We start from the raw sequence: 41,943 nt of genomic DNA on the forward strand, positions 1-41,943 counted from the left end.
ACTCGAGCTTTTCTCGGATACGCCATTCGCGTCGCGATGCTTGGTAGATGTCGACCTTGGTCTGGTACGTGATCGCGGACCGTGTGCGCAGCTTGAGAACCATCGGGTCGGCTGCAAAAAGGCCCGTTACAGCCAGGGCGAACAGCAGGATCAGGGTCACTCCGAACGGGAGGGGGCGTGGGAGTAGGCCCCCATCGGGAGCGACCGCGTACATCCATGTCGGGGGATCCTCCATGAGCGGGCCGGAACCCCAAAACCCCATCAAGGAGAGCCATGCGAGAATGCATGAATTGGATATAAGGTTCCTCGGCAAACGATCAGTCCTTCATGTTCTCAGGGGTGATCGTCCCCTCGTCGCCGTCCACGCGAACCTCGTAGCCCTCCTCGTCCTCGTTCTTCTCGTCCTCTTCGATGCCCTCTTGGAGCGAGCTGTCCGAAAGGCCGAAGTGGTCTTCGACGGCCCCCTTCAGATTGTTCCGCATCTGCTGGTGGGCGAGTTCGTTGAACTGGCCCGTGGCGAGGTCTCCGAATCGGCCGCCCGGAAGTGCCGAATCATTGGCGTGCACGGACTCGGCCATGCCCCGCGGGGCGGCGGTGAAGACCTGGGCGCCGGCGGTGATGAGGTTCGACTCGTCGAAATCCTCGTCCGCGATGAAGCTGTACGCCAGCTTCTGGACAATGTCGAAGCTGCCGTTGGCGAACCCCTTGATCATTTCCAACCGCATGTCGCGGAGGATCTGGCCCCAGTCCTGGTCCGTGCTGGTGTGCCTGGGCAGGTCGGCTACCCCCTGCTGCAGGTTGCCGTCCGGGGTGAGCGTGACCGGCGGGTCGTCGTACGGGCGGTTGTTGAGGGTCGTGGCCTGGCCGTCGCTGTCGATCCCCATACGCCAGCTCTCCGCCACCTCGGACTCGGTCGTCTTCTTGGGCTTGATGTCCAGGACGGAGACGGAGTTCGTGCGGTCCACCTGTACCTGTGTGTGCTGGGTGGACCCGTTGACGGTCGTCCGGTCTCTGATCTCGACCTTGCCGTCGTTCTTCTCCGTGACCGTGGTCGTGTGGTCGGAGCCGTCGGAGAACGTGCTCGTCGGAGTGCCGTTCCGGTTCACCGAGACATGGTCGCCCCCGCTGGTCACGTCGATTCGCCCATCAGAGCGGATCTCGATGACGGTCTGCTGCCCGGTCTCCGGCGACGTGTGCTCGACGATGGTCCGGTTCCCGTCCTGGTGGACCTGGACATTGTCGCTTCCGGCGTCGGGTGCCGTGGGACGTTCGCCCTTCGGCTGGGTGAGGACCGGGCCGTCCCCGTCCGAGACGGTGATGTTCCCATTGGCATCGCGGGTGACGCTGGGGCCGGACCCGTCGCCGGCCGTGTCGATTGTCAGGGTCTGCTGCGAACGGTCCCTCAAGCCCGACTCGTCGCCTCCGCTCTGCGTGCGGTCGACCCGCAGGTTGTCGCCCTCGACCGAGGTGCTGCCGTCGTCCCGTCGGGTGACGACCGGGCCGTCCTCGCTGGTGCGGACCGTGACGTCCCGCCCGCCGTTGCTCCCGTCGCTCTGAGTTGCGGAGAAGCCGTCGTGGCTCACCTCGGTGACGTTGGAGTCCGTGTTCCGCCCCATGGACGGGCCGGGGATCTCCCGTTGGCCGCCGGGAAGCGTGTACGTCTGCTCCACGGTGGAGACCATACCGTCGCGCTCCAGGCTGGGACGGGTGGGTCCATTGCCCGACGCCCCGTCCGACGGGGCCTGGCTGACCGGACCGTCCCCGGTGAAGGTGTGCTCGTACCCGTTGTGGTCGACGCTGACGACCCCGTCGCCCTCGCCCCCGTGGGTGATGGAGCTCCCGTCCCCGACCTTCGGGGTGTTCTCGATCTGGGTGGAGTTCCCGTCCGCGACGACGTTGCTCCTGTCACCGGTGGTCTCGAACGAACCGGGCTCGACCCGGGTGGTCTCGCCCTGAGGGCCGTTGACGTCGACGTGCCCGTCCGCGTGCACGTCGAGGGAGGTGGGGCCGTTCGGGCGCATCTCCACGGTGGTGGGGCGGCCGTCGCCGTCGTAGGCCACGTTGTGCGGGGTGTCCCCGCCCGGTTCCGAGATACCGCTCGTCTCCTGGCCGACGTGGACGCTCGCGCCGTCCTCCCCGTGGGAGACCTCGACGCCGTCGGACGTCGGACGGTACTCCATGCCGTCCGTCCTGTCCGTGACGGTCGTGCCGTTCCCGTCGATCGTGCCGGAGAAGCCGCCGTTGGAGAACTCCGCCCGGCCGTCCGGATGGGAGGTGATGTCGCTGTTCGGAGTGTGGCCGTTGACCGTGCCGTCCCGGCTTCCCGACACCGACCAGGGGTCGCCGCCGGAGTGCGCGGTGCCGTCCTGGTTCGGGGGGCCTCCCCGCACCGTGGTCGTCCCGCTCTCGGCGACGGAGATCGTCGTGTCTCCGGCGTCGAGCGAGGCGCGCTGTCCCGGGGGGACCTCGACCCGGCCGGGCCCGCCGTCGTCGTGTACGGAGCTGCCGTCCGGCAGGTGCGCGGTGCCCTGACCGTCGGCGTGCTCGGCCACCGGACGCCCGTCCGGGGAGGCCACGTCGTGGGTGGAGGCGTGCCCGTCGGGGGAGACGGTGCTGATGTAGTGGTCGTCGCTGGCGTGCCGCCCGTTGTCGTTCTGGCCCACCTGCAGCCCGTCGGGCGTGCTCGCGCTGGTCGTCCCGTCGGGCGCGGCCTGGGCCTGGAAGCCGCCCGAGTCCATCGTGAGCGACCCGTCCGCGCCGTGGGTGACCGTGAGCGTGTCGCCCGCCTGGTTGGGCGGAGCCGTCAGCGACACCCCGCCGTCGGTGGGGCGCAGGATCCAGCCGTCGGGGGACATGGCCCCGTCGCCGGGGCGCACCACCGTGCCGTCAGGGGCGGTGAACACCGGAGAGCCGTCCGGCCCGGCGCCCAGCGACGGCGGAGCGGGGTGCGTCTCCGGCGTCGGGTACCCGCTGGAGTCGTAGTGCAGGGCCCCGCCCTGTCCGTCGGGAACGCTCACCGACCCGTCAGAGTGCACGGTCCGCTGCGGCGCGCCGTCCGCGCCGTACTCGTGCGTGCCGCCCTGGCCGTCCGGAACGCTGAGCGTCCCGTCCGGGTTCAGCGTGAAGTCCGGGTGGGACACGGTGCCGTCGGGCGAGGCCGTGGTGGCGCCCGCGGTGACGCTGCCGTCCGGGTTGCCGGTGGCGGTGCTGGTGTGCACCGGCTGGTGGTTCGCGTCGTACTGGGTGTTGGTGTAGGTCGTGCCGCCGTCCCCGGACGGGTCGATCCTGGTCCCCGCGGCCACGCCGTTGCCCTGCGGCCCCTCGGGCGTCGTGTGGATCTGCAGGTCGGTGGTGTGGCCGGGCAGGGAGGCGTCCTGCTGGACGCGCACGCCCCCCTCGTTCACCGACGCCGAGCCGTTGTCGTTGGAGACCGTCAGCCCGCCGCTGTCGGCGTTGTAGTTGTGCGTCGTGCCGTCGGGCGACTGGACACGGTGGCCGCCCTGGCCGACCGACGTGGTGGCCCCGGCGGACGTCTGGACGGACGTGGCGTGGGCGGCGCCGGCCGCACCGAGGGCCGCCGTGGCCCCGCCGCCCGCCTGCAGGACCGTGGTCCCCTCGTCGCCGCCGCTGACGGTGACCGGGGCGTCCGCATCGGCCGGAACATCGACCCGGGGACCGTTCGCGCCGCCGATCTCGCTCCCGCCGCCCGGCTTGGGGGTGGCGCTGACCGGGGCGTCACCGGCGTCGACCGTCACCGAGCCGTCCGAACCGTCCCTGCCGACGGCCGGGTGGGCGTCACCGCCGTCGAGGGAGACGGAGCCGCCGTCGGAGCCGACCTCCACGGACCCGCCGTCCCCGTGGGTGACGGTGAACCCGTCGCCGGTCGCGGTGGCCGTGGTGGCCGGCCCCTGGCCGCTGTCGACCACCGCCTGCCCCTGGTGGGACAGGTCGGTGCTGAAGCCGCCGTCGCCGTTCGGACCCGGGGCATGGTCGTACTGGACATCGGGGCCGTCGGGGGAGGAGGTGTCGACGGTGATGTCCCCGTGCCCGGTGTGCGTGGTGGCCCCGGTGTCGGTGACCGTGGTCGAGGTCACCTCGTTCGGGGCGTTGATGGAGGTGTCGCCCCGGGACTGCGTGTGCACGGTGGTCGTGCCGGAGGAGTGGTCGGCGGAGACCTGGTGTCCGCCGCTGCCGTCCTCGGCGACGGAGGTCCGGTCGGTCCCGGTGACGTTCCCGTCCGCGTCGAAGTGGGTGGAGACGTTCGACCCGTCGCTCAGGTTCGTGCTCGCGGTCTGGTCCGCGGACTCCCGAGCGGGGGAGTCGGGGAAGGAGTCGTTGGAGAGCGCGGGGTGCGCCTGCCCCTCCGAGCCGGTGGGACTCGTGGAAGGCGAGCCGTCGGCACCGGGCGACGGGGCATCGCCGGCCGGGGCAGTGCCGGACATGTCGGGAGCGGACACATCGGGCGTGGAGACGTCAGGTGCCGAGACGTCCGGCGTCGACACATCAGGCGACGAGGCGTCCGGGGCGGAGGAGGCGTCGGGCGCCGACACATCGGGCGTCGAGGGGGTCGCCGGATCTGCGGAGGAGGAGAAGTCCGGCATCGAGGAGGCGTCGGACGTCGGGGTTCCGGAGGACGAAGTCGGAGCGTCCGTGGAGCCGCCGGTGGGGACGTCGGGCGAGGAATCGCCGGACGGGCCGCTGATGGTCGTGGAGGTGCCGTCGCCGGTGTCGATGCTCCCGCCGTCACCGGAGAAGTCGCTGGTGACGCCCCCGAGGTCGCCCGATGTCGACGGCGTGCCGGTCAGGTCGCCGTTGCCCATGGCCGCGCTGAAGCCGTTGTGGTCGTGGGTGGCCTGGACGATACCGCCGGGCGCGCCGCTGGCGGTGCTGAAGGCGACGCTCGTCATGTCGATGTCGCTGAACGCCGCGTCCCCGTCGGAGATGTTGCCCGCGACCTGGAGGGCGACATCCGAGGCACCGCTGAACGCGGCGTCGCGCGTGGCGCTGATGCCGATGTCCGCGGTGAGACTGAGCCGCGGGCTGTTGCGGAATGTCCCCGCTGAGATCGAGGTCAACGTGTTGCTCATGACCCGCCCCAAGCCGGACCCGTTCACGGCGCGGCTCACAGGGGCCGTGATCGCGCTGCGGACCGTGCCCATCCGGGCGGTGAGGTTGCCGGCCGCGCTCGCGAGCGGCCTGCCGAGCTTGCCCGCCGACGCGAGCACGCGCACACCCGGGATGACGGACAGCAGGTCCATGCCCAGGGTCGCGAAGGTCTCCAGGTTGAAGCCGAGCTTGCCCTTGCGGGACAGGGAGGTGATGCTCACCAGGAGGGCCGCGAGGCCGATGATGACGCCGACGACCGGGACGAAGATCGCGACGATGCCCAGGACCACCATTGCGACCGCGTAGATGATCGGGTTCTCCTCGATCCATTCCACGACCGCGTTCCAGCCGTCCCACAGCTTCTCCCACCCGTTGCGGGTGGCGTCCGAGAGCTTGTCCCGGGCGTCCTCGGCGGCCTGCTCCATGGCGGACTCGACCGATTCGAGGCGCCCGACGAACTGCTCCTTCTTGTCGTCCCAGTCCTCCTCCCGCTCTTCCTCGGACATGCCGTTGTAGGCGGTCGCGGCGTCCTCACGTACCGACGCGCTATCGGTGCGCGCGGTCTTCAACCCGTCCGACCAGATCTGGTAGGCCTCGGACGCCTTGCGGTACGAGTCCTCCGCGTCCTCGAGGTAGTCGGGGAGCTTCCCGATGAGGTCCCGGAGGGCGTCCATGGCCTCGCCCTCACCGGCGTCCTCGTTCTTGAGGTCCCGGATGTCGTCGGCGGCCGTGCTGCAGGCGGTGGCGAGCTTGGAGAAGTGCTCCTGAAGGTTGTCGGGGTCCGACGTCGTCCACGGGACCGGGTCGCTCGTCCTGCCGAGGACGGTCCAGTCCAGGTCGTTCCGCTCCTGCCTGCTCACGTCGCCTGGCTCTCCTTCTCCTGGTCGGTCGGGGCGGCCGCCGGGCCGGCCGTGCCCCGTCCCTCGGGCGGGGGGTTCACTGCGCATGTACGGACGCGCGCCGCGCCGGGTTCACCCGGGTTCGGGCGGGATCCGCGCCCGCGCAGCGGTTTTCGACGCGCCGCGGCGCCGGTGCGTTCCGTGCGCGCCGGGTGGGGTTTGCGTCACCGCCGCCCCCGGCGCCCGGGTGAACCCCGGACGCCGGGTTTCCGTACCCTGTCCTGGACCCCCAACCGGCCCCCGTCGGGGCGGTGACCAGGAATCCGGGCAATTCGGGAGCGGCGAGTGAGCGGGACGCGGACGGCACTTCAGGCGGGAATCGGCGCCACCGCGCTGGTCGGTGCCGTGCTCGCGGGGCTCGCCGTGCCGGTCGCCGCCGCACCGCCCGCTCTGGCCGACCCCCAGCCGTCGGCCAGCGGCCAGGCTCCGCCCCCGGAGGAGACCGCCGACCCCGAGCCGGAGCCGAGCCAGGAGCCCGAGCCGGAGCCCGAACCCGAACCCGAACCGGTGCAGCAGCCGCAGCCGGTCCAGCCCGACTACAGCATGTGCCGGGAGGTCAAGTACTACGAGGTCCCGGCCGATGAGACCCGGGGCCTGTTCGGCCTGGCCGAGGACCTGCTCGGCGATGAGCGCCGCAGCTCCGACATCGAGCAGCTCAACTCCGGCCGGCCCCAGTCCGACGGGTGGGCGCTGGACCAGAGCGGCTCCATCCGCCCCGGCTGGAACCTGGTCCTGCCCTACGACGCCGAGGGCCAGGGCGTGCAGACCGGCACCGACCCGCTGTGCATCATCGCCGCCGACCAGGCCGCCGCCCAGGGCGGACCGCCGCCCTCGCCCCCGGTGCCGCCGTCGGCCGCGCCCATCCCCGCCGAGTCCCCCTCGCCGACGGCCTCGCAGTCGGCCGCCGCCGACGAGCCCAAGGGCCTGCGCGACCGGATGGGCGACCTGGACCCCATGATGCTCGCGGGCGGCCTGGGCATCCTGATCGTGCTCACCGTCATCGCCCTGTTCTGGAAGCCCATCTTCACCGCCGTGGCGTGGCCCTTCCGCAAGATCGCGGCGCTGCCGTGGCGCAAGCCGCGTCCGCCCCGGTTCGTGCGCACCCGCCGCCGTCGCCGCCTGCGCGACGAGGTGACCGACCGGATCGAGGCCGACCGCGGCTCCTCCCGCCGCGCCGGGCTGGCCCTGGTGGAGCTGGTGAACGCGCCCGCGGAGGTCCCCGCCCGGCCGGTGGCGGTCCTCACCGCGGGGGAGACCGTCAAGGCCGTCGTCCCCGCCAACGCGACCCCGCCGGTGTCGTCGTGGAAGGTGCTCGACGCGACCACCTGGCAGTACGTGAAGAGCAGGTCGGCCACCCAGGCGGTCAAGTTCAACACCATGACGCACACCGCCACCGGCCTCTCCTCGGCCCTGGGCACCCTGGTGGGCCTGGGCCTGACCCCCGACGAGGACGGCGGTGAGCAGGTGTTCATCGACTTCACCTGGCTGGACGGGATGCTCGCGATCGCGGGCCACCGCCTGGTGGCCGAGGACGCCGTCGACGTGGTCGCCGACGGCCTGCGCCACCGCGGGCTGCGGGTCACCGAGGTGGAGGACGGGCAGCGGCTGCAGGACGTGCTGCCGCCCGCCGAGCGGACCGTTCCCGACACCCCGGGCAGCGGCGGCGACCCGATCACCGGCCCACGCGACCCCGACCGCCGCCACGCCGTGCTGGTCTACCGCCCGCTCGACCCCGACGAGGAGGAGGCCGTGCGCACCCTGCCGTCGAACACGCTCGTCGTGGCCCTGGGCTCCTCGCGCGCCGCGCGCTGGCAGTGGAGCGCGGGGGAGGACGGCTACCTGGACACCGGCGCGATCGGGCTGCGGGTGGCGCTGCGCCACCCGGCGGCGACCTGAGGCCGGTCCGCCCTCGCGCGGCGGACGCTCAGCGGCGGCGGGCGGGCCGGGACGAGCCCCGGCGCAGCTCGTCGCGGATCATCAGGGTGCAGCCGAAGGCGCTGAGCCCGGCGACGACGACGAGGGCGGTGCCGATCAGCAGCGCGGTGAACGGCGCTCCCCACCCGCCTCCGCCTTCGACCTGGGCGACGTCCTTGTCGTCGTTGATCCACGCGCTCGGGTTCTTCGGGACCAGGCGGGCGTCCTCGTACACGGCGCCCGCTTCGCAGTCGTCGGGCACGGCCGCGTGGACGCGCTTGTAGACCTCTCCCTCATCGGTGGTGAAGGTGCCCTTGCAGGGGCCGTCGCCCGGTTCCGCGCCGGGCTTGTGGGGCCTGCTGTAGCCGCTCTCGCCACTGAGCTCCAGCGTGCCCGGTATCCCGGTGGAGGTGCCCCGGAAGTGCTCCCAGAAGTGCTGCGCCCCGGCGGGGAGGGCGGGCACGAGCACGCCCAGCACCGCCAGTGAGATGAGGAGGATCAGGAACGTCCCGCCCGGCGAGGGGTCCTTCGGTCGACCTTTCCGTGCCATGGGCGCGACTCTAGCGGGGGCGGCGCGGCCCTGTGCCCTGGGCCCCGGACGCCGTACGGAGGCGGTCAGCAGGCCGCCGCGAGCTCCCCGTCGGCGCGCAGGGTGCGCAGGGCGTAGTGGCAGCGGGACTTCACCGTGCCCACCGGGACGCCCAGCTCGTGCGCGGCGGCCTTCATCTCCTTGTCCTGCAGGTAGACCAGCTCGACGGCGCGCCGGTGCTTGGCGGCCAGCCGCTGGACCGGGCGGCGCAGGGCCATCCGCTCGACGACGCGGTCGGTCTCGTCGTCGGTGACCGCGGCGTCCTCCACCGGGCCGCGGTCGGTGCCGTAGGAGATCTCGTCGGGGCGGGCGCGGCGGGCCCGGTCGGCGTCGATGGCGACCCGGCGCGCGACCGTGCGCAGCCACGGGCCGAGCTCCTCGGCCTCGCCGACGAGCCGGGGCAGGAACCGCCAGGCGCGCAGCATGACCTCTTGGGCGAGGTCCTCGGCGCCGTGGCGGCCGACGTCGGTACGGGCCATCAGGAAGACGACGAGGTCCCCGAAATGCGTCGTGTACATCTCGATGAACCTCGCCGGGTCCGCTTCGGAGGCGTCGCGGAGTGCGGTCATGGCGGGGAGGCTCCACTGGGCGTGAGAGGAGGGGCCGGGCGGGCGCCGGCGGCCGCGATCCGATACAGCGACCCTAGACATCCCCGGCGCCGGAACCGCACGCCGTTCTGTGTGCGTTGTGCATCGAAAGGGACGCGGGAGGGAAACGGGGCGTGCGGGGCCGATGGTCCTGAGCTGCGCAAAGCGCGCGTACGCGAAGGTCGCCCGGCGCCCTCTCACCATTGCCGGGTGACCGACATCACATGCGCGGCGGCCGGGTCCGGCCGCCGTCCGGGCCGTGCCGTCGCCGCGACGCGCGCTGAGCTGGTTGAATCCTGAATCATCCGCGGTCGGCCGACGGGGCCGCACGCCCCGGTAGGGCGAGCCGGAGGCGCCCGAACGGCTTCACCGTCGACAGCAGCACCGTCGCCAGCAGGACGGTGAACGACACCGACAGCGCCCCGAGCGCCCGCACCATCCCGGCCCCGCCCGCCGCGGCCGGGTCGGCGGCCAGCTCGCGGACCATCGGCCCGATGCTCAGGTTGGAGCCCGCCACCAGGAGCAGCGTCAGCACCAGCTTGGCCGCCACCCACGTGTGCCGGAACAGCCCCCAGGGCGTCCCCAGCGCCAGCAGCAGGCCGGTGCCGGCCGCCGTCAGGCTCAGCGGGAGCACCAGCAGCCCCGACAGCAGCCCGGCCGCGCCCAGCGCCCCGGCGCGGGCCTCCGGGTCGGCGGCGGCCGCGGCCGCCAGCGCGAGCATGCTCCCGTGCACCCCGAGCCACCCCACGGAGGTGATCACGTGCAGGCTGACCGCCGCCTTGCGCCCCCCGGGCGGCAGCCGCCGGGCGCGCACGGCGCCCGACGGCCGGACGGCGGTCGTCCGGGCGGTCACGCCCGCCCCTTCTTCGGGTCCTGGCCCGGGTTCCAGTTCAGGGCGCTCGCGCGCTCCATGAACTCCTCGACGTTGATGTCCCCCTTGGCGAACCGCTCGGCCAGCACCCGGCGGGCGGCGGTCTCGGGCGGCTCGGGGGCGGTGTGGGCCCACGGCGGGCGGTGGCCCTTGGCGCGCATCAGCAGGAAGACGGCGAGCGCGGTCAGCAGCAGAAGCAGGAGGAACATGGCGACTCCAAAGAACGGGACGAACGGGGGCGGCGACCCCGCCCAGGGCGGGCCGTGGGCCGCCGCAGCGGCCGAAACGAAGGTGATCGTGTTCATGGCCCCACGCTCCCCCTGCGCGCGCGTCGCGGTCGTCGCCCCGGACGCGTCATCGCGACTACGCAGCCGGGACGACGCGCTCTACGCACGGCGGCCGATGCCCGCGGGGACCGGCGCGGACTAACGTCGCCTGTGTGAAGCCCTTCCTCGAACGCCTCCGCGCCGCATTCGGCCCCGGGGCCGGGCGCAAGCTGGCCCTCGACGTCCCCCTGGGGCTGCTGCTCGCGGTGGCCGGGACGATGGCGCTGGTCGCCAAGACCGTCGGCGCCCCCTGGGGGCGTGGGCCCCGCGACGGCGGTCCGTACGGCCCGCCGGACGGCTTCGGCCCTGAACCGGGGCCGCCGCCGTCGGCCGCCGACCTGGACCTGCCCGTGCTGCCGCTGGTGTGCGTGGCCGTGGCCGCCGCCTGCCTCATGCTGCGCAGGGTCTGGCCCCGATCGGCGTTCACCGCTTCCGCGGTGGCCACCGCGGTCTTCGTGGGGGCGGCCGGATTCCACGGCCCGATCCTCGCCGGAATGCTGGTCAACCTGTACACCATGGCCTCGCGCATGGCCGTGCGCGAGTGGCTGCCCTGGACCGCGGCCGGGCTGCCGGTGCTGCTCGCCGTCCGCCTCGACGAGCCGTACCTGGGGCTGCTGCAGACCGGCACCTACCTGCTGTTCATCCCCTACCTGGCGATGATGGTCGCGGCCGCCGCGCTGGGCGCGACCATGCGGGGCCGCCGGGAGAGCCGCCGCCGCGAGCACGACCAGGCGCTGCGCCGGTCGGCGTACGAGGAGCGGCTGCGCATCGCCCGCGAGGTGCACGACGTCGTCGGCCACAGCCTGTCGGTGATCAACATGCAGGCCGGGGTCGCCATGCACGTGCTGGACAAGCGCCCCGACCGGACCCGCGAGTCGCTGGACGCGATCCGCCGCACCAGCAAGGACGCCTTGGAGGAGCTGCGCGGCACCCTCGCGGTGTTCCGGGAGGGCGCGGCCGGGGACGGCGGGGACCGGGCGCCGCTGCCCGGGCTCGACCGGGTCGGCGAGCTCGCCGCCGGGATGGGGTCGGCCGGTGTCTCCGTGGAGGTGCACACTGAAGGGCAGCAGGCGGTGCCTCCGGCGGCCGTGGACCACGCCGCCTACAGGATCGTGCAGGAGGCGCTGACCAACGTGGCGCGGCACGCCCCGGGGGCGTCGGCGTCGGTGCGGATCGTCTACGAGCGCGGGGAGGTCGCGGTGGAGATCGAGGACGACGGGCCGCGCATCGCGGGGCCGGGCCCACGCGAGGGCAGCGGCATCGCCGGGATGCGCGAGCGCGCGCGGGCCGTCGGCGGCAACCTGCACGCCGGTCCCCGCCCGGACGGCGGGTTCGCCGTCCGCGCCCGGCTGCCCCTGGGCGCACCGCGGAGCGGCCGGTGAGCGGCACGGTGCGGGTGGTCCTGGCCGATGACCAGGCGCTGGTGCGCATGGGACTGCGCGTGCTCATCGAGGAGGAGGACGGCCTGGAGGTCGCCGGAGAGGCCGCCGACGGCCGGGAGGCGGTCGAGCTGGCCCGCCGGGTGCGCCCCGACGTGCTGCTGATGGACGTGCGCATGCCCGACGTGGACGGCATCCGGGCGCTCAAGGAGATCACCGCCGACCCGGAGCTGTCCGGCACCCGCGTGGTGGTGCTGACCACCTTCGAGCTGGACGAGTACGTCTTCGAGGCGCTGCGCTCCGGCGCCGCGGGGTTCCTGATCAAGGACAGCCCTCCCGAGGAGCTGCTGCGGGCGATCCGGCTGGCCTCCGAGGGGGAGTCGCTGCTGTCGCCCTCGGTCACCCGCCGGGTGATCTCCGCCTTCGCCTCCAGCTCCCCCTCGGGGGAGGGGCCGCGCCCCGACCTGAGCGGCCTGACCGAGCGGGAGCGGGAGGTGCTCGCCCTGGTGGGGGAGGGGCTGAGCAACGGGGAGATCGCCGAGCGGCTGTTCGTCAGCCCGGCCACCGCCCGCACCCACGTCAGCCGCGCCATGGTCAAACTGCACGCGCGCGACCGGGCCCAGCTCGTGGTGATCGCCTACCGCTCGGGCCTGGTGCGCTGAGCCGGGCCCGCCCGTCGGCGGCGCCCGGCCTCAGCCCTTCATGCTCCCGGCCAGCAGGCCCCGGGCGAAGTACCGCTGCAGCGAGAAGAACACCAGCAGCGGGACCACCATCGACACGAACGCCCCCGCCGTGAGCCGCTGCCACTCGTTGCCGCGGGTCCCGGCCAGTTCGGCCAGGCGCACCGTCAGCGGCGCCACCTCGATGCTGCCGCCCGCGAAGATCAGCGCCACCAGCAGGTCGTTCCACACCCACAGGAACTGGAAGATGGCCAGCGACACCAGCGCCGGCACGGTCAGCGGGAGCACGATGCGCCGGAAGACGGTCCCGTGCCCGGCGCCGTCGGCGCGCGCGGCCTCGATGATGCTGGAGGGCAGCCGCGAGATGAAGTTGTGCATCAGGAAGATGCCCAGGGGCAGCCCGAACATGGTGTGCGCGATCCACACGTTGGTGAACTGGAAGGCGCCGGGCAGGTCCAGCGGCGGCAGCACGGTGGCGGTGCCGATCGCCACCCCGTCGGAGAACAGGCGCAGCAGCGGCACCAGCGACATCTGCAGCGGCACGATCTGCAGCGCGAACACGCCGATGAACAGCCAGTCCCGGCCCGGGAAGCGCATCCACGCCAGGGCGTAGGCGGCCATCGCCGCCAGCAGCACCACGAACACCATCGTCGGCACCGCGATGGTGAAGGAGTTGATGAAGTAGCTGGCCAGGCGCCCGTCGCTGGAGCTGCCGAAGAGCACGTCGGCATAGTTGCGCAGGGTGAACTCGGGGTCGAACGGGACGGTCCACCAGCCGGTGGTCTTGATCTGCTCCTCGGGCCGGAACGAGGAGATGAGCAGCCCGGCGGTGGGCAGCGTCCACAGCACCGCGATGGCGATCGCCGCCGCGCTGCCGGCCGCGCCGGACAGGCGGGCGCGCACCCGGGCGGCCTGGGCGGGGCCGCGCCGGTCCGGGGAGCTCCGGTCCGGGGCGCGGCCGCCGGGGTCCGTGCGGTTCGGGGTCACTGGGCCTCCCTGGAGCGCCGGGTGCTGCGGATCTGGATCAGCACGAGCGGGACCACCAGCACGAACAGGAACACCGCCAGCGCCGAGCCCTGCCCCAGCTCGCCGTAGCGGAACGCCTGGTTGTACATCTCGTTGGCGATGACCGAGGTGGAGAACTGGCCGCCGGTGACGGTGCGGACGATGTCGAACACCTTCAGCGTCTGCACCGAGATGGTGATCAGCACGACCGCCACCGTCGGCCAGATCATCGGGAGGGTGACCCGCCAGAACAGCTGCAGCGGCGACACCCCGTCGATCCGGGCGGCCTCGATGATGTCGGTGGGGATCGCCTTGATCGCCGCGGACAGGATGACCATGGCGAACCCGGCCTGGATCCAGATCAGGATGACGATCAGCAGCAGCGTGTTCAGCGGCTGGTCCAGCAGCCACAGCCGGGGTTCGCCGCCCAGCAGGGTCCAGACCTGGTTGAGCAGCCCGATCTGGTCGGATCCAGCCGGGCGGTGCGCGTAGACGAACTTCCAGATGATGCTCGCCCCGACGAAGGAGATCGCCATCGGCATGAACAGCAGCGACTTGGCGAGCGACTCGTAGCGGGCGCGGTCCACCAGCACCGCGTACACCAGACCGGTGGCGGTGGCCAGCGCCGGGGCGACCAGCACCCACAGCAGGGTGTTGCGCAGCACCACCAGGATCTCGGGGCGGGTGAACATCCACGCGTAGTTGCGCAGCCCCACCCACGCCTGCCCGGGCCCGTCCATGAAGGACAGGACGGTGGTGCGCACCACCGGATAGACCAGGCCGACCAGCAGGAGCAGGGCCGCGGGGCCGAGGAAGCAGGCCGCCTGCCACCACTCCCGGCGGGTGCGGGGGCCGCGGTCCACGGCGAGGAGCAGCACGCCGAAGACCGCCAGGAAGCCCGCGACCCCGATGACCAGCCAGAGCAGCTTGGGCAACTCGGAGAGGAGGTCGAAACCCATCGCGCCGGCGCTCTCTTCCACTCGCTACCAGGAGTCCTCGATGTAGGTGAGCGTCTCCTCGGTGCCCTTGCCGTTGATCCAGTCGGTCATCCCGCGCCAGAAGGTGCCCGAGCCGACCGCGGCGGGCATGTTGTCGCCGCCGTCCCAGCGGAACACCACGTCGGGGTCGCGCAGCAGCTCGGCGGAGAGCCGGTCGATGGGGTTCTCCAGCAGCTCCAGATCGGCGTCGCGGTGCGCGGAGAACCAGCGGCCCAGGGAGGCGCGGCTGTCCGCGAAGCCGACGGTGGCCAGGTACTCCTGCACGGCGACGACCTCGGGCCGGTCGGTGAAGGCCGCGGCGAACTCGCCGCCGCCGACGATCGGGGTGCCGACCTCCTCGTCGATGGCGGGCAGGTTGAAGGCGTAGATGTCGCCGCCCTCGGAGATGTCGGTGTCCTCGGGCCAGTTGGCGGCGTAGAACGAGCCCATCATGTACATGCCGCACTCGCCCTCGTTCACCGGCAGCCCGGCGTCCTGCTGGGAGGTGGTGGCGATGGACTTGACGCCGCCGTGGCCGCCGTTGACGTAGTCGGGGTTGCGCAGGATGCCGTCGACCCGTTCCAGCGATTCCACGATCTTGGGGTCGTCGAACGGGATCTCGTGCTCGACCCACTGGTCGTAGACGTCGGGGCCGTGCTCGCGCAGTACCGCGTTCTCCAGCCAGTCGGTGGCGGGCCAGCCGGTGGCCTCGCCCGACTCGATCCCGGCGCACCAGGGCTTGAGCCCGTCGCCGGCCATCGTGTCCGACAGGTCGATCATCGCGTCCCAGGTCCGCGGCACCTCGTAGCCGTTCTCCTCGAAGACGGTCGGCGAGTACCAGACGAGCGACTTGACGTTGGAGGCCTGCGGGGTCGCGTACAGCTCGCCGTCGTGCTCCACGTAGGAGAGCCAGTCCTCGGTCCAGCCCTCCCGGGCCAGGTCGGCGGCGCCGTCGGGCAGCGGCAGCGCGTCGCCGGACTCGACGAACCGGGCGAGCAGACCGGGCTGGGGGAAGATCGCGATGTCCGGGGCGTTGCCGCCGTCCACCTTGACCTGGATCTGCGCCTCGAACTCGCCGCTGCCCTCGTAGTCGATGGCGATGCCGGTGCAGTCGCTGAACTCCTGCCAGGCCTGCCGGAGGCGCTCGGCCTCGTCGTCGCGGATGGGGCCGTACATCTCCACGCTGCCGCCGATGTCCTGCCACTGGGCGTAGGGCTCGCAGGCGGCGGAGCCGGGGTCGGCCCCGCCGCCGCCCGTCTCCCCGGCCAGGTAGCCGCATCCGGACGCCAGCAGGACCAGGGGCAGCAGGGCGGCTCCGGCCGCCCGCGCGGGGCGCCGCGCGGCGGCCAGGGGCGCGCGCCGTGCGGACGGGGACGTCGTCGTCGGGGTCGGGGACGGGGCCATGAGCACCTCCATGGACGCCCGGAACTGGTATAGACCGGGGACCACCGATCCAAGTCGCCACGGACGCCGATGTCCAGAGCGCGGGCGGCTCCTGTCCGCAACGGTTCAGTTACGGTGCAGGTCAGAAGGGGTGGAAGAGGGAGGTTCAGGTCACTCTGGTCGGATCATCCCGCCTTGTTCCCCGCGGGGCGGGAAGACGGTGCGGCGGCCGTCGGTTGACAGCGGGCACGGAGGTGCGGCGGTTCCTCCGCCCCGGCCGCGGGGCGATCGCTCACGGCGAACATCCCCCAGGGAAGAAAACCGGACTCTTGTTTATTGAGTGATAGTGACTCAACAAGGAGGGTCCGATGACTGAAGCGCAGACCGGCGTCACGCTGCCGGTGCTCCCCCTCGACGACGACGTCGTGCTCCCCGGCATGGTCGTGCCGGTGGACATCTCCGATTCCGAGGTCCGCGCCGCCATCGACGCCGCGCGCGCCGGACACGACGGCGGCGCCCAGGTCCCCGGTATCCGCTCCCAGAGCAAGCCGCGGGTGCTCATCGTTCCGCGCATCGACGGCAGCCACACCGGGACCGGGACGGTGGCCGTCGTCGAGCAGGTCGGCCGCACGCCCCAGGGCGACCCCGCGGCCGTGCTGCGCGGCACCGCCCGCGCCCGCGTCGGCAGCGGCACCACCGGCCCCGGCGCCGCGCTGTGGGTCCTGGCCGACGTCCACACCGACCAGGTCCCCGAGGGCGGCCACCCCGGCAAGGTGACCGAGCTGGCCCGCGACTACAAGGGCCTGGCCGCGTCCTACCTGCAGAAGCGGGGCGCCTGGCAGGCGATCGACACCATCCAGCAGACCGACGACCCGGCCCGGCTCGCCGACCGCGGCGGGTACTCGCCGTTCCTGACCACCGACCAGAAGCTGCAGCTGCTGGAGACCTACGACGTCGCCGAGCGGCTGCGCCTGCTGACCGAGTGGACCCGCGAGGCGCTCGCCGAGCTCGACGTCGCCGAGACCATCGACAAGGACGTCCAGGAGGGCGTCGACAAGCAGCAGCGCGAGTTCCTGCTCCGCCGCCAGATGGAGGCCATCCGCAAGGAGCTCAACGAGCTCGACGGCCGCCCCGGCAGCGAGGAGGACGACTACCGCGAGCGCGTCGAGGCCGCCGACCTGCCCGACCACGTGCGCAAGGCCGCACTGGAGGAGGTCGACAAGCTGGAGCGCGCCGGGGACTCCTCGCCGGAGTCCGGGTGGATCCGCACCTGGCTCGACACGGTCCTGGACATGCCGTGGAACGAGCGCACCGACGACTCCTACGACATCGCCGGGGCGCGCGGCGTCCTGGACGCCGACCACACCGGCCTCGACGACGTCAAGGACCGCATCACCGAGTACCTGGCGGTGCGCAAGCGCCGCGATGAGCGCGGCCTGGGCGTGGTCGGCGGCCGCCGCAGCGGCGCCGTGCTGGCGCTGGTCGGGCCGCCCGGGGTCGGCAAGACCTCGCTGGGCGAGTCGGTCGCCCGCGCCATGGGCCGCGGCTTCACCCGGGTGGCCCTGGGCGGCGTGCGCGACGAGGCCGAGATCCGCGGCCACCGCCGCACCTACGTGGGCGCCATGCCCGGGCGCATCGTGCGGGCGATCCGCGAGTCCGGGTCGATGAACCCGGTGGTGCTGCTGGACGAGATCGACAAGGTCGGCGCCGACTTCCGCGGCGACCCCACCTCGGCCCTGCTGGAGGTGCTCGACCCGGCGCAGAACCACACCTTCCGGGACCACTACCTGGAGGTCGACCTCGACCTGTCGGACGTGGTCTTCCTGGCCACGGCCAACAGCCTGGAGACGGTCCCCGGGCCGCTGCTGGACCGGATGGAACTGGTGGAGCTGGACGGCTACACCGAGCGGGAGAAGGTCTCCATCGCCCGCGACCACCTGCTGCCGCGGCAGCTCGACAAGGCCGGCCTGGACGCGGGCGAGGTGGCGTTCGACGACGGGGCGCTGCGCCGCCTGGCCGCCGAGTACACCCGCGAGGCGGGGGTGCGCGGCCTGGAGCGGTCCATCGCCCGGGTGCTGCGCAAGGTCGCCGCGCAGGAGGCGCTGGAGGGCGAGCACCTCCCGGTGTCCGTCGGCGCCGACGACCTGACCGGCTACCTGGGGCGGCCGCGGCACACCCCGGAGTCGGCCGAGCGCACCTCGGTCCCGGGGGTCGCCACCGGCCTGGCCGTCACCGGCGCGGGCGGGGACGTGCTGTTCGTCGAGGCCTCCTTGGCCGACCCGGAGTCGGGGGCGGGCGGGGTCACCCTCACCGGGCAGCTCGGCGACGTGATGAAGGAGTCGGCCCAGATCGCCCTGTCCTACCTGCGGTCGCGCGGGGCGGAGCTGGAGCTGCCGGTGGGCGACCTCAAGGACCGGGGTGTGCACGTCCACGTCCCGGCGGGGGCCATCCCCAAGGACGGCCCCAGCGCCGGGGTGACCATGACGACGGCGCTGGCCTCGCTGCTCTCCGGCCGCCCGGCCCGCTCCGACGTGGCCATGACCGGCGAGGTGTCGCTGACCGGCCGGGTGCTGCCCATCGGAGGGGTCAAGCAGAAGCTGCTGGCCGCTCACCGGGCGGGCATCACGACCGTGCTGATCCCGGCCCGGAACGAGCCCGACCTGGACGACGTGCCCGACGACGTCCTGGCCGAGCTGGAGGTGCACGCGGTGGCCGACGTGCGCGAGGTGCTCGACCTGGCCCTGAGCCCCGCCCGCAGCGCGGAGGCCGTGGCCGCCTGAGGCCCGGCACGGAGGTGGAGAAGCGGGCCGTCGGCGAACCCCGCCGACGGCCCGCCTTCATGCCGGGCGGACGCGTCGGCGGCCCGGGGCCGCCGACCCGTGGAGCCTCACCCGGCCCCGTCGTGCGGGGATTCATCCGCCTCGACGATGCGGGCGAGGTGGGCGAGGAACTCCACTGCGTCCTCGAGAATCGTGGACCCGCCTGCCGTGAGGTCCTCTCCGGTCTCCGACTCGGCCCCCGGATCGAGCGGTTCGGACATCCGTCTCCGTCGTCTCGCCGCGGCCAGGACGTCCGGACACCAGCGGACCGATGCACACGGCGTCCGGGGTTCGACGAACGCGGACGCATCCGGCCCCGGTTGGTCGCGATTCGATGACGAGTGGTGTGCGGCCGTATCCGCTGTGCCTACGATGACTGCGTTTCGGCGGACATAGCGGGATGGGCGCCGTGCCCCGTGCTCCCAGTACTCCTGCGGTCCGGGCCGCAGGAGGCGTGGAGGGAGGTCGGCAGGGTGGAGCCGCTGGATCCCTCCGACCCCGAGCGGATCGGCGACTACCGGCTGACCCACCGCCTCGGTGAAGGCGGGATGGGCCGCGTCTACCTCGGCCGCACCACCTCGGGGCGCCTCGTGGCCGTCAAGGTCATCCGCTCCGGGCTCGTCCAGGACGGCGGCTTCCGCGCCCGCTTCGCGCGCGAGGTCGACGCCGCGCGCCGTGTGGGCGGGTTCCACACCGCCCCGGTCGTCGGCGCCGACCTGGACGCCGCCCAGCCCTGGATCGCCACCGCCTACATCCCCGGGCCCACGCTCTTCCAGCGGGTCCGGGACGACGGCCCCGTCGCCCCGCCCGACCTGCACGCGCTCGTCGTCGGGCTGGCCGAAGGGCTGAAGGCGGTGCACGACCGCGGGCTGGTCCACCGGGACCTCAAGCCGGGCAACGTGATCCTCGGCGACGACGGGCCCCGCATCATCGACTTCGGCATCGCCCGGCCGCTCGACGCCGAGAGCCTCACCACCCGTGAGGCGGTCTTCGGCACCCTGCCCTACATGTCGCCCGAGCAGACGAACGGCTCCCGGGTCGGTCCGTCCTCGGACGTGTTCTCCCTGGGGACGGTCCTCGCCTATGCCGCCACCGGCACCAACCCCTTCAACGGGGCCACCATGGCCGAGACCGTGCACCGCCTCATCGGGCCGCCGCCCGACCCCGGCGACATGGACCCGGGCACCCGCGCGCTGATCGCCGACTGCTGGGAGCCCGACCCGGACCGGCGGCCGACACCGGGCGCGATCCTCGCCCGCTTCGAGGCGCTGCCCGCCACGGCCGCCGAGCCCGCGCCCGAGGACGGCGGATCCGCCGCCTCCTCGGCCCCGGACACCGCGACCGCCGTCGAACCCACCGCCGAGCACGGTGGCGCCCAGCCTCAAGAGGGCGGCGCCGGTGCTCCCGCCCGCCCTCCTCGACGGCCCAGGCGGGCCCGGATCATGGGGACGGCCGCCGCCCTCACCGCCCTGGCCACCGTTGTCGTGGTGACCGTCGTCGCCTTGAACGCCGACACCGGAGCCGAGGGCGGCGGCCCCGGCCGCAGCCCCAGCGCCGCCGCCACCGACGGCAACGAGCCCGTGCTGACCATCGACACAGGTCATGCGACGTCTGTGGGGCCCCTGGCCTTCAGCCCGGACGGGAACGTGCTCGCCACAGTGTCTCTGGACTCGTCGGTGCGTGTGTGGGACACCGTGACCGGCGAGCGGGTCACGGTCGCGCGCGGCGAAGACCTCTGGATGAGCGACGTCGCGTTCGCCCCCGACGGCACCACGCTCGCCGTCACCGGCTATAGCGAGCAGGGGGGCATGGTCATGCTGAGGGACACGGAGAGTTGGCGGGTGGGGGACGCCATGATCAGGGCCCCCGAGGACGACTATCCCGTGAACGGGCTGGCGTACAGTCCGGACGGCTCCACACTGGCCACCACGAGCAGCGACCGGGATGTCAGCGTGCGCTTGTGGGACATCGGTACCGGAGAGGAGATCAGGCCCCTCCCCGGGGAAGGGAGCGAGAGCTTTGCGGTGGAGTTCAGCCCCGACGGCGACATTCTCGCGACCGGCGGCCCTCAGGGGATGGAGCTGTGGGACACCGACACGTGGGAGAAGCGTTCCACGGTCGGCCATGCGGAGTCGGTGCTGTTCGTGGTGTTCAGCCCGGATGGGTCCACGGTCGCCACCGTCAGCGGCGGTAGCGACAGCACCATACGGCTGTGGGACACCGCGACGGGGGAGCGGATCGCTTCCCTGGACCACGAGCATGCGACGACCTCCGCGACATTCAGCCCCGACGGCGCTGTTCTCGCCACCGGAACCGCCACCGGGGGCGACGACGGCGCCCTTCACCTGTGGGACACCGGGACCTGGGAGGAGAACGCTCCCCCCACTGCCCGTGAAGGCGGTGTGAACACGGTGGCGTTCAGTCCTGACGGTGGCGTTCTCGCCACGGGGGAGGACGACGGTCTCGTCGCATTGTGGGAGGTGGACCAGGCCGCGGACGACTGATGAGCGCCCCGCGCGGCCTCCCGGACCCGCGGCGGTGAACGTGTCCGCGGTCGGAGGACGGCAGCGCCGTCCGGGACGGGAACCGTGCTCGGTGGCGCTCGCCCCCAGCTCCGCGTTCCACCGCCGACGTCCCTTAGATTGGCCGCATGACCACAGCTAATGCGCACGCCGGCCCGGAACTGCACGTGGCTCTGCTCGGTTACGGCAAGGGCGGGGAGGTGTTCCACGCCCCGCTCATCGAGGCCACCCCCGGACTGCGGCTGGCCGCCGTGGTCACCGGCAACCCCGAGCGGCAGAAGGCCGTGCGGCGGCGCCACCCCGGCGCCGAGGTCATCGCCTCCGCCGACGAGCTGTGGGACCGCGCCGGGGAGTTCGAGATCGCGGTGGTCACCACCCCCAACGACACGCACGCCCCGCTCGCCGAGGCCGCGCTCAAGGCGGGGATGTCGGTGGTGGTCGACAAGCCCTTCGCGTTGGACGCGGCCCGCGCCCGGGGGCTCACCGGGCTGGCCCAGGAACTGGGCCACGTGCTGACCGTGTACCAGAACCGCCGCTGGGACTCCGACTTCCTGACCCTCTGGAAGCTGATCGACGAGGGCGCCCTCGGGCGGGTGCACCGGTTCGAGTCGCGGTTCGAGCGCTGGCGGCCCAGCCCCAAGGACACCTGGCGCGAGCGCGGCGCCGCCGAGGACGGCTCCGGCATCCTGTACGACCTGGGGCCGCACCTCATCGACCAGGCCGTCAACCTCTTCGGCCCGGTGGAGCGCGTCTACGCCGAGCTCGACGCGCGCCGCCCCGGCGTCGGCGCCGAGGACGACGCCTTCCTCGCCCTCACCCACGGCACCGGGGTCCGCTCCCACTTGTGGATGAGCGCCCTCACCGCCCGTCCCGGCCCGCGCTTCCGGGTGCTGGGGGACCGGGCCGGGTTCACCGTCGAGGGGATGGACGAGCAGGAGGCCCGCCTGACCGCGGGGGAGACCCCCGACGCCGCCGACTGGGGCGTCGAGCCGGAGGACTCCTGGGGCCTGGTCGGCGCCGAGGGCGACCTGCGCCGCGTCCCGTCCGAGCGCGGGTCCTACCCGTCGTTCTACGAGGGCGTCCGCGAGGCCGTGGGAGAGGGCGACCCGGTCCCGGTGGAGCCGCACGAGGTGATCCACGGCCTGGAGGTCATCGAGGCGGCCCGCAAGAGCGCCCGTGAACACCGCGCCGTCCGCCCAGGAGAGTAGCCTCCGGGCGGCCGGACCGGGCACGGTTCACCCGGCCTCCTCGGCGGAATCGGGGGCCGGGAGCGGCTCTCCGGTCTCCAGCAGGGTCTTCAGACCGGACACGACGCCGGGCCAGCCCTCCTGGATCATCCCGCGCAGGGTGCTGTCCGGTTCGAATCCGTCGTGGATCACGGTCAGCCTGACCGTGGCCCCGACGGGCTCGATCTCGAAGGTGACCCGGGACCGCGGTTCGGCGGCGAGCCTGGTGCGGGTCGCCTCGTCCACCCCGACCGCCCGGGCCCATTCGGGTGTGAACGTGTGCCAGGTGTAAGACAGGCGCCGATAGGGCTCGGAGGCGATGACGACCTGTTCGGGGTCCTCGATCGCCGCGTCCTGCTGCTTCCAGGTCATGGCCGCCCCGGCGGCCCAGTCGGAGTCGAACTCCAGCCCCCAGTAGCGGCGGGTGAACTCCGGTGCGGTCAGGCCCTGCCAGAGCCGTTCCGGGGTGGTCTTGATGTAGGTGGTGTACACGAACGCGGTGGTGTCCATGGCGGTGGTCTCCAGTGCGTGCTTGAGGTCGGCGAGTGCGCGCACGCGCTCGCGGTCGTAGCGGCTGATCCAGCGCTCGGCGATGGAGTTGATCGGCTCGGCGTTGAGGTAGTGCAGCTTTTCCCTGCCGCGCCGGACGGTGGTGACCAGGCCGGCCGCTTCCAGAAGGGCCAGGTGCTTGCTCACCGACTGCCGCGCCATGTCCAGTTCCGTGCACAGGTCGCGCAGGGTCTGCCCGTTGCGGACGTTCAGACTGTCCAGCAGTGTGCGGCGGGCAGGGTCGGCGAGCGCCTTGAATACCTCGTCCATCTCCGCCTTCTCAATATGCAGCCATCTGGCTGCATGAAACATTAGGCAGCCAGAAGGCTGCATGTCAATGCCCGGCCCCGGTTCGGTGGGAATCGGTGTGGCGGGATGTGAGATACCTCCCGCCGTGGCCCGGCGGGCTGGGCCCAGGGGGTGGCCGCGGTCTAACGTCGGATGAGTGGATGAGTCATTGGCCGCCGGGCGGGACGCCCTCGGGCACGCGGCGGGCAGTTCCGGGTACCGGCGGATCACCGCGGCGATGACCGCCGCGGGCGTCGCCACGTTCGCGCAGCTCTACGCGGTGCAGGCGGTCCTTCCCGGGATGGCCGAGGACTTCTCCGCCGCCGCCTCCACCGTCGCCCTCTCGGTCTCCTTCGCCACCGCCGGGCTCGCCGCGTGCGTCCTGGTCTGGAGCGGGCTCGCCGACCGGTTCGGCCGCGTCGGGGTCATGACGGCCGCCCTCGTCGTCTCCACCGTCCTCGGGCTCGCCGCGCCCTTCGCCCCCGAGATCTGGTCCCTGCTCCTGCTGCGCGCCCTCCAGGGCGCCTTCCTCGGCGGCGTCCCCGCCGTGGCCATGGCCTACCTCGCCGAGGAGATCGCCCCCTCCCACCTCTCCCGCGCCGCCGGGATCTACATCGCCGGGAACACCGTCGGCGGCATGTCCGGCCGCCTCGTCGCCGGCGCCGTCGCCGACCTCGGCGGCTGGCGCTGGGGCGTCGGCGCCGACTCGCTCCTGGCGCTGGCCGCGCTGGTCGTCTTCCTCGTCGCCGTTCCGCCCGCCCGAGGGTTCGTCCCCCGGCCGAGGAAGAGGCGGGACAGCGGCGGGGCGCAGGGGGCCGGGGACGACCGGTCCGGGAAACGGCCCGGCCACGGGCTGCTGCGCCGGGTCGGCGGGGCCGTGGGCGACCCGGGGCTGCTCGCCCTGTACGCCCACGCCCTCCTCCTCATGGGCGCCTTCGTCACCGTCTACAACTACCTGGGCTTCCGCATGATGGACGCCCCCTTCGGGCTGTCCCAGACCGTGGTGGCGTTCCTCTTCGTGGCCTACCTGGCCGGGACGGTCAGCTCGGCCGCCGTGGGGCGGGCCGTCGAGCGGTTCGGCCGCCACCCCGTGCTCGCCGGGTGCGTGCTGTTGATGGCCGGGGGAGCCGCCCTGCTCGTCCTCCCGGTGTTCGCCGCGGTCGCCGTCGGGCTGCTGGTGCTCACGTTCTTCTTCTTCGCCGCGCACACCACCGCCTCGGCCTGGGTCGGGCACCGCGCCGACCCCTTCGCGCGCGCTCAGGCCGCCGCCCTGTACACGCTCGCCTACTACCTGGGCTCCAGCGCCTTCGGGTGGCTCGGCGGTGTCCTCTTCGACGCGTGGGGCTGGGGCGCGGTCGTGGGGTTCGTGGTCACCCTGTGCGCGCTGGCGCTGGTGAGCGGCCTCGCCCTCCGCGCCGCACCGAGGGATCCCCGTTGATCTCGGGAGAAACGCCCCTAAATCCGTGTGGGTAGCGTCGTTTTTCCCGAGATCGACGACGGAGGGGCGTCACACCTTCGGCAGGATGTGCTCGGGGACCTCCGCGTTCACCTGGTGCAGCCGCGCCTGGGCCGCCCGGCGCAGGCGCCCGAAGCACTCCACCGCCGTCGTGGCGTCCCCGACCAGGCCGCCCTTGGTCACCGCCGGGACCCCGTCCAGGGGGCCGCCGCCGATGATGCCGTGCACCGCCAGCGGGACGATCTCCCCCGCCACCGCGAACGACCGCACACCCAGCTCGTCCAGCAGGCTCGCGGCCAGGTCGCCCCCGGTGAGGTACAGCCCGGTCGGCAGCGCGTGCGCCCCCGAATCCGACTCCACGTCGCGCACGGCGTCGGCGACGATCCCGGCCAGGAGCCCTGGCAGCGCCCGGAGCGCGGCGTCCGCCCCCGGCGCCCCCTGCGGCGGGGCGGTCGCCCGCACCACCACGAACTCGGGGAACACCGCCCCGGAGAGCCGCTCCCGCAGGGCCGCGGCGACCTCCTCCGCGTACTCCCCGGGGTCCGGCACCGGCTCCCCGCCCTCTTCCGCGCCGCCGGTCCCGGCCAGCAGCACCGGGTCCACGTCCACGAACCGGACCGGCCCCGTGCGCGCGACCGCCTCCAACTGGCGCCGGGTCAGCCCGGTGGTGCTGCCGACCACCGCCAGCAGCGGCCCCGGCGCCCCGGCCCGCCCCCGCAGCCGCATCGCATAGCCGAGCGCGGCCCCCGCCGGCCCGGGGTCGACCGACACCCACACCACGCCCTCGGTGCGGCGGGCCTCCGCCGCCGCCTCGGCCAGGTCCTCGATGCGGCTCTCGTCGGCGGCGTCGCACAGCACGACGGGCTCGTCGCCCGCGGTCAGCTCGGCCATCAGCAGCTCCCGGGTGACCTGCCGGGCGGGCACGTGCCGCACCGCCAGCCCGGTCTGGCGGCCCAGGATCCGCGCCACCAGCCCGGTGTCCATCGGGCAGAACGGGTCGGCGGCCACCTCGCTGGACTCCAGCGGCACCCCGTCGAGCAGCTGCACCCCGTCCACGGTGACCCGGCCGGTGGCGGGGAAGGCGGGCACGGCCAGGGCGCGCACCGCCAGCCGCTCGGGCACCCGCTCGCGCACCGCCCGCCAGGCGGCCTCCACCTCGGCGCCCACGTTCCCGCGCAGCGTGCTGTCCACCCGCTTGACCACCAGGTCCACCGGCCAGACCGCCTCCACCACGTCGGTGACCAGGTCGGCGGCCTGCTCGGGGGGCAGGTGCCGGCTGTCCAGGTTGGCCACCACCACGTCGTACTCGTCGGCGACCGCCGCGACCTGCTCGGGCGTCACCGTGGCCGTGCGCATCCCGGTCCGCGCGAAGCGGGCCCCGGTGGCGTTGGCCCCGGTGAGGTCATCGGCCACGACGAGTATGCGAGCCACGGTGGACGCTCCTTTGCGCGCTGTGGGCCGGGCGGCCCCGCGCCGCCCCGGTTCCTCCCCGTCAAATCTCTCATCCGCGGGGCGGGTGCGGCTCCGCCCGCGCAGCGGGTAGAGGGGGAGTGAGGGCGTAAGAGAGGCGTCTCACAGCCCTGCGAGCGGGGGCGGGGCCCGCGGGTGGTCTAGAATCTCGGGCAATTTAAGCACGTGGCCTGAGGCTTTCCGCGAACTTCGCCAAGGAGGACGATGACTCGACTCGCACGCGACACGATCCGGCGCATGCCCAAGGTGCTGCTGCACGACCACCTGGACGGCGGACTGCGCCCGAGCACCCTGGTCGACCTGGCCGCCGAGACCGGCCACCAGGGGCTGCCCGCGACCGACCCGGACCGCCTGCAGGAGTGGTTCTCGGCCGCGCACGGCTCCCAGGAGGAGCTGCTGGCCCGCCTGGACCCGGTGCTCGACCTGCTGCAGACCGCGCCCGCCTTGGTGCGGGTGGCCACCGAGTGCGCCCAGGACCTGGCCGCCGACGGGGTGGTCTACGCCGAGGTCAAGATCGCCCCCGAACAGCACACCCGCGGCGGGCTCACCCGTGAGCAGGTGGTGGACGCGGTCCTGGAGGGGCTGCGGGTGGGCACCGCCAAGGCCCGCCTGTTCGGCCGCGACATCCGGGTGCGGCTGCTGCTCACGGCGCTGCGCCAGGCCGCCGACTCCCAGGAGATCGCCGAGCTGGCGGTGCGCTGCCGGGACGCCGGGGTGGTCGGCTTCGACATCGCCGGGCCCGAGGCGGGCTACCCGCCCACCCGGCACCTGGGCGCCTGCGACCACATCCGCCGGGAGAACTTCAACCTCACCCTGCACGCGGGCGAGGGGTTCGGCCTCTCCTCCATCTGGGAGGCCATCCAGTGGTGCGGCGCCGACCGCCTGGGCCAGGGCGTGCGCATCATCGACGACGTGGCGGTGGCCGAGGACGGGACCTCCAAGCTGGGGCGGCTGGCCGCCTACGTGCGCGACAAGCGCATCCCGCTGGAGCTGTGCCCGACCGCCAACGTCAACACCGGTGCGGTGCCGGCGCTGGCCGAGCACCCGGTGGAGGTCCTGCGCCGACTGCGGTTCCGGGTGACGGTCAACACCGACAACCGGCTGCTGCACGGCACCTCGATGACCGAGGAGTTCGCCCGGCTGGGCGAGGAGTTCGGGTACGGCACCGAGACGCTGCGCTGGTTCACGGTGAACGCGATGAAGTCCGCCTTCATCCCGCACGACGAGCGGCTGGAGCTGATCGACCGGGTGATCAAGCCCGGGTTCGCGCGCCTGCGCGCCGAGTCGGCCGGGGCCGCGTTCTTCCGCCAGGAGGACGCCTGGTGAGGGGGCCGGTGACCGGGCGGCCGGGCGAGTGAACGGTCCCCTTCGTCGCACTCCACCCGCCCGGCGCCCGCTGCCTCCCCGCGCCACCGGGGAGTGACCGTGGGGCGGTGGGACCTCAGTCCTCCGCCGGGTCGACGACCGGGACCGCGAACGGGGGCGCCCCCGTGCCCTGGAGCCGGTGGCCTCCCCACACGTTCCGCTCGGTCAGCCGCCCCGCCCCCTCGTGGCCCGCGGGGGTGCGCACCAGCACCGAGGTGTGGCCCGCGTCGTACTCGGCGGCGACACCGGAGTGGGGCCACACGCGGCCCACCCAGGCGTAGGCCCCGGTGAGGGGGTCGAAGTGCCCGGCGATGCAGGCCTCGGCCTCGACCGGGCGGCCGTCGAAGACGAGGGTCACCGGTCCGCGGTACTCCTCCTCGTCGTCGCCCATTCCGCTCACGCCGACACCTCCTCGGGGGCCGGCTCCGCGGCCGTCGCCGCCGCGCGCCCGGCCCCGGCCCGTGCCGGGGCCGTGGGCCGGGCGCGGCGCGCCGCGCCCGGGACCTCCTTGCGGATCCGGTAGTTGTGCGGGTCGAACCGGAGCGTCTGCAGCGCGTACTCGAAGCTGAACCCGGGCCACAGGGTCACGTTCCGGCCCTTGGAGTTGAGGTACCAGCTGTCGCAGCCGCCGGTGACCCACACCGAGTCGCGGGTCTTGTGCTGCATGCGCGCCGAGTACGCCGTCTGCGCCTCGGGAAGCGCCTCCAGCCGGTCGACCCCGTTGCGCGCGGCGAACCGCAGCGCCGACATCACGTACCGCATCTGCGCTTCCAGGAAGAACACGTGCGAGGTGTGCCCCGGCCCGGTGTTGGGCCCGGCCAGGATGAACAGGTTCGGGTAGCCCGAGACCGTGGTGCCCTTGAGGGACTCCAGGTCCTCGCCCCAGCGGTCCCAGATGCTGCGCCCCTCGGCGTCGTGCACCATCTTGGCGGCCGGCATGTCGGTGACGTGGAAGCCGGTGCCGAAGATGATGGTGTCGACCTCGCGCTCGGTCCCGTCGGCCGCCACGATCGACTTCTCCCGGACCTCCGTGATGCCGTCGGTGACCACGTCGACGTTGGGCCGGTCGAGCGAGGGGTAGTAGTCGTTCGACAGCAGCAGCCGCTTGCAGCCCGGGACGAAGTCCGGGACCAGCTTCGCCCGCAGCTCGGGGTCCTTGACCTGGCGCTTCAGATGGGCCTTGGCGAGCGCGGCGACGCCCTTCATCAGCGCCGGGTACTTCACGAACCCCAGCACGTAGGTCTCCCGCCCCCAGTAGATGTTCTTGCGGAACACCTGCTGGGCCCCGGGCACGTTGTGGAACAGCCACTGCTCCAGGCGGGTGACGTTCCGGTCGTGCTTGGGGATGACCCACGGGGGCGTGCGCTGGTACAGGTCGAGCCGCCCCACCTCGGGCTGGATCTGCGGCACGAACTGGATCGCCGAGGCGCCGGTGCCGATGACGGCGACGTTGCGCCCGGCCAGGTCGCGGGAGTGGTCCCAGCGGGCCGAGTGGAACACGGTGCCCTGGAAGTCGGACAGCCCGGGGATGTCGGGGACCGACGGGTCGGCCAGGGCCCCGCACGCGCTGATCAGGAACTGCGCGGTGACCGTCCGGCCGTCCTCGGACTCGATCCGCCACCGGCCGGCCTCCGGCTCCCAGTGGGCCCCGGCCACGCCGTAGCCGAAGCGCACGTGGCGGTAGACGTCCTCCTCGGCGGCCACCTGCTGCAGGTAGGCCTGGATCTCCTCCTGGCCGGAGAAGGTGCGCGACCAGCCCGGGTTGAGCCGGAACGACAGCGAGTACAGGTGGGAGGGGACGTCGCAGGCGGCGCCGGGGAAGGTGTTGTCCCGCCACGTCCCACCGACGTCGTGGGCGCGTTCCAGCAGGACCAGGCTCTTGAGGCCGGCGCGCTTGAGCCGGGCGGCCATGCCGATCCCGGAGAACCCGGAGCCGATGACGGCCACCCGGTAATGGGGCACCGTGGTCTCGTTCTCGGTCACGTTGTCGTCGTCCCTTCGGCGCTGCGGGGTGCTGGGAGGGAAGGGGAGGGGAGAGGCGGCGGGGAGCCGGCCCGCGGGCTCAGGCGCGAAGGGCTCGCGGGCCGGCTGCTCGGCGGGCGCCCGGTGACGCGGGCGCCCGGGGTCATGCGGCGGCGGCCGCCACGGGGGCCGGGGCGCCCTTGCGGCCCAGCAGCCCGGCCCGGCGCCAGACGTACTTGGCGGGTCCGGCCAGCAGGCCGGCCTTGTCGAAGGTGGCCACGACCTTGCGGGCCGCCCAGGTCTTGGTGTCGATGTGGTGGGTGTTGCGCCGTGCGGCCTTGGCCGCCTCCTTGGGGTCCAGCCCCACGGAGCGGTACACCTCGGGGCTGATCAGCCTGGTGGTCGCGAAGTAGACGACCAGGCCCAGCACGAACCGGCTGTAGGCCTTGGAGACGGCGCCGTGCCGGTCCCAGTCCCGGATCAGCTCCTCGCGGGCGTAGCGCATGTGCCGCGCCTCCTCCACCACGTGGATCCGCGAGACCGCCTGCACCAGCGGGTCGAGCGTCTCGTCCACCATGCCCTCGCGCTGGAGCTGGTCGAGGATCTCCTCGACGAACAGCGCCCCGGCGAAGGTGAGCGGGCCGTTGGAGATCGCCTTGAACACCCGGCCCAGGTTGTGGGTGATGAAGTCGGGCCGGTAGTGGCGCCCCGCGAGCTTGTGCGTCATCTTCGCGAACATCACCGAGTGGCGGCACTCGTCGGCGATCTCGGTGTAGGCGTACTGCACGTGGTTGGTGGTGGGGTCGCGGTCGTAGGCGTGCCGGATCAGCATCTGCATGAGGATGGTCTCGAACCACAGCCCGATGGAGGCGATGCTGGCGACCTCGTGCCGGCTCAGCTCCTTGCGCTGGTCCTCGGAGAGGCGGTCCCACAGCTCGGTGCCGTACAGCGACACCCGGTGCGGGGCGATGGCGTACCGGTCCCTGTCGATCGGCGCGTCCCAGTCGATCTCCACGAGCGGGTCGTAGGAGGCCTTGGCCGAGGAGCGCAGCAGCCGTTTGGCGATGTCCTCGCGGTCGGTGACGGTCGGTTTCGGATCGGCCTGCACGGTCATGGCGGTTCTCCTTCGGGGTGCGGGCGAGCGGCCGGGCGGCGGGTCCCCGGCCGGGGCTCGGGCGGCTCAGCCGGGAGGCATCGGGACGCCGTGGCGCTCGTGCAGGCCGCGGGCGATCTCCCCGCCGGACAGCCTGCCCTCGCGGACCAGGTCGGCGATCTCGGTGGCGGCCACCCGGTCGACGAGGCCGGGTGCGTGCCGGGTCAGGCGCAGGGCGGCGGTGCCCAGCGCCGTGGAGGCGACGTCGCGCGCCGGGCGGGGCGCGGCCGCCGCGCGCAGGACGGCGAGCACCGTGTCGCGCAGGCGCTCGGCGGGCACCAGCCCGTCCAGCGACACCCCCGCGGCGCGGGAGTCGTCGTGGATGGGGGTGTCCACGTAGCCGGGGTGCACGGTGGTGACCCCCACGTGGGTGCCGTACTCGGCGCGGAGCGAGTCGGCGTAGGCGGTCACGGCGCGCTTGGAGACGACGTAGGCCGAGGCGAACGGCAGCGGGAGCCCCGCCAGCAGGGAGGCGGTGACCACCACCCGGCCCCGCTCGCGCACCAGGGCGGGCAGCGCCGCGGCGGTGGTGCGCCAGGTCCCCAGCAGGTTGACCTCCAGGGCCTCGCGGACGCACTGGTCGGGCATGGCGCCCACGTCCACGGCGGGGCCCACCCCGGCGAAGTGGATCAGCCGGTCGAGCCCGCCGAGCCGTTCGGCGGCGGCGCCGACGGCGCGGCGCACCGCGTCCTCGTCGGTGACGTCGCAGGCGAGCACCTGCCCGGCGTCGTCGGGCTTGCGGTCCAGGCCCACGGCGTCGGCGCCCAGGTGCCGCAGCACCCGCATGCTCGCCGAGCCGAACGCTCCGGAGGCGCCGGTGACCAGGACGCGCTTGCCACGGAGGGCGCCCAGAGGGGGTCGGGGCATATGTGATCTCCTCCACATGTCGTGCCGGAACGTTACAACGGACATTGTTACAGTGCAAGAGGGTGAAGTCGTGCGGACGGCAGGTTTTCCCTAGGCTGGGGCCATGGCCGAATACCGGATCGACGAGCTGGCGCGTCTCGCCGACACGACCGTGCGGAACGTGCGGGTCTACCAGGACCGGGGCCTGCTGTCCCCGCCGCGCAGGGAGGGGAGGGTGGGCATCTACACCGAGGCCCACCTGGCCCGCCTGCGCCTGATCGCCCAGCTGCTCAAGCGCGGGTACACCTTCGCCAACATCAGCGAGCTCGTCTCGGTCTGGGAGCGCGGCGGCGACCTCAACGACGTGCTCGGGTTCGAGTCCGCCATCGGCGACCCCTGGTCGGACGAGATCGCGGCGCACCTGACCTTCGAGGAGCTGGTCGAGCTCTTCCGGGGCGACGTCACCGACGAGAACATCGAGCGGGCCCTGGCCATGGGGCTCCTGGAGGTGGACGGCGACCGGTTCCGGGCGCCCAGCCCCCGGCTCCTGCACGCCGGGGCCGAGCTGGTGGCGGCCGGGATGTCGGTCTCGCGCGTGCTCGACATCGCCGAGCAGCTCGGCGGGTACATCGACGAGGCCTCCGAGGGCCTCGTGCGCGAGATCGCCGACCACATCCTGTCGGCGCACGCCCCGGAGGGGCTCCTGCAGGGCGACGACATCGCCGAGGCCGCCGACCTGGTGCGCCGCCTGCGCCCGCTGGCCCAGACGGCGGTGGACGCGATGCTCGCCCGCTCGATGGCCCGCCATATCCAGGAGGTCATCGGCGAGCACTTCTCCGACGTCCTTGAACACATCGCCTCCGGCAAGGAGCCCCGGCCCGCCTGAGCGTCCCGGCACCGCCTCCGGGCCCGCACCGGCAGGGATGCGGTCCATAGGGTGATTCTTCCTGATCGGGTGCGCCCAGGGGGCGGAATCTCCAGACCCCCGCTGATCTCGGGAATAAGGACGCTACAAGCGCGGTTCCAGCGTCCTTGTTCCCGAGATCAACGCTGGAGAGGCCGCGCACCCGCCGAGCGCGTTCCCGACCTCCCCCGAACACCACATCTAGGGCGGCGGGTCCAGGGCGACCCCGGCCAGGCGCGCCAGGTGGGCGCAGACCCGCTCGGGCTCCTCGGCCGGGACCATGTGCCCGGCCGCCTCGGCCACGTCGTGCTCGGCCCCGGGCAGCTCGCGGGCCAGCGCCCGGCGGGCACGGCCCGGGACCACCCGGTCCCGGCCGCCGGACAGCAGCACGGTCGGCACCCGCCGCAGCGCCTCCAGCCGCCCCCGGACGTCGTGTCCGGCCACCGCCGCCAGCCCCTCCGCCAGCACGTCCGCCGGGGCCGTGTGGAGCTGCTGCGCGCACAGCGCCACCTGGGCCGGCGGGGCGCCGTCGCCGAACGCCGTCCGCCGCACCGCCGCCCGGTAGACGGGCGACCGGTGCGGGAGCAGGCGGCGCAGCCCGTCCACCGCCCGGGGCACCGCTCCGGCCGTGCGCGTCCCCGCCGCCAGCGCTGCGCCGACCAGATGGGCCCGGGCACGGCCCCCGGACGCGGCCGGTCCCGGCCCCGCCGCCGCCCCGGCGGCCAGCAGCACCCCGGTGACGGTGCCGCCGAACAGGCCGGGCCGGTCGGCCGCCAGCCGGGCCGCGGCCATCGCGCCCAGCGAGTGGCCGCCCAGCACCACCGGCCCGTCCGCGGCGCAGGCGGCCACCACCCGCGCCAGGTCGTCGGCGAGCAGGCGCATGTCCATCCGGGCGGTGCCGCGGCCGGAGCCGCCGTGCCCGCGCAGGTCCCAGCGGACGACGCGGAGCCGTCCTCCGCTGCCCGCCGCCAGCCGGGTGGCGTGCGGGGCCCAAGTGTCGCAGCTCAGGCCCAGCCCGTGGGCGAGCACGACGGTGCACGCGGCCCGCGCCGGTCCGCGGGTGCGCAGGCGCAGCTCGGCGCCGTCGGGGGTGGTCACGGTCTCGGCCAGGTCCGCCGTATGGCGCAGAGGGGTCATGCGGGTCCTCGGGGGTGCGGGCGGCGGCCGCGGACGGGTCCGCGGCCGCGGCCGGGTCGGGGGGCCTCACACGGGTTGTTCCCCGGCGGGGGGCGCTCTCCCCGCCGGGGACCGGTCCGGGGCCCTCAGGCGGGGGAGAGGGGCAGCGGCCGGGAGAAGCGCAGCTCGGCGAAGGCGCCGGGCGGCACGGCCGGGGAGTCCGGGTGGACCGGCGCCACGGAGCGGTAGGGCTCGCCGGGGGCGGGCCGGGGGTCGGCGGCGCCCTTGTTCGGCCAGAACGACATCGCCCGCTCGGCCTGGGCGGTGATGGTCAGCGAGGGGTTCACCCCGAGGTTGGCCGAGACCGCCGAGCCGTCCACCACGTGGATGCCGGGGTGGCCGTAGAGGCGGTGGTAGGCGTCGACCACGCCGCTGTCGGGGGAGTCGCCGATCGGGCAGCCGCCCAGGAAGTGCGCGGTGAGCGGGATGTTGAACACCTCGCCGACCGTGCCGCCGGGGAAGCCGTCGATCTTCTCGGCCAGGCGGGAGAGCACCTCCTGGCCCTGCGGGATCCACGAGGGGTTGGGCTCGCCGTGGCCCTGGCGGGAGGTGAGCACCCGGCGGCCGGAGGCGCCGCGCCGGGTGTAGGTGGTCAGCGAGTTGTCCAGGGACTGCATGACCAGCCCGATGATGGCGCGCTCGGAGAAGCGGCGCACCGACAGGCTGCGGGCGAAGACGTAGGGGTGCCGGGCGGCCAGCCCCAGGAAGCGCATCCAGCGGGGCACCCGGCCGCCGCCGGGGACCTGGATCGTGGCGAGCATGCCCATGGCGTTGGAGCCCTTGCCGTAGCGGACGGGCTCCACGTGGGTGTGGGCGTCGGGGTGCATGGAGGAGGTGATGGCCACGCCCCGGGAGAAGTCCTCGGGCGGGTCCGTGCTGGCCGTCATGGCGCCGCCCAGGGACTCGGAGTTGGTGCGGGTCAGCGTGCCCAGGCGGGAGGAGACGCGGGGGAGCAGGCCGGTGTCGCGCATGCGGTGCAGGAGGTTCTGCGTGCCCCAGGTCCCGGCGGCGACCACCACCTGGTCGGCGGTGAAGGTCCGGGCGTTGGCGCGGGTGCGTCTGGCCCCGGTGGTGAGGGTGTCCGCGGCGTAGCCTCCGCCGGGCAGCTCGCGGACCCGTTCCACGGTGGTCATCGGGTGGACGGCCGCGCCGCCCTTCTCGGCGAAGTAGAGGTAGTTCTCGGTGAGCATGTTCTTGGCGCCGTGGCGGCAGCCGGTCATGCACTCCCCGCACTCGGTGCACGCACGGCGCTCGGGTCCCGCACCGCCGAAGTAGGGGTCCTTCACCCGCTCGCCGGGGGCGCCGCACGCCGAGCCGTCGGAATCGGCGCCGTCGCCGAAGAACACGCCCACGGGGGCCAGGTGGAAGCTCTCGCCCACGCCCATGTCCTCGGCGACCTGGCGCAGGTGCGCGTCCGAGGGGGTCACCGTGGGGTTGGTGCGCACCCCCAGCATGCGTTTGGCCTGGTCGTAGTAGGGGGCCAGCTCGCGGCGCCAGTCGGTGATGCCCCGCCACTGGGGGTCCTCGTAGAAGTCGTCGAGCGGCTCGTACAGGGTGTTGGCGTAGTTGAGCGAGCCGCCGCCCACCCCGGCGCCGGCCAGGATCATCACGTCGCGCAGGACATGGATGCGCTGGATGCCGTACATTCCCAGCCAGGGGGCCCAGATGAAGTTCTTCAGGTCCCACGAGCTGCGGGGAAGGGTCTCGGAGGTGTAGCGGCGCCCGGCCTCCAGCACCCCCACGCGGTAGCCCTTCTCGGTGAGGCGCAGGGCGCTGACCGCGCCCCCGAACCCCGAACCGATCACGAGCACGTCGTAGCGGCGTTCGGACGCGGTGCCGCCGGGGGCGGGCGCGGTGCTGCCGGCGTTGTCGGAGGCCAACGTGGCACCTTTCCTTCGTCGGGGGGAGCCGCCGCGGGCGTGACGGATTCGTTGCGTCCGCGCGGCGAATCATGCACTTGGAAATGTGACATTCACTATTGTAATGTTCGTCACTACCCCCGAGTAAGGCGTGGTCCATGTAACACGCGAGGCGGTGGCCGACGCAAGCGCCCCACCCCCCGATCGTCCGCTGACCTGCGGACCTGGAACGCAGGAGTCACCCCATGGCCGATCCCTCGACCGATGACACCCCCTCCGCCGCCGACGGCGCCGCACCCTCCGACGGCGCCACCCCTTCCGGCGGCACCCGCTGGCGCCGCTTCGCGCTGGCGGTCCTGCCCGGCCTCGGCGCCGCCGCGATCCTGGGCACGATGACGACCCAGGGGCTGCTCGCGGCCTCCTTCGCGGTCTCCGGCGACAGCTTCAAGATGTCCGCGGCCTCCCTGGAGGGCGAGGGCTTCACCCAGTACGGCGACGTCGCCACCTCGGTCGACGACAGCGCCCGCCCCGTCGGGCTCAGCACCGTCGACTACGCCGAACTGAAGGACCTGTGCATGTCCTCCCTGATCGACCTGCCCATCGGCACCGCCACCCTGCGGATCGGCGCCGGGGCCCAGACCCCCGTGGAGGGCACCAACCTGGTGATGGACGTGGAGCAGCTCCGGGGCGACGCGTCCTTCTCCAACATCGAGATCGGACGGGACGCCAGCACCCTGGACAAGGCCGAAGGCGGCGCCGGTCCCGCCGGCGGCTTCGGCCTGCAGTCCGACACGATCTCGGTGAAGGACCCGAAGATCACCTCGTGGGCGGTCAACGCGGGCAGTCTGAAGCTGTCCGGGCTGAAGCTGTCCCTGAAGCCCGGTGAAGACGAGTGCTACTAGACGATTGCTCCTAGACGATGCCGCTGACCTCCGGTAACGGGCGCGGGGTGCTCCGCGCCTTCGGTGAATGGCGCCGCACCCGCCCCTTCTGGGGCGGGCTGCTGGTGCTCGTCGCCGGGGTGGAGATGATGGTCGCCCCGGCCGCCCAGTCCCTGGTGCTGCCGCTCAACCTGGTGATCTACGCGGGGATCGCCGGGATCTCGGTGTACCTCATCGGCCTCCTGCTCATGGCCCTGGGCGTGCTCGCCTGGGTGCAGCCGCAGCAGCGGCTCTTCTACGGCGTGGTCGGCACCCTGCTCTCGGTGGCCTCCTTCGTCACCGCGAACTTCGGCGGGTTCGTCATCGGGATGCTGCTGGGCATCGTCGGCGGGGCGATGGTGTTCTCCTGGTCCCCGTCGCGCCCGCCCCGCCGCCGCGCCGCCCCCCGGGCGGACGGCGGCGGAGACGGCGGGGACGGCGGTCCCGCCGAGGGGCCGGGCGCGGGCGGGGAGGACACCGGTGGAGGCCCCGCCCGCGCCCACGCCGCCGTCGCCGTGCCGCTCGCCCTGGCGCTGGTGCTGCCCGCCGCGGCCGCCCCGGCCGACGGGTGGCCCTGGGACGACTGGTTCGGCGGCGGCGACGGGGAGGAGAGCGCACCGGCCGAGCCCGGACCCACGTCCTCCCCCTCGCCCTCCCCGTCCCCGTCCGGCGGCACCGGCGGCGGCGGACAGGACGGCTCCGACGAGGGCGCCGACGACGGCGCCGGGGAGCAGGACCCCGGCGGCGGGGACGAGGACGCCGAGGAGGGGGACGCGGAGGAGACCGGCGCCGACCCCGCCGAGTGCGAACGGCGCTCCGGCCAGGACGCGCTGGCCGCCGACGAGCAGGAGTTCCTGGACGCGGTCGAGGCCTGCGAGGCCGCCGACGAGGAGGGGACCGCACCCGAGGTCCGGGTCGAGCAGGGCGAGGACCGCTTCACCGCCTCCAACGCCGAGTCGGGGCTGACCGCCGACTCGCTCACCATGCGGGGCGCCTGGTTCGGCGGGGTCGTGGAGTACCCCGCCAGCGACGGCCCCGAACGCTACCTGCGCATCGTCATGCGCGAGGGCGACGTCACCGGCGGAGAGCTGTGGTGGAGGCACGCCGGCGGCCGGGCCTCGCTCGCCCTGCCCGAGATGAACCTGGCCGGCCGCGACGGGTCCACGGTGGTGCTGCACGTCCAGCGGATGACCGTGCGCATCCTCGGGATCAAGCTGACCTTCACCCCGGACTTCCCGCCGCCGCTGCTGCTGCCCTACATGGTGGTGACCGACGTGGACGTGTCCCGCCCGGTGGCCGAGGCGGCCCACCTGTCCGTCGACGGCCTCGACCTGATGGCGGACCGGGACGGGATCTGACCCGGGCCGCCCCGCCCGCCGCGGACCGGGCACCGCGACCGACCTCCCCGGGGCCCATCGTGTCCCTCGGAGCGGTGTGATCCCCCTCCGCCCCGGTCCCTCCCCGACCGCGGCGGCTTCACGCCGGCCCCGCCCGGCCTTCGGGCGTCCGGCGGCGGCGACGGCGCACGCGGCCGCCCCCGCCGGACGCTGAAGTCCCACCTCGCCAGCGGACGCCGTCCCATGGCCGCTTGTCAGGCCGACCGCCGGGCCGACCGGCCCGGCATCGGCTTGTCCCGGTACCGCTCCGGCACCGCCCCGTGCCGGTGCCGACGACACGGAGCGGGCGCGGCCGCCTCCGGCCGCGCCCGCTCAGCCGCCGGTCAGACCGCGGCCGTCTCCTCCTCCGCCGCGCGGACCCCGTGCGGCACCAGGCGGCTCGGAGCGCCCACGTAGGACACGTACAGCGCGTCGCGCGCCCGGGTGCAGGCGAGGAAGAGCAGGTTCCGCTCCTGCTGGTACACCTGCTCCAGGGCGACCGGGTCGCCCTCGGCCGCGTCCAGGGCGGCCTTGGGCGGCAGCAGCGGCTCGCTCACCCCCACCACCGCCACGCAGCGGAACTCCTGCCCCTTGAGCTTGTGCATGGTGCCCACCCGCACCGCGGGGGACGTGTCCACCGCGTCCAGCGGCGCGGTGGGGATGCCGCGGGCCTGCAGCTCCTTGGCCATGTGCCGGACCACCCACTGGTTGCGCCCGGCCACCGCCACCGACGAGGGGGCCACTCCGGCCTCCAGCCACACCCGCACCCACTCGGCGAGCGCGGCCCGCTCGTCGGCCCGGTCGCGGCAGCCGCGCAGCACCGGCTCGGGGCCGTGCAGCAGCGAGCGGTAGCCGGTCAGCGCGTCGGCGTCGTCGTCCAGGCCGACCTCGGGGCGGCGGCCCAGGATCGGCACCGCCCAGTCGAGGATCTCCTGGCTGACCCGGTAGCTCACGCGCAGCCGGTGGCCGCGCCCGCGCACGTTGATCCCGAGGGAGGCCAGGGAGACGCGGTTGTCGGAGATCCGCTGGTGCGGGTCGCCGACGATGAACAGGTCGTCCGGCCCCTCGGGGACGGCGGCGCGCAGCAGCCGCCACTGGGCCGGGTGCAGGTCCTGGGCCTCGTCCACCACGACGTGCCGGTACCGGGGGCCCACACGCCCCAGGTGCTCGGCGGCGGCCAGGGCGATCTGCGGGTAGGACCACTCGCCGGCCACCCGCATGGCCGCGGTGTAGCGGCGGATGGCGTCCCACACCTGGGGGCGGTGCTCGGGGGCCAGGTGCAGCACGCGGCCGCTGCGCTCGCAGCGCACGTAGTCCGACAGCCGGGTCAGGTTCTGCGCGAGCACCACCTGCTCCCACTCGTCGGCCAGGAAGCGGCCGGAGAAGGGCAGGCCGTCGTCGTTGGCCGCCTCCCGCCAGCGCTCGGCCAGGGTGTCCCGGCCCAGCGCGTCGGGCAGCAGGCCGGTGTGCTCGTGCACGATGCCGCGGGCGAGGCTGTCGACGGTGACGACCTCCACCCGGGCGCGCACCCGCGGGTCCGGCAGCAGGCGGTCGAGCTGCCCGGACAGGGTCTGGGCGAGCAGCCGGTTGTAGGTGGTCAGCAGCACGGTGCGGCGGGCGTCGGGGGAGTCGGCGGACTCCCGGGAGGCCAGGTGGGCGGCGCGGTGCAGGGCCAGCACCGTCTTCCCGGTGCCGGGGCCGCCGCTGATCTGCGCCGACCCGGCGTAGCGGGCGTCGACGATGCGGTGCTGGTCGGGGTGGAGGGTGAGCTGCCACTCGTCGAACGACGCGCCCAGGTCGAGCTCGTCGGGGCCGGTGACGCGGGGCGCACCGGCGGGGACGGGCGGCGGCTCCGGGGCCAGCTCGGCGCCGTCCTCGGGGACGGCGGTCCGGTCGCGGGCCATCGCCAGCGCGTCGTCCTGGCGGCGGACCCCCAGCAGGTACGTCCCGTCGCCGGTGCCGGGGACGAGCACGCCGGCCCATTCGGGGCCGATGCGCAGCAGGCGGGTGCGGGGGTCGGCGGCGTCGGCGACGGTCTCCAGGCGGTTCTCGTCGCCGTCCATGAACGCCTGCACGACGGTCAGGGCGGCGCCGCGGACGCCGGGGTCGAGACGGGAGAAGTCGGAGAGGAACGTCGGGGTGATCACGAGCTTGGGCACGTCCTTCTTGCCTCCGGTCGCCAAGGAGGGAGCGGTGAGCACAGGGGCCGGGTCGGCCGGGTCCCGGGCCTCCTGTCGCTTATGGGCATGCTCGTGGCGGAATTTAGGCAAACGCTGCCGGAGGACGGGTTCGAGGGGTTCTTCGGGCGGCATGTCCGGCCAGGTCAACGGCGCTTTTTCGATGGTGTTTTCGAGGGTCCGGCGACGTTCGTTCGGGGCCTTCCGCTGACCTGCGGTTCTTCCGCGGGGCCCAGAGTCCGGAAGTCGACTTATCGCCTGTCCGAAACTGAGGCCACAGGGAGGAGAATCCCCGGCCAGATCCCCTTCGGAGCGGAGGCACCCGACCGGTTTCGGTCACCTGGGCCCGCCGCCGGGCGGGGGCGGTTCCACGGCGAACCCGGGGGCCGGATCGGATCACCCCCGGGGCTCGGCGACACTGGGGGCGGTGCACCGACGCGTGCGCCCCCCCCCGCGCCTTACGCCCCCTGAGCCGCCTCTGCCCGCGAACCGACCAGGAGCCCCACCGTGCCGACCGCCCCCGTATCAACCCGCACCGACCTGCACCGGAGGTCGCTGCTCGCCGCCTTCCGCTGGATGGCCGCCATCGAGGCCGTCACCTGGGCGGGTCTGCTGGTCGGGATGTTCTTCAAGTACGTCGCTGTCGGCGACGACATCGGGGTGCGCGTGTTCGGGCCTCTGCACGGCGTCGCCTTCATCGGCTATGTCGCCGTGGCGCTGGCGGCCTGGTACCGCCTGCGCTGGGGGCTGTGGACCGGCCTCATCGGGCTCGCGGCGAGCATCCCGCCGCTGGGCACCGTCGTGTTCGAGCGCGTGGCCGCCGCCCGCGGCCTGCTCGACCCCGCCGCGCGCGCGGAGGCGGACCGGAGCGCCTGACCGAATCCGGCCCGCCGGTCCGTACACGGACCGGCGGGCTGCCGGGAGAGCGCTCGGTACCCCTGCCCGGGCCCGTCCTTCCCCGGCAGGGGCCCCGACCGCCCTGCGGGCGCCCGGGTGCCCGATCATCGCACGGACGGGCCCCGTTTCGCCGCCCGTTTCCGCGCCTGCCCCTGCAGGGGACCACACGCCCGCTCCGGCTATCGTGATGCCGAGCACATCGGGACCGGGCCGGCCGGACAGGAAGCGGGGAGCCGTGAGCCAGGAGAATCCGCGCGCGAGCATGCGCTGCGCCGACGCCGACCGCGAGCGCGTCGCGGAGGTCCTGCGCGAGGCCGCGGCCGCCGGACGCATCACCTTGGAGGAGTTGGACGAGCGCCTGGACGCCGCCTTCGCCGCGCGCACCTACGGCGACCTCGAACCGCTCACCGCCGACCTGCCCGAGCAGGAGGCGAACACCGAGCCGCTCGCCCCGTCCGCCGGGGCGGAGCGCGCGGAGGCGTCCCGGCCCCTGGTGCTGAAGTCGTCGGCGGGCACCATCGTCCGCAAGGGGGAGTGGGTCGCGCCGCGCCGCATCGAGGTGACCAACCCGATGGGCAGCACGGTGCTGGACTTCCGGTCGGCGGCGCTGTCCAGCGGCACCACCGAGATCGCCCTGACCTCGTCGTGGGGCGAGGCCCGCCTGGTGCTGCCGGACGGCGCCACGGCGGACGTGCGGGTGGACGCCTCCTGGTGGGGCAGCGTCGACAGCCGCGTCCCGGCCGACCCGGACCGCCCCAACCCCCACTTCGTGGTCACCGGTGAGGTCAAGGGCGGCAATCTGAAGATCCGCTACAAGAGCCGCTTCGACGACATGTTCGGCCTGCACGGCTGACGGAGCCCGGAAACCTCCGGCGCCGGACCATCCGGTGACCGGCCCCGGGCCGCCGCCGGTGGGCGGCGACGGAGGTCAGCGGCCCAGGCGGCAGCGCTGTCGGCTGCCCGGCGCGTGCGTGGTCACCGTTCTTGGCGGCGACGGCCGAAGCGGGCCGGTTCCCCGGGCCTGCCTGCCGCCCGTCCGGCTCCTTGGGGTGCAGGTGGGTAGCGGCTCGGCAGGTACCCCGCTGACGGGCCCCGGCCGGGCGGCGGGTCGTCGGGATGCAAGGTGACCAGCAGCAACGACGGGACCAGCAGGTACCCCGCTCTTGGGCGCCGGCCGGGTGGCAGGCCGCTGCGGTGTGGGGCGGATGGCGGCGACGGCGGAGCTGGTGCCCCGCTCCAGGGCCCCGGCCGTCCGGCGGGTC

Annotated in this window: 32 protein-coding genes (1 of these 32 cut by a window edge); 13 read left to right on the forward strand and 19 right to left on the reverse strand. The window is 73.6% G+C overall.

Annotated features, from left to right (window positions below; translation table 11 throughout):
• Both O4U47_RS04545 and O4U47_RS04550 read right to left on the reverse strand, forming a co-directional pair.
• On the reverse strand, positions 1–160 hold the 5' end (the start) of the coding sequence (locus O4U47_RS04545; protein ID WP_270676249.1) for a hypothetical protein. The gene continues 284 nt to the left of window position 1, outside the view; 160 of the gene's 444 nt are visible here — the first part of the coding sequence; it begins with the start codon at positions 158–160; its stop codon lies beyond the left edge, outside the window.
• A 157-nt stretch (positions 161–317) separates the two neighbouring features.
• Positions 318–5,966 carry a hypothetical protein gene (locus tag O4U47_RS04550; protein ID WP_270676250.1) on the reverse strand — a complete coding sequence of 1,883 codons (5,649 nt, stop codon included), beginning with the start codon at positions 5,964–5,966 and terminating at the stop codon, positions 318–320.
• A gap of 324 nt (positions 5,967–6,290) precedes the next feature.
• Here O4U47_RS04550 and O4U47_RS04555 point away from each other — a divergent pair, with 324 nt between their 5' ends.
• Positions 6,291–7,901: a hypothetical protein gene (locus tag O4U47_RS04555; protein ID WP_270676251.1), complete on the forward strand. Its 1,611-nt coding sequence runs from the start codon at positions 6,291–6,293 to the stop codon at positions 7,899–7,901.
• A 28-nt stretch (positions 7,902–7,929) separates the two neighbouring features.
• Here O4U47_RS04555 and O4U47_RS04560 read toward each other — a convergent pair whose 3' ends face one another.
• From O4U47_RS04560 to O4U47_RS04575, 4 genes are all read right to left on the reverse strand, one after another.
• The gene (locus O4U47_RS04560) at positions 7,930–8,469 is read right to left on the reverse strand and encodes a hypothetical protein (protein ID WP_270676252.1); all 540 of its coding nucleotides are present in this window, start codon (positions 8,467–8,469) and stop codon (positions 7,930–7,932) included.
• Positions 8,470–8,534: 65 nt separating this feature from the next.
• The gene (locus O4U47_RS04565) at positions 8,535–9,077 is read right to left on the reverse strand and encodes a sigma-70 family RNA polymerase sigma factor (protein WP_270676253.1); all 543 of its coding nucleotides are present in this window, start codon (positions 9,075–9,077) and stop codon (positions 8,535–8,537) included.
• A gap of 319 nt (positions 9,078–9,396) precedes the next feature.
• A complete protein-coding gene (locus O4U47_RS04570; protein WP_270676254.1) occupies positions 9,397–9,948 on the reverse strand; it encodes a hypothetical protein in 552 nt (183 codons plus the stop codon).
• The gene (locus O4U47_RS04575; RefSeq protein WP_270676255.1) at positions 9,945–10,271 is read right to left on the reverse strand and encodes an SHOCT domain-containing protein; all 327 of its coding nucleotides are present in this window, start codon (positions 10,269–10,271) and stop codon (positions 9,945–9,947) included. Before O4U47_RS04575 ends, O4U47_RS04570 begins: the two co-directional genes overlap by 4 nt.
• A 134-nt stretch (positions 10,272–10,405) precedes the next feature.
• Here O4U47_RS04575 and O4U47_RS04580 point away from each other — a divergent pair, with 134 nt between their 5' ends.
• Both O4U47_RS04580 and O4U47_RS04585 read left to right on the forward strand, forming a co-directional pair.
• Positions 10,406–11,674, forward strand: a complete 1,269-nt coding sequence (locus tag O4U47_RS04580) for a sensor histidine kinase (RefSeq protein WP_270676256.1) — start codon at positions 10,406–10,408, stop codon at positions 11,672–11,674.
• Positions 11,671–12,333 (forward strand): response regulator, encoded by a 663-nt coding sequence (locus O4U47_RS04585; protein ID WP_270676257.1) that lies wholly within the window; start codon positions 11,671–11,673, stop codon positions 12,331–12,333. The genes O4U47_RS04580 and O4U47_RS04585 overlap by 4 nt, the downstream gene beginning before the upstream one ends.
• Positions 12,334–12,363: 30 nt before the next feature.
• Here O4U47_RS04585 and O4U47_RS04590 read toward each other — a convergent pair whose 3' ends face one another.
• From O4U47_RS04590 to O4U47_RS04600, 3 genes are read right to left on the reverse strand one after another with little or no spacing between them, the layout of a single operon-like run.
• On the reverse strand, positions 12,364–13,338 hold the full coding sequence (locus tag O4U47_RS04590) for a carbohydrate ABC transporter permease (RefSeq protein WP_270676258.1): 975 nt from the start codon (positions 13,336–13,338) through the stop codon (positions 12,364–12,366).
• Positions 13,335–14,315, reverse strand: a complete 981-nt coding sequence (locus O4U47_RS04595) for a carbohydrate ABC transporter permease (RefSeq protein ID WP_270676259.1) — start codon at positions 14,313–14,315, stop codon at positions 13,335–13,337. Before O4U47_RS04595 ends, O4U47_RS04590 begins: the two co-directional genes overlap by 4 nt.
• A gap of 24 nt (positions 14,316–14,339) precedes the next feature.
• Positions 14,340–15,737 carry an ABC transporter substrate-binding protein gene (locus O4U47_RS04600; protein ID WP_270676260.1) on the reverse strand — a complete coding sequence of 466 codons (1,398 nt, stop codon included), beginning with the start codon at positions 15,735–15,737 and terminating at the stop codon, positions 14,340–14,342.
• 347 nt (positions 15,738–16,084) lie between these two features.
• On the opposite strand from O4U47_RS04600, the gene lon reads away from it, so the two are divergent.
• Positions 16,085–18,496 (forward strand): endopeptidase La, encoded by a 2,412-nt coding sequence (lon, locus tag O4U47_RS04605; RefSeq protein WP_270676261.1) that lies wholly within the window; start codon positions 16,085–16,087, stop codon positions 18,494–18,496.
• A 107-nt stretch (positions 18,497–18,603) separates the two neighbouring features.
• On the opposite strand, the gene O4U47_RS04610 is transcribed toward lon, so the two are convergent.
• Entirely contained in the window at positions 18,604–18,756 is a 153-nt protein-coding gene (locus O4U47_RS04610) for a hypothetical protein (protein ID WP_270676262.1), read from the reverse strand.
• 195 nt (positions 18,757–18,951) lie between these two features.
• On the opposite strand from O4U47_RS04610, the gene O4U47_RS04615 reads away from it, so the two are divergent.
• On the forward strand, positions 18,952–21,039 hold the full coding sequence (locus O4U47_RS04615; RefSeq protein WP_270676263.1) for a WD40 repeat domain-containing serine/threonine protein kinase: 2,088 nt from the start codon (positions 18,952–18,954) through the stop codon (positions 21,037–21,039).
• Between the two features lie 146 nt (positions 21,040–21,185).
• Entirely contained in the window at positions 21,186–22,265 is a 1,080-nt protein-coding gene (locus tag O4U47_RS04620; protein ID WP_270676264.1) for a Gfo/Idh/MocA family protein, read from the forward strand.
• 27 nt (positions 22,266–22,292) lie between these two features.
• Here O4U47_RS04620 and O4U47_RS04625 read toward each other — a convergent pair whose 3' ends face one another.
• On the reverse strand, positions 22,293–23,102 hold the full coding sequence (locus tag O4U47_RS04625; RefSeq protein WP_270676265.1) for an ArsR/SmtB family transcription factor: 810 nt from the start codon (positions 23,100–23,102) through the stop codon (positions 22,293–22,295).
• Positions 23,103–23,289: 187 nt separating this feature from the next.
• On the opposite strand from O4U47_RS04625, the gene O4U47_RS04630 reads away from it, so the two are divergent.
• Entirely contained in the window at positions 23,290–24,558 is a 1,269-nt protein-coding gene (locus tag O4U47_RS04630; protein ID WP_270676291.1) for an MFS transporter, read from the forward strand.
• A gap of 69 nt (positions 24,559–24,627) precedes the next feature.
• Here the strand turns inward: O4U47_RS04630 and O4U47_RS04635 are convergent, their stop codons facing one another.
• Complete coding sequence (locus O4U47_RS04635; protein ID WP_270676266.1) at positions 24,628–26,007, reverse strand: four-carbon acid sugar kinase family protein; 1,380 nt, start codon at positions 26,005–26,007, stop codon at positions 24,628–24,630.
• Positions 26,008–26,250: 243 nt separating this feature from the next.
• Between O4U47_RS04635 and O4U47_RS04640 the strand changes: the two genes are divergently transcribed.
• A complete protein-coding gene (locus O4U47_RS04640; protein ID WP_270676267.1) occupies positions 26,251–27,372 on the forward strand; it encodes an adenosine deaminase in 1,122 nt (373 codons plus the stop codon).
• Between the two features lie 115 nt (positions 27,373–27,487).
• On the opposite strand, the gene O4U47_RS04645 is transcribed toward O4U47_RS04640, so the two are convergent.
• The 4 genes from O4U47_RS04645 to O4U47_RS04660 all read right to left on the reverse strand — a co-directional run bounded on the left by O4U47_RS04645 (position 27,488) and on the right by O4U47_RS04660 (position 31,393).
• Positions 27,488–27,811: a DUF4873 domain-containing protein gene (locus O4U47_RS04645; protein WP_270676268.1), complete on the reverse strand. Its 324-nt coding sequence runs from the start codon at positions 27,809–27,811 to the stop codon at positions 27,488–27,490.
• Positions 27,808–29,394, reverse strand: a complete 1,587-nt coding sequence (locus O4U47_RS04650; protein WP_270676269.1) for a flavin-containing monooxygenase — start codon at positions 29,392–29,394, stop codon at positions 27,808–27,810. The genes O4U47_RS04645 and O4U47_RS04650 overlap by 4 nt, the downstream gene beginning before the upstream one ends.
• A gap of 142 nt (positions 29,395–29,536) precedes the next feature.
• Positions 29,537–30,487, reverse strand: coding sequence for an AurF N-oxygenase family protein (locus tag O4U47_RS04655; protein ID WP_270676270.1), 951 nt, complete (start codon positions 30,485–30,487; stop codon positions 29,537–29,539).
• A gap of 66 nt (positions 30,488–30,553) precedes the next feature.
• Positions 30,554–31,393 (reverse strand): SDR family NAD(P)-dependent oxidoreductase, encoded by an 840-nt coding sequence (locus O4U47_RS04660; protein WP_270676271.1) that lies wholly within the window; start codon positions 31,391–31,393, stop codon positions 30,554–30,556.
• Positions 31,394–31,496: 103 nt separating this feature from the next.
• Between O4U47_RS04660 and O4U47_RS04665 the strand changes: the two genes are divergently transcribed.
• A complete protein-coding gene (locus tag O4U47_RS04665; protein ID WP_270676272.1) occupies positions 31,497–32,258 on the forward strand; it encodes a MerR family transcriptional regulator in 762 nt (253 codons plus the stop codon).
• A 219-nt stretch (positions 32,259–32,477) separates the two neighbouring features.
• Here the strand turns inward: O4U47_RS04665 and O4U47_RS04670 are convergent, their stop codons facing one another.
• Together O4U47_RS04670 and O4U47_RS04675 are read right to left on the reverse strand one after the other, a co-directional pair.
• Positions 32,478–33,413: an alpha/beta fold hydrolase gene (locus O4U47_RS04670; protein ID WP_270676273.1), complete on the reverse strand. Its 936-nt coding sequence runs from the start codon at positions 33,411–33,413 to the stop codon at positions 32,478–32,480.
• Positions 33,414–33,538: 125 nt separating this feature from the next.
• Entirely contained in the window at positions 33,539–35,332 is a 1,794-nt protein-coding gene (locus O4U47_RS04675) for a GMC oxidoreductase (protein ID WP_270676274.1), read from the reverse strand.
• A gap of 224 nt (positions 35,333–35,556) precedes the next feature.
• On the opposite strand from O4U47_RS04675, the gene O4U47_RS04680 reads away from it, so the two are divergent.
• Together O4U47_RS04680 and O4U47_RS04685 are read left to right on the forward strand one after the other, a co-directional pair.
• Positions 35,557–36,213: a DUF6230 family protein gene (locus tag O4U47_RS04680; protein WP_270676275.1), complete on the forward strand. Its 657-nt coding sequence runs from the start codon at positions 35,557–35,559 to the stop codon at positions 36,211–36,213.
• 17 nt (positions 36,214–36,230) lie between these two features.
• Positions 36,231–37,589: a DUF6114 domain-containing protein gene (locus O4U47_RS04685; RefSeq protein WP_270676276.1), complete on the forward strand. Its 1,359-nt coding sequence runs from the start codon at positions 36,231–36,233 to the stop codon at positions 37,587–37,589.
• A gap of 362 nt (positions 37,590–37,951) precedes the next feature.
• Here O4U47_RS04685 and O4U47_RS04690 read toward each other — a convergent pair whose 3' ends face one another.
• Positions 37,952–39,766: a UvrD-helicase domain-containing protein gene (locus tag O4U47_RS04690; RefSeq protein WP_270676277.1), complete on the reverse strand. Its 1,815-nt coding sequence runs from the start codon at positions 39,764–39,766 to the stop codon at positions 37,952–37,954.
• A gap of 525 nt (positions 39,767–40,291) precedes the next feature.
• On the opposite strand from O4U47_RS04690, the gene O4U47_RS04695 reads away from it, so the two are divergent.
• Together O4U47_RS04695 and O4U47_RS04700 are read left to right on the forward strand one after the other, a co-directional pair.
• On the forward strand, positions 40,292–40,660 hold the full coding sequence (locus O4U47_RS04695) for a DUF3817 domain-containing protein (protein ID WP_270676278.1): 369 nt from the start codon (positions 40,292–40,294) through the stop codon (positions 40,658–40,660).
• 283 nt (positions 40,661–40,943) lie between these two features.
• Entirely contained in the window at positions 40,944–41,534 is a 591-nt protein-coding gene (locus tag O4U47_RS04700) for a DUF1707 SHOCT-like domain-containing protein (RefSeq protein WP_270676292.1), read from the forward strand.
• Positions 41,535–41,943: the final 409 nt, after the last annotated feature.

The sequence above is a fragment of the Nocardiopsis suaedae genome (genome assembly GCF_027706745.1).
GTDB classification, from domain to species: Bacteria; Actinomycetota; Actinomycetes; order Streptosporangiales; family Streptosporangiaceae; genus Nocardiopsis_A; species Nocardiopsis_A suaedae.

Bases quoted from the DNA above. Each gene is read 5' to 3' on its own strand.
- O4U47_RS04660 (WP_270676271.1), bottom strand. From the start codon at position 31,393: ATGCCCCGACCCCCTCTGGGCGCCCTCCGTGGCAAGCGCGTCCTGGTC.
- O4U47_RS04600 (WP_270676260.1), bottom strand. From the start codon at position 15,737: ATGGCCCCGTCCCCGACCCCGACGACGACGTCCCCGTCCGCACGGCGC.
- O4U47_RS04665 (WP_270676272.1), top strand. From the start codon at position 31,497: ATGGCCGAATACCGGATCGACGAGCTGGCGCGTCTCGCCGACACGACC.
- O4U47_RS04625 (WP_270676265.1), bottom strand. From the start codon at position 23,102: ATGGACGAGGTATTCAAGGCGCTCGCCGACCCTGCCCGCCGCACACTG.
- O4U47_RS04595 (WP_270676259.1), bottom strand. From the start codon at position 14,315: ATGGGTTTCGACCTCCTCTCCGAGTTGCCCAAGCTGCTCTGGCTGGTC.
- O4U47_RS04640 (WP_270676267.1), top strand. From the start codon at position 26,251: ATGACTCGACTCGCACGCGACACGATCCGGCGCATGCCCAAGGTGCTG.
- O4U47_RS04565 (WP_270676253.1), bottom strand. From the start codon at position 9,077: ATGACCGCACTCCGCGACGCCTCCGAAGCGGACCCGGCGAGGTTCATC.
- O4U47_RS04560 (WP_270676252.1), bottom strand. From the start codon at position 8,469: ATGGCACGGAAAGGTCGACCGAAGGACCCCTCGCCGGGCGGGACGTTC.
- O4U47_RS04620 (WP_270676264.1), top strand. From the start codon at position 21,186: ATGACCACAGCTAATGCGCACGCCGGCCCGGAACTGCACGTGGCTCTG.
- O4U47_RS04655 (WP_270676270.1), bottom strand. From the start codon at position 30,487: ATGACCGTGCAGGCCGATCCGAAACCGACCGTCACCGACCGCGAGGAC.
- O4U47_RS04680 (WP_270676275.1), top strand. From the start codon at position 35,557: ATGGCCGATCCCTCGACCGATGACACCCCCTCCGCCGCCGACGGCGCC.
- lon (WP_270676261.1), top strand. From the start codon at position 16,085: ATGACTGAAGCGCAGACCGGCGTCACGCTGCCGGTGCTCCCCCTCGAC.
- O4U47_RS04610 (WP_270676262.1), bottom strand. From the start codon at position 18,756: ATGTCCGAACCGCTCGATCCGGGGGCCGAGTCGGAGACCGGAGAGGAC.
- O4U47_RS04670 (WP_270676273.1), bottom strand. From the start codon at position 33,413: ATGACCCCTCTGCGCCATACGGCGGACCTGGCCGAGACCGTGACCACC.
- O4U47_RS04685 (WP_270676276.1), top strand. From the start codon at position 36,231: ATGCCGCTGACCTCCGGTAACGGGCGCGGGGTGCTCCGCGCCTTCGGT.
- O4U47_RS04700 (WP_270676292.1), top strand. From the start codon at position 40,944: ATGCGCTGCGCCGACGCCGACCGCGAGCGCGTCGCGGAGGTCCTGCGC.
- O4U47_RS04575 (WP_270676255.1), bottom strand. From the start codon at position 10,271: ATGAACACGATCACCTTCGTTTCGGCCGCTGCGGCGGCCCACGGCCCG.